Genomic DNA, 57,671 nt, shown 5'->3' with positions numbered 1-57,671 from the left:
TGCCTGCGCGTTTCCAGTGCTTCCTCTTTCGTGCGTCGAACCATGGCAGTAAAACCTCAATGAAGATGCTTCAGGCTCTGCGGTCGAGTGGCCTGAACAGCATAGCGGGCGGCATTTGTATTGCCTTGTCCCGCGAGAGCGATCGATACCGGCAGTGCGTTCGTCTGTCGCACGTGCGGGTGTTTACAAACAACCGTGAACGTAAGTATATTCATTAGCTTGCTACTTATCCAGCCGGAAAACCCTTTAAGCCCTTTTCACTTCTCATGAGCGTTGCTCCTGACCCGAGGATTTTCATGCAATTCAAGCCAGCTGTTACCGTACTGGTCACTGCCGTCGCCCTGGCATCGCTGCTCAGCGGATGCAGTAAGAAGGAAGAAGCGGCAGCTGCTGCCCCACCACCTCCTCAGGTCGGCGTCGTGACCATCCAGCCCCAGCCCTACACGCTGGTTTCCGACCTGCCGGGCCGCACCACCGCCTACCGCGTCGCTGAAGTGCGTCCGCAGGTCAACGGCATCATCCTCAAGCGCATGTTCACCGAAGGCACCGACGTCAAGGCCGGCCAACAGCTGTATCAGATCGATCCAGCGGTGTATGAAGCCAACCTGAACAGCGCCAAGGCGACCTACGATGCCACCAACTCGCTGGCCGGTCGCTACAAGCAGCTGATCAACGAACAGGCCGTGAGCCGTCAGGAATACGACACCGCAGTGGGCAACGCCCGCGAAGCCCAGGCTGCCGTGCAGAACGCCGAAATCAACCTGCGCTACACCAAAGTGTATGCGCCGATTTCCGGTCGTATCGGTCGCTCGCTCGTGACTGAAGGCGCCCTGGTCAGCAATGGCCAGACCGATGCGATGGCCACCATTCAGCAACTGGACCCGATCTACGTCGACGTGATCCAGTCCTCGACCGAGATGCTGCGTCTGCGCCGCGAACTGGAAAGCGGCAAGCTGCAGAAGGCCGGTGACAACGCCGCCAAGGTCAAGCTGACCCTGGAAGACAACAGCCAGTACCCGGTTGACGGCAAGCTTGAGTTCTCCGAAGTATCGGTCGACCAGACCACAGGTTCCGTGACCCTGCGTGCAGTGTTCCCGAACCCGAACCACACCCTGCTGCCTGGCATGTTCGTGCACGCCCGCCTGCAATCCGGTGTGAACGAGAAAGCAATCCTGGTGCCGCAACAAGGCGTGACCCGTGACCTGAAAGGCACCCCGACCGCCCTGGTGGTCAACCAGGACAACAAGGTCGAGCTGCGCAGCCTGGTGGCCACCCGTACCAGCGGCACTGACTGGGTCGTGGACAAGGGCCTGAACCCGGGCGATCGCGTGATCACCGAAGGCCTGCAGTACGTCAAGCCCGGTGCCCAGGTGACCGTAGCGGACGCCACCAACGTGAAACCGGCTGCCGCCCCGGCTCCCGCCCAAGGGAGTAACTGATTCATGTCGAAGTTTTTCATCGATCGACCCATTTTCGCGTGGGTTATCGCCCTCGTGATCATGCTGGTCGGCACGCTGTCGATTCTCAAGCTGCCGATCAACCAGTATCCGGCCATTGCGCCACCGGCCATCGCCATTCAGGTGACCTACCCGGGTGCCTCTGCACAGACCGTGCAGGACACCGTGGTGCAGGTCATCGAACAGCAGATGAACGGTATCGACAACCTGCGTTACATCTCCTCTGAAAGTAACTCCGATGGCAGCATGACCATCACCGTGACCTTCAACCAGGGGACCAACCCGGACATCGCTCAGGTTCAGGTTCAGAACAAGCTCAACCTGGCGACCCCGCTGCTGCCGCAAGAAGTGCAGCAGCAGGGTCTGCGCGTGACCAAGGCGGTGAAGAACTTCCTGCTGGTGATCGGCCTGGTGTCCGAAGACGGCAGCATGGGCAAGGAAGACTTGTCCAACTACATCGTCTCCAACATCCAGGACCAGATCGCCCGTACCCCGGGTGTGGGTGACTTCCAGGTGTTCGGTGCCCAGTACGCGATGCGCATCTGGCTCGACCCGGACAAGCTGAACAACTACCAGCTGACCCCGGTCGACGTGAAAGCGGCGATCACCGCGCAGAACGTCCAGGTGTCGTCCGGCCAGATCGGCGGCCTGCCTGCGGTCAAGGGCCAGCAGCTCAACGCCACCATCATCGGCAAGACCCGCCTGCAGAACGCCGACCAGTTCGGCAACATCCTGCTCAAGGTCAACCAGGACGGTTCGCAAGTCCGCCTCAAAGACGTCGCGACCATCGGCCTGGGCGGCGAGAACTACAGCGTCGACGCACAGTTCAACGGCAAACCGGCTTCGGGCCTGGCGATCAAGCTGGCGACCGGTGCCAACGCACTGGACACCTCCAAGGCCATCCGCGAGACGATCAGCCGTCTGGAGCCGTTCTTCCCGCCTGGCATGAAAGCGGTCTACCCGTACGACACCACGCCTGTGGTCCAGGAATCCATCACCGGCGTGGTCCACACCCTGGGTGAGGCGATCATCCTGGTGTTCCTGGTGATGTACCTGTTCCTGCAGAACTTCCGCGCCACCATCATCACCACCATGACGGTGCCGGTGGTATTGCTCGGTACCTTCGGGATCCTCGCGGCAGCCGGCTTCACCATCAACACCCTGACCATGTTCGGTATGGTGCTGGCCATCGGCTTGCTGGTGGACGACGCCATCGTCGTGGTAGAAAACGTCGAGCGGGTGATGGCCGAGGAGCATCTGTCGCCTCGGGAAGCCACCCGCAAGTCCATGGAGCAGATCCAAGGCGCTCTGGTCGGTATCGCCATGGTGCTGTCGGCGGTACTGCTGCCGATGGCGTTCTTTGGCGGATCCACGGGCGTGATCTACCGGCAGTTCTCGATCACCGTGGTGTCTGCCATGGCGCTGTCGGTACTGGTCGCGCTGGTCTTCACCCCGGCGCTTTGTGCCACGATGCTCAAGCCCATCGACCCTGAAAAGCACGGCCAGCCGCGCAAGGGTTTCTTCGGCTGGTTCAACCGTACCTTCGACCGCAGCGTATTGAGCTATGAGCGCGGCGTCAGCAACGTCATTCGCCACAAGTTCCCGGCGTTCCTGGCGTACCTGTTGATCTTCGCCGGCATGATCTGGATGTTCACCCGCATCCCGACCGCGTTCCTGCCAGAAGAAGACCAGGGCGTGATCTTCGCCCAGGTCCAGACTCCACCCGGCTCCACCGCCGAGCGGACCCAGGGCACCCTGGACAAGATGCGCGAATTCCTGCTGACCGACCCGGGCGTCAAATCGGTGTTCTCGGTCAACGGCTTCAACTTCGCAGGTCGCGGTCAGAGTTCGGGCCTGGCATTCGTGCTGCTCAAGCCGTGGGATGAGCGTGATTCGTCCAACAGCGTGTTCGAAGTCGCCAAGCGTGCCCAGCAACACTTCTTCGGCTTCCGTGACGCGATGTCCTTCGCCGTGGTGCCACCTGCGGTACTGGAACTGGGTAACGCCACCGGTTTCGACCTGTACCTGCAGGACCAGGCTGGCCTTGGCCATGAAAAACTCATGCAGGCACGTAACCAACTGCTGGGCCTGGCTTCGCAGAGCAAGATCCTGGCAGGCGTGCGCCCCAACGGCCTGACGGACGAGCCGCAATACCAGCTGAACATCGATGACGAAAAAGCCCGCGCCCTGGGCGTGACGCAAACCGACATCAACACCACGCTGTCGGTGGCGATGGGCGGTAACTACGTCAACGACTTCATCGACCGCGGTCGGGTGAAGAAGGTCTACATCATGGGTAATCCCAAGTCGCGGATGAGCCCTGAGGACCTGAACAAGTGGTACGTGCGCAACGCCAGCGGGACCATGGTGCCGTTCAGCGCCTTCGCCACCGGCGAGTGGGTCTACGGTTCGCCAAAACTGTCGCGTTACAACGGTGTACCGGCCGAAGAGATTCTCGGTACTCCGGCGCCGGGCTACAGTACCGGTCAGGCGATGGCCGAGATCGAGAAGCTGGCGCAGCAGTTGCCACAGGGCATCGGTTATTCCTGGACGGGTCTGTCGTTCGAAGAACGTCTCTCCGGCTCCCAGGCACCGGCGCTGTATGCAATTTCGGTACTGGTGGTATTCCTCTGCCTGGCAGCGCTGTACGAAAGCTGGTCGATTCCGATTGCCGTACTGCTCGTGGTGCCGCTGGGTGTCATCGGTGCACTGATGGCGACCAGTCTGCGAGGGCTGTCCAACGACGTGTTCTTCCAGGTAGGCCTGTTGGTGACGGTGGGTCTGGCGGCGAAGAACGCGATTCTGATCGTCGAGTTCGCCAAGGAACTGCATGAGCAAGGCAAGTCGTTGATCGACGCAGCGGTCGAAGCGTGCCGGATGCGTCTGCGCCCGATCGTGATGACGTCTGCCGCGTTCATCCTCGGTGTGGTGCCGCTGACCATCTCCACCGGCGCAGGCTCCGGCAGCCAGCATTCGATCGGTACAGGCGTGATCGGCGGTATGATTACCGCGACCATCCTGGCGATCTTCTGGGTACCGCTGTTCTTCGTATCGGTGTCCGGGTTGTTCAAGAGCAAACAGAAACATATCCCACACGATGAGGCTGGCCAATGAGCAAGTCCCTGATCTCTCTGGCAGTGACCGCGATCGTTCTTAGCGGCTGCTCGTTGATCCCCGATTACAAGCAGCCTGCAGCACCGGTGGCCGCCCAGTATCCGCAAGGCCCGGCGTATTCGCCGGCCCAGGCGGCGAACCAGGCTGCCGCCGAGCAAGGCTGGCGCCAGTTCTTCCAGGACCCGGCGCTGCAACAACTGATTCAGACTGCCCTCGAAAACAACCGCGACCTGCGTGTCGCGGCCTTGAACATCGACGCCTTCCGGGCGCAGTACCGCATCCAGCGTGCGGACCTGTACCCGGCGGTCGCGGCTGACGCCACCGGGACCCGCCAGCGGGTGCCGGCCGATCTGTCCCAGAGCGGCCAGGCCGGCATCACCAGCCAGTACTCGGTGGGCCTGGGTGTCAGCGCCTATGAACTGGACCTGTTCGGTCGCGTTCGCAGCCTGAGCGAGCAAGCCCTGCAGACGTACTTCTCCAGCGAAGAAGCCCGCCGCAGCACGCAGATCAGCCTAGTGGCCAACGTCGCCAACGCCTACCTGACCTGGCAGGCCGACAAAGAGCTGTACAAGGTGACGCAGGACACCCTCGGCGCCTTCGAAGAAAGCTTCCGTCTGACCTCGCGCAGCAGCGAAGTCGGCGTGGCCTCGGCACTGGACCTGGCGCAGTCGCGCACGTCCGTCGAGAGCGCCCGGGTCAAGCTGGCGCAGTACCAGCGCCTGGTGGCACAGGATGAGAACAACCTCGTCCTGCTCCTGGGTACCGGTCTGCCAGCCAACCTGCCAGCGTCCAAACCGCTGAGCGCCGACATGCTCAACGAGATGCCACCTGGCCTGCCGTCCGAACTGCTGCAACGCCGGCCTGACATCCTGCAGGCCGAGTACAGCCTCAAGGCTGCCAACGCCAACATCGGCGCGGCCCGTGCGGCGTTCTTCCCCAGCATCAGCCTGACGGCCAGTGCCGGGACCGCCAGCGGTGATCTGAGTGGCCTGTTCAAGGGCGGTTCGGGCACCTGGCTGTTCACGCCGAAGATCAACCTGCCGATCTTCAACGCCGGCAGCCTGCGCGCCAGCCTGGACTACTCCAAGATCCAGAAAGACATCGGCGTTGCCAATTACGAGAAGGCGATTCAGACCGCGTTCCAGGAAGTCTCCGACGGCCTGGCCTCGCGCAAGACCTTCACCGACCAGCTCAAGGCGCAGACCGATTTCGTCACCGCCAACCAGGACTACTACCGCCTGGCCGAGCGTCGTTATCGTATCGGCGTCGACAGCAACCTGACCTTCCTCGACGCCCAGCGTCAGTTGTTCAGCGCGCAGCAGTCGTTGATCACCGATCGCCTGTCGCAGCTGACCAGTGAGGTCAACCTGTACAAGGCATTGGGTGGCGGCTGGTACGAACAGACCCAGACCGGCGAGAAGAAGCCGACGGCGGGCGACGTGCCGCCGATGCGGATGTTCTGATTCATCGCTTCATAAAAAACCCACCTCTTGGTGGGTTTTTTATTGCCTCGGATTACCGTACCGCCGAGATCCCGTAGCAGCACGGCTTGCCGGCGGGGGCGGTTGATCAGACAGAGATGTATTGCCTGACACGACGCTCCCGCCGGCAAGCCGTGCTGCTACGGGATCGCGGCGCTCGCTCAGCTCAGCAGAAACTCCGTCACGCGCAAAGTGAACACCTCGCCCAATTCAACATTGGACAGGTGCGCCGCGTAGTAATCCGAGAGCTGGCAACCGGCAATGTGGTTCTGGATGAAGTGCCCATCCGCCACGGTGGTCACCGCATCGTGGCTGCCGCAGATCATAAGCGTCGGCACCGTGATCGTGTGCAACTGCTTGCGGAAATCGGCATCGCGTACCGCCGCGCAACAGGCCGCGTAACCCAGGGGTGAAGTCGAGGCCAGTACATCGGTCACCGGCGTGACCTTGTCGGCGTGGTCCCGTGCGAAGTCCGGGGTGAACCAGCGTCCCACGGCACCGGCGCCCAGTTCCTTCATTGCCTGTTCGCCGCCCTCCTCCACCATCTTGATGCGCGGATCCCACATTTCCGGACCGCCGATCTTGGCTGCGGTGTTGCACAGGATCAGTTTGTGCAGGCGGTCATTGGCGTGAATACCCAGCCACTGGCCGATCAGGCCGCCCATGGACAACCCGCAGAAATGCGCCTGCTTGATCTTCAGCGCATCGAGCAGCGCCAGCACATCGCGCCCCAGTTGCTCGATGGTGTACGGCCCTTGGGTCACGAGGGATTTGCCATGGCCGCGGGTGTCGTAACGCACCACCCGGAACGACTTGCTCAACGCCGGAACCTGCGCGTCCCACATGTGCAGGTCGGTCCCCAGCGAGTTGGACATCACCAGCACCGGCGCATTGGCTGGGCCGTCGATCTGGTAATGCATTTCACCGTCTTCAAGTTGTACGAATGCCATAGCAGCTCCCTTTTATGTCGAGCACTTTGCGAGAAAGTCATTGAAGAGTATGGATGACGCGCGCCCGATCAAAGGCGCGCGCGGTTGAATCAGTGATCTTCGTGGAGATATTCGGGTTTCTTCGGCAGACGCAGGCTGAAGAGGAAGGCGATCGCCATCATGGCGGTCACGTACCAGTAGAAGGTGTTTTCCGAGCCCATGTTCTTGAAGCTCAGGGCCACGAATTCCGCCGAGCCGCCGAAGATGGCGTTGGCCACGGCGTACGCCAGGCCCACGCCCAGCGCGCGGACATGCACCGGGAACATCTCGGCCTTCACCAGGCCACTGATCGAGGTGTAGAAGCTGACGATGGCCAGCGCCAGGGTGATCAGCACGAAGGCCAGAACCGGGCTGGTGGTGGTTTTCAATGTCATCAGGATCGGCACCGTGCAAATTGTGCCCAGGCCTGCGAACCACAGCATCGAGGCACGACGCCCGATCTTGTCGGCCAGCGCGCCGAACACCGGCTGCATGCACATGTACAGGAACAGCGCCCCGGTCATGATGTAGCTGGCGGTCTTGGCGTCCATGTGCACGGTGTTCACCAGGTATTTCTGCATGTACGTGGTGAAGGTGTAGAAAATCAGCGAGCCACCGGCGGTGTAACCCAGCACGGTGATGAACGCGCCGGAGTGATTGCGGAACAGCGCGGACATGCTGCCAGCGTCCTTGTCCTTGCGCACTTCGGCGGTGGTGGTTTCCTTCAGCGAGCGACGCAGCAGCAGCGAGATCACGGCGGCGATGGCACCCACCACGAACGGAATCCGCCAGCCGTAGGCCTTGAGTTCGTCAGCGCTGAGAAATTGCTGCAGGATCACGACCGTCAGCACGGCGAGCAGTTGGCCGCCGATCAGGGTCACGTACTGGAAGGAGGCGAAGAAACCGCGCTGTCCGCGCAGGGCCACCTCACTCATGTAAGTGGCCGTGGTGCCGTATTCGCCACCCACCGACAAGCCCTGGAACAGACGCGCCACCAGCAGCAGGAATGGCGCCCAGGCACCGATCGAGGCGTAGGTGGGCAGGCAGGCGATCACCAGCGAGCCTGCGCACATCATCAGGACCGAGATCATCATCGAGTTCTTGCGGCCATGTTTGTCGGCCACGCGGCCAAACAGCCAGCCACCGATAGGACGCATCAGGAAGCCCGCAGCGAACACGCCTGCGGTGTTGAGCAGTTGCACGGTCGGGTCGTCGGACGGGAAGAAAGCCGGTGCGAAATAGATGGCGCAGAAGGCGTAGACGTAGAAGTCGAACCATTCCACGAGGTTGCCCGAAGAGGCACCCACAATCGCAAAGATCCGTTTGCTCCTTTCTTCTCCGGTGTAGTGAGTCGTTGTCATTATTGTTTCCCCATATTTTTTAAAGGCCAGTCAGTCTACGACATAACCTGTAACACTAAGACTTAAGCAGTAACACTTCGACATCACAAGGACAACCGCCCAAGCCCTCGGGTTGCCTTTTCGTGGAGGCAACCTGATGGGCTCGGGTGGTTGATCGCGTTGTGTGGCGTTTATCTTTCTATTGCCAGGGCCAGGCCCTGTCCTACGCCGACGCACATGGTGGCAAGTCCCTTGCTGCCGCCGGTTTTTTCCAATTGATGCAACGCCGTCAGCACCAGGCGCGCCCCGCTCATCCCCAGAGGATGGCCAAGGGAAATGGCGCCGCCGTTCGGGTTGACCTTGGGTGAATCGTCCGCCAGACCCAGCTCGCGCATCACCGCCAGGCCCTGGCTTGCGAAGGCTTCGTTGAGTTCGATGACGTCGAAGTCCGACACCGCCAGGCCCAGGCGCTCGACGAGCTTGCGCACCGCAGGCACAGGGCCCACGCCCATCACCCGAGGTTCGACACCGGCGCTGGCCATGCCCAGTACGCGAGCGCGCGGGGTCAGGCCGTGTTTCTTGACGGCTTCGGCGGAGGCCAGAATCAGCGCCACCGCGCCATCGTTCAGGCCCGCTGCGTTGCCTGCCGTGACCGTCTTGCCAGGGCCGTTGACCGGTTTGAGCTTGCTCAGCGCTTCCATGTTGGTGTCGGCGCGTGGGTGCTCGTCCTTGTCGACGATGGTTTCGCCCTTCTTGTGGGCGATGCGCACCGGCACGATTTCTTCAGCGAAAAAGCCGCTGGCCTGGGCTGCTGCGGTGCGCTGCTGGCTGCGCAGGGCAAAGGCGTCCTGGTCTTCGCGGGACACCTTGAAATCTTCGGCAACGTTGTCGCCGGTCTGCGGCATGGTTTCCACGCCATACTGGTCTTTCATCTGCGGGTTGACGAAACGCCAGCCCAAGGTGGTGTCTTCCAGTTTCTGGCCACGGCCAAAGGCGGCGTCGGCCTTGCCCATCACGAACGGCGCACGGGACATGGACTCCACGCCGCCGGCGATCGCCAGCTCCATCTCGCCGCTGGCAATTGCACGGAACGCACTGCCCACGGCATCGAGGCCAGAGGCGCACAGGCGGTTCAGGGTCACGCCCGGTACGGTGTACGGCAGGCCCGCCAGCAGTGCAGCCATGCGCGCCACGTTGCGGTTGTCTTCGCCGGCCTGGTTGGCGCAGCCGAGGAACACCTCGTCCACCTCGTTCCAGTTCACCGATGGATTGCGCTCCATCAGGGCCTTGATCGGCAGCGCGGCCAGATCGTCAGCACGAACGGTGGCCAACGCGCCGCCAAACCGGCCAATCGGAGTGCGGATTGCATCGCAGATAAAAACGTCACGCATCATGTTTCTCCCATTACCTGACCATGTCTGGCAACGGCACACGCTTGCATCGCCAGGATGTGATGGAGGTTATGCCTGAGCGCACAGCGGGACAATCCGATAATCGACTAAGCGTTCGATAACCGAACAGATCCTGTGAGCGTCTCATCCCGTAGCAGTCCTGCTGCCGGCGATGGCGGTTTCAAGATCGCCCCCGCCGGCAAGCCGTGCTGCTACGGTGCGCGGTCAGCCCTGGATATACAGAACGCCACAGCTCCCGTAGCAGCCGGGCTTGCCCGCGGGAGCAATCTCAAGAACGCCGCCGCCCCCAAGCGAACTCAGGTAAACAACTGCGCACTCAAATCCCGGCTGGCATCAAGCATGATCGGCAAGAACTTCTGCTCCAGTTCACTGCGCGCCACTCGCCCGGCGCTGGTGCTCACGTTCAACGCCGCCAACACCTGGCCCGAGGCGTCATACACCGGCACGGCAATCGAGCGCAGGCCCTGTTCCAGTTCCTGATCGACGATGCACCAACCCTGCTGGCGAACCTGCTGCAGGCATTCGAGCAAGGCCTCGGGCGTGCACAGGGTGCGGCTCGTCTTGGGCTGAAGGTCAGCGTGATCCAGATACTCATGCAATGACACATCGTCCAGCGCTGCCAGCAGAATCCGGCCCATCGAGGTGCAATACGCCGGAAGGCGCCCACCCACGGCCAGATCCACCGAAATCAGCCGCTGGGTAGTCGCAGAACGGGCTATATAAAGAATGTCGTCCCCTTCGAGCGTGGCCATGTTGCAGGCCTCGTGCAGTTGATTGCTCATCCGGTCCAGGTAGGGCTGGGACGAAACAGCCAACGGTGTCGACGAGAGATACGCATGGCCCAGGGTCAACACCTTGGGCAACAACGAATAGGTACGTCCGTCAGTGGTGGCGTAACCGAGTTTGATCAGCGTATGCAGGCAACGTCTGACCGCCGCGCGGGGAATTTCGGTGCGATGGCTGATCTGCGCGATGGTCAGGTGACGCTTGCGCTCCTGAAACGCATGAATGACCGCCAGCCCACGGGCCAGCGACGTCATGAAATCAGGATCACCGGTGAGGGCGGCAATGCGTTTGGCAGGTGATGCGACGATGGGCGGAGCCAGCGAGGCGAATGAATTACGCAGTTGATCGTTCATCTTGACACCGTTCGTCGCAGCCACGCAGGCCATCTATAGCGCCACTCTCGCCTCTTTTTCGAACGACGGCAAGGGGGATTTGGGCGATTATCGAACGACTGGCCGATAATCGCAATTGACCCGCTGCGCTGTTGCTTATACCTTTCACACGCCACTGTGTGGCTTCTTGGAAATACTGGTCAGGTACCCACTGAGAAGTCCCAGGCAACGGCCTTGCTAACCGCAAGGCCGTTTTTGTCTCCACGCCCTTCATCAACAATGTCATTTGTAGACATTCAGATACATTCCGCCGATCCCCCGATGCGTAACTCCATGGAATTACGCCGCCAGTTTTTTGTCTCAGGCATTCTGCAACAGAGATAACAAACTTCTGTCACGACATCCACTGCTACAAACTTCGGACGCTTCGTACAAGAAATCGGATTTAATCCTCATTAATTCAATTACGGCTTTGCACAGAGTTGACTCAAGCGTTCTTCTTGGAGATAGTACTCGTCAATTGACATGCTATTACGCCATGGCGCGGGCTTCCCAGACCAACAAGGCCTGGATCCAATCCACGCAACGCGTGCACTACCCGAGTGCATTGCCCGGCGATAGACAGGCCGCAAGCCTGGTCAATACGCCAGTACTCTGGCAAACCGGATCAAAGTGAATGTAGCTACGACAGCTTTGTCGTTCTGGTGTACGTAGCCGCTTGTGACAGAAGTGTTCAATACTGTTGCCCAAGACTCGTCGCGTTGGTTGTTTGCCAGTCGACTTGCCGATGGCCTTCAGTACTTCCCGCCACTGCGTTATCGCCAGAATCAAACTCGACACCATCAGGTAACAACGTGACCAAAGATGAACTGCGCGCAGAATTAGAGCGCCAGGAACAACGTTACAAGGAAGTCTACGGCGGTGAGGTAACCACCTACGCCGCTCAGCCCGAGCCTGAACGCAAGCCATGGCGCAAACGTGCCAGCCTGCTCGACCAGGCGTTCAAGCAAGAACTGCAGAAAATGGAAAACGAGCTCAAAGAAGAGCCGTGAATCTTCCAGGCTGCACAAGGCTTCAAGCAGGACGACCATCACGCCCTGCCTGCACCCGACCCGGTTTCAGCTAAGGTTGAAGCATGCCTTTTGCTTCCCGACAGGAAGTCAATGGGGTGGCCGGACAGAAATTTCGTTGCAGATCGCTACCAATTGGCGGCTTGCCTATCGATTAGTTTTTTTTCTGTCATAATCCCGCCCCCTTAATACCGGGTCAGAAAACCTTCCATGATCGATTTATTCAGCGGACTGGATGCCTGGGTGATTGTGAGCCTGCTGCTCGCCCTGGCTTTCGTCCTCACCTTCGAGTTCATCAACGGCTTTCATGACACCGCCAACGCGGTGGCGACAGTCATTTACACCAAGGCCATGCCGCCCCACCTGGCGGTGTTTTTCTCTGGTGTGTTCAACTTCCTCGGGGTGCTGCTCGGGGGCGTCGGCGTGGCTTATGCCATCGTTCACCTGTTGCCGGTCGAGTTGCTGATCAACGTCAACACCGGTCACGGTCTGGCGATGGTGTTCTCGTTGCTGGCTGCGGCGATCACCTGGAATCTGGGTACCTGGTACTTCGGCATTCCGGCGTCGAGCTCCCACACGCTGATCGGCTCGATCCTGGGCGTGGGCCTGGCCAACGCACTGATCAATCACATTCCGCTGGCCGATGGCGTGAACTGGCAGAAGGCGATCGATATCGGTGCCTCGCTGGTGTTCTCGCCGCTGATGGGCTTTATCGTCGCGGCCCTGGTGCTCATCGGCCTGAAGGCCTGGCGCCCGCTGTCCAAGATGCACAAGACCCCGGAACAGCGCCGCACCATCGACGACAAGAAGCACCCGCCATTCTGGAATCGCCTGGTATTGGTGATCTCGGCCATGGCTGTCAGCTTCGTGCACGGCTCCAACGACGGTCAGAAAGGCATCGGCCTGATCATGCTGGTGTTGATCGGTATCGTGCCGGCGCAGTTCGTACTCGACCTGAGCACCACCACCTACCAGATCGAGCGCACCCGCGACGCGACCCTGCACCTCTCCCAGTTCTATCAGCGCAACAATGCGACGCTGGGCGAATACCTGGCGCTGGGCAAGTCGAAAACCGGGGACCTGCCCGAGCGTTTCAGTTGCAACCCGGAGCAGACCGAGCCGACCATCGACGCGCTTCTCAACACCCTCAAGGGCGTGACCGACTACCACAGCCTGGCACCGGAGCACCGCATCGAAGTGCGCCGCTACCTGCTGTGCCTGGATGACACCGCACGCAAGGTCAGCAAGCTGCCATCGCTGGACGCGCGGGAAAAATCCGATCTTGAGAAGCTGCGCAAGGACCTGACGACCACCACCGAATACGCACCGTTCTGGGTAATCCTGGCGGTCGCTCTGGCGCTGGGTATCGGCACCATGGTCGGGTGGAAACGTGTGGTGCTGACCATCGGTGAGAAGATCGGCAAGCAGGGCATGACCTACGCCCAGGGCATGTCGGCGCAGATCACCACCGCCAGCGCCATCGCCCTGGCCAACGTGTTCGCGTTGCCGGTTTCGACCACCCACATCCTGTCTTCGGGTGTGGCCGGGACCATGGTCGCCAACAAGAGCGGCCTGCAAGGCGGCACCGTGCGCAACATCCTGCTGGCGTGGGTATTGACGCTGCCAGCCACCGTCGCGTTGTCGGCCGGCCTGTTCTGGCTGGCGTCCAAGGCACTGGCCTGATTCATACGTAGCAGCACGGCTTGCCGGCGGGGGCGTCCTCAAGATCGCCCCCGCCGGCAAGCCGCGCTTCTACTAGCTTTAGCGCCGCTTCTTGCTCCCGCCCAACAACGATCCCATCAAGCCCCGCACCAACTCCCGGCCAATCTGACTGGCCGCCTGGCGCATGGCGCTCTTGACCGCCTGCCCCGCCAATCCGCCGAGAAACCCGCCCGCCATATCTGCAAATCCACCCTCGGACTTTTGCTCCGCAGCCGGTGCCGCCTGGGCCTCTGGTACCTTGCGCGCCAGCAACATCTCGTAGGCCGATTCACGATCGACCGGTTTGTCGTAATGCCCGGCCAGTGGCGATTGCGCGATCAACGCTGCCCGCTCGGCCTCGCTCAACGGCCCGATACGCGATTGCGGCGGCGCCACCAGCACGCGCCTGACCATCTCCGGCGTCCCCTTTTCCTGCAACGTCCCCACCAACGCCTCGCCGATCCCCAGCTCGGTGAGCACCGCCAGCGCATCGAATTCAGGATTGGGACGAAAGCCATCCGCCACGGCCTTCAGGGATTTCTGCTCCTTGCTGGTGAAGGCCCGCAGCCCGTGCTGAATCCGCAACCCCAGTTGCGCCAGGATGTTGTCCGGCAAATCCCCGGGAGACTGGGTCACGAAATACACCCCCACACCCTTGGAGCGAATCAACCGAACCACCTGTTCAAGACGATCCTGCAAGGCCTTGGGCGTGTCGGCGAACAACAGATGCGCCTCATCGAAGAACAACGCCAGCAGCGGTTTGTCGGCATCTCCGCGTTCTGGCAGTTGCTCGAACAACTCGGCCAGCAGCCACAACAGAAAGGTCGCGTAGACCTTGGGCGCCTCATGCACCAGGCGACTGGCGTCGAGCAGATGAATGCGCCCTCGCCCATCGCTGGCCGGTTGCAGGATGTCTTCGAGTTGCAACGCCGGCTCGCCAAACAAGGCTTCAGCGCCCTGCTGCTCCAGCACTGCAAGCCTGCGCAGCAGCGCCTGGCTGGAGCCGGTGGTCATCAAGGCGCTGTCTTCACCCAGTACCTGCGGGTTGTCGCGCAGGTAGTTGAGCAGCGCCTTGAGGTCCTTGATGTCCAGCAACAACAGCCCTTCGCGGTCAGCGACCTTGAACGCAGCATACAGCGCAGACTGCTGGCTGTCGGTCAGTTCGAGCAGGGATCCCAGCAGCAATGGCCCCATTTCCGACAGCGTCGTGCGCAACGGATGACCGGACTGGCCATGCACATCCCACAGCGTGACCGGATAAGCCTGGGGCTTGTGATTGAGCCATGGCATCCCGGCGATCCGCTCGGCGATCTTGCCCTGTGGATTGCCCGCCGCACCCAGCCCGCACAGATCGCCTTTGATGTCTGCAGCGAACACCGCTACACCGGCATCGCTGAATACTTCTGCCAGACGCTGCAGGGTCACGGTTTTTCCGGTCCCGGTCGCGCCCGCCACCAGTCCGTGGCGGTTGGCCAGACGCATGGCCTGCCCGACCGGCTGGCCGTCGAGGCTGGCGCCGATGAGTATCTGTAGAGAATCCGGCATGTGGTCACCCGCTGGTCGTGTCTGTCGAAAAATGGCCGTCGGCGACCCACCTCGACAGCCGGCGACGGTTTCTTCACTCTAGTTCAACCCGCGAAATGACCACTACAATGGCGCTCGACCCAACGAGGCTTGCCGAACATCCCTCCCTGCGGACGGTCCACACAGGACGCAAAACAAAAAGGTGCCCATCGTGCATACCCCAGAACGGCCCGCCCGGTCCGCCCCCTTGAGCCATGATTCCGGGCCCGCCGCGTGAAGCGACTCGTATGGCTGGCTGTCATTCTCATCCTGGCCCTGTCGATCCCCTTCTTCATGGGCGGCCTCGACATGTTTCATCGCCTGCGCAACTTTCCGCTGCTGCTGTTGCTGGGAATGTTCGCCATGGTGCTGGTGGGCTGGTGCATGAACACCATGCGCCTGCGTCTGCTGCTGGGAGACAGTGCCCAGGGCATCGGCATGCGCAAGAGCCTGGCAGTGGTCATGGCCACCGAGTTCGCCTACTGCGCGACGCCCGGAGGCAGCGGTGCACCACTGACGCTGGTGGCGCTGCTGTCACGTTGCGGCATCGGCCCGGCCAAGAGCACGGCGGCTTTTGCCACCGACCAGCTCAATGACCTGCTGTTCTTCCTGCTGGCCCTGATCGGCATCCTGATCTACGCGGTATTCCACAAGCTCAGTGAAAACCTGGAATGGATGCTCATCGCCAGCGCCTTGCTGATCGGCGCGGGGTTGTGCGCCTGTGCAGGGTTCGCCCGTTATCACCGACGCATCATCCTGTTCAACGGAAAGCTGCTAAAGGCCCTCAAGCGCAAGAACAGCACCCGCATCCGCTGGGCGCGCAAGCTGCTGCATTTTCGTGACGCCCTGGCCGAAACCTGGAAGATGCCCCACCGGATCCTGTTCAAGGTATTCGTACTCACGTGCATCCACTGGAGCCTGCGCTACAGCGTGATGTACCTGGCGTTGCTGGGGTTGGGCGTGGATATCGACTGGGCGTGGACGTTTCTGGTGCAGATGCTGTCGCTCAGTGCCGGTCAATTCAGCCTGTCGCCGGGGGGCGCAGGTGCAGCAGAACTGACCTCGGCCGCGCTGCTGGCGCCCATGGTCGGGAAATCGACGGCGGCGGCTGCAATCCTGATCTGGCGCATCGTCACCTATTACTTCTATCTGGTGGCGGGCGGGCCAGTGTTCCTGCTGATGGTGGGCAGGCCGCTGTTGATGAAGCTACTGCGGATCAAGACTGCCTGAAGGCTCGTCATCGGACTTGGCGTCAGGCTTCAACTGCTCCCACAACTGCGCCGCACCTTCAAAGTCAGTGCCATCCTCAGGCGACAGGGCGTCAGGGTCATAACGGCTAAGGCAGCCTTCGCCCAGGGTGGGCGGTGCCTTGGATGTGGCTTTGTCGAGGGGGTTGGTCATGGTGAAAGACTCCAGAGTGCTGCCTGTAGGAGCGCGCTTGCCCGCAACCGCGTCCATCCTGACACCTATGATGTGTCTGACACGGCCGGTCGCGGGCAAGCGCGCTCCTACAATTGGCGATTAGTCAAACACTACGGTCTTGTTGTCATGCACCAGCACGCGGTCTTCCAGGTGCGCGCGCAGGCCGCGAGCCAGGACCATCTTCTCGACGTCACGACCGAAACGCACCATGTTCTCGATGCTGTCGCGGTGGCTGACACGCACCACGTCCTGCTCGATGATGGGACCTGCGTCCAGCTCTTCGGTGACGTAGTGGCAGGTCGCGCCGATCAGCTTCACGCCGCGCAGCGACGCCTGGTGGTACGGCTTGGCACCGACGAACGACGGCAGGAAGCTGTGGTGGATGTTGATCACCTGATGCGCGTATTCGCGGCACAGTTGCGGCGGCAGGATCTGCATGTAGCGCGCCAGTACCACGACATCGGCTTCATGCTGCTTGACCAGACGCGAGACTTCGGCGAACGCCGGCTCCTTGTCTTTCGGATCGACCGGAACATGGTAGTAAGGGATGTTGTGCCACTCGACCATGCTGCGCAGGTCCTGGTGGTTGGAAATCACGCAGGCGATTTCGCAGTCCAGTTCATCGCTGTGCCAGCGGTGCAACAAGTCCGCCAGGCAATGCGATTCACGGCTGGCCATGAGCACGACGCGCTTTTTCTGATCCGAATCAGTGATGCGCCAATCCATCGAAAACTCTTCGGCGATAGGCGCGAACGCCTCGCGGAATCCCTCGATATCGAACGGCAGGGTATCGGCACGGATTTCATGACGCATGAAAAACCAGCCGCTGAGGTTGTCAGAGTGATGGCTCGCTTCGGTAATCCAGCCGTTGTACGACGCCAGAAAGTTACTGACTTTGGCAACGATGCCGACGCGGTCCGGGCAAGCAATCACCAGACGAAAAGTGCGCATGAGGGGAAACTCCAGAACTTCGCAAAGGCGGCTATTCTAGCGATTACCCGGCGACTGTGCAGTATTTGGGTGAGGATGATTTTGCAGGGCCCGAATCAGGATCCGATCGGCGGTAATGGGTCAGTGTTTTCGAGGCGCGCGCACCTGCCAGGCCGGCCCGCGATAACTGCACTAAACAGAGGCGCTGTTTTGCACCGGGCTGCACAACTCTTGTTTCTTCGAACGACCTTTTTGTACAGCTATTTCAAAATGCGTCAGATAAAACTTATCTTAAATGTTTACTTGGCCTAATACTCTGCCTATTATTGCGTCATTACGACGTGCCCATCACAACATAGGTAGCCCTCATGTCCCTGATCAACGAATACCGCGCAACAGAAGAAGCCATCAAAGAACTGCAAGCCCGCCTGCAAAACCTGCAAGCAGACGACAAACTGCAGAAAGAACTTGAGTTCGAAGGCAAACTGCGCACGCTGATGGGCGAATACCAGAAATCCCTGCGCGACATCATTGCGCTGCTGGATCCAGAATCCAAACTGAAAGCACCACGCGGCTCAGTCGTCAAAACTACCGGCACCAAGCGCGCACGCAAGGTCAAGCAATACAAGAACCCGCACAACGGCGAAATCATCGAAACCAAAGGCGGCAACCACAAGACTCTGAAAGAGTGGAAAGCCAAGTGGGGCGGTGACGAAGTTGAAAGCTGGGCAACCCTGCTGGGCTAATCCCCCGGGTAGTACGCCAGCCGTTGTACAGTGATGTGCGACATGAAAAAACGCCAGCCGATGCTGGCGTTTTTTATGGGTCGGCTTGCGGATTCAATAACGGTCACAACCCCACGCGTTGCTGAAGTTGCAATGCGTAGTCCTGCCACTGGCTCAGCACCTTGAGCTGCTCTGGCGTGGCCTTGAGCGACTGTTCGATCAGGGCGCGGGTAAAGGCTTTGAGCGTGTTCGGCGCCCCGGCCTGCGGATCACTCAGGCGCAACTGGCAAAAGCTCAGCCAGCGCTGATGCTCCTCGACAGTCAGGGTTTCCGAGAAATTGCGTGCCCTGTAGCGGAACAGTAATTCGGGAAGTCGTGGATCATCGAATGGCCACGCCTCTTTGCCCAGTTGTTGCGGCTCGGCAATACGAACCTGTTCACAAAGCCGGCGATCGCGGTCGTTGATAAAACCATCATACAACTGCTGTTCGGGATCCTGGCTGACAGCGAATTCCTCGCTGGCATAAACCGTTTTCAACTTGTCCTGCCAGATTTCCTGACCTTCCCGGAGCGCGATGGTACGCTGCCTGTAGACATCCAGATCCAACTCTAAGCGCAGACGATCTTCCTCGCGCAGCACGCTAAAAGGTGCGACTACCGGGCATTTGTTTATATGCAGTAACTTGAGGGGAACCGGCAATTCGCCTTCGCCCAGGTCCTCGCGCCGGGTATATAAGCGCTGGCGCAAGGTTTCGCCGTCTTGCTCCAACAACGGGCGAGGGTCGTGGAACAGATCGCAGACAATCAGTGCGTTGCGATTGGTCGGGTGCCAGGCCAGCGGGACAACAATGCTCAAATAACTTCGCGCTGCGGAAAACCGCCCCGATATATGCACCAGCGGTTGCAGCAGGCGTATCTGGTCCTGGACCTTGTGCTTGCTGCGCAACTGGAAAAGATAGTCGTAGAGCTTGGGTTGTTTGTCACGAATCAGACGCGCGAGCGAAATAGTTGCCCGCACGTCCGAGAGTGCGTCATGGGCCTGCCCGTGATCGATGCCATTGGCGGCAGTCAGCCGTTCAAGCTTGAGCGTGACGCGGCCCTCTTCCTGCGGCCAGACGATACCTTCCGGGCGCAGGGCATAGGCCGTGCGCACCACATCGATCAGATCCCAGCGGCTGTTGCCGCCCTGCCACTCACGTCCGTATGGATCGAAGAAGTTGCGGTACAAGCTGTAGCGCGTCATCTCGTCATCGAAACGCAGGGTGTTGTAGCCCGCGCCACAGGTGCCCGGCAAGGACAGTTCGGCGTGCACGCGGGTCATGAAATCAGCTTCGCACAACCCTTTCTCGGCCAGCCTGTCCGGGGTGATGCCGGTCACCAGGCACGCGGCAGGATGCGGCAGGATGTCATCGCTGGGCTGGCAATAGAGATTGACCGGCTCGCCGATCTCGTTGAGCTGATCGTCGGTGCGAATGCCTGCCACCTGCAGCGGCCGGTCATTGCGCGGATTGATCCCTGTGGTTTCGTAGTCGTACCAGAAGATGCTGGAAGTCACGGGTGGATCCTGAACAGATGATCGGCGCAGTTTAACAGATGAACCCTCATCGCCTGACCGCCCGAGGCCGGGTCTGACAATTAGAGACGTTTCCCACAGCTCTGCGATGAAACCTCCGGTTGCTTAGCACTGCCGCGCTGGCTAGCATCAAACTTTATTTCCAGGCGTACCCTTCCCCACAATGTCCTCCTCGCAAGCTTGGCCAAGGATCGCTGCGCAGCCTGCCCCGCTGGACACCCGCATCCGCATGGAAACCCCGGAGGGCATCGACCTGGTCCTGCGCCCGGCCGGCCTGCTGTCCCGGTCGCTGGCTTTCTCATTCGACCTGCTGATACGCGGCGCGTTGCTCACAGCCCTGTTCCTGGTACTTGGCGCCCTCGGGGATTTCGGCACCGGCCTGTTCATGCTGGCGCTGTTCCTGGCCAACTGGGGGTACATGGTGCTGTTCGAAGTGCTGAATCAGGGCCGCACGCCTGGCAAACAGATGATGGGCCTGCGCGTGGTCCACGACGACGGCACGCCGGTCGGCTGGTCAGCTTCGCTATTGCGCAACCTGCTGCGCTTCGTCGACATGCTGCCGGTCGGCTACTGCCTGGGGGCGTTCACCTGCCTGCAGCATCCCCGGTTCAAACGCCTGGGCGATCTGGCGGCGGGCACCCTGGTGATCTACCGCGATGCCCCCGCGCAACGGCCCGTCCTGCCCGAGGCGGCACCGATCCTCGTGCCTCTGGTGCTGACGCTTGAGGAACAGCGCGCCGTGCTGGAGTTCGCCGAGCGCCAGCAAGCGCTCTCACCCGCTCGCGCCCAGGAACTGGCTTCGATTCTGGCGGTGCCGTTGCAGATGCCCTCACCCGCGTCCCCGGCTCAGGCCGTCGATCATCTGAACGGCGTGGCCCGTGGTCTGGCGGGTTCGCCATGAAACAGAGCCAGTTCGAACAACGTCATCAGGAGAGCTGGACGCACTTCGGTGAGCGCCTGGAAGCACTCGAACGCAGCCGGGGCAGGAGCCAGGCCGGGGACGGTTTCACCGAACACTACCGGCAAGTCTGCCAGCACCTGGCACTGGCGCAGGAGCGCGGCTACAGCACGCACCTGGTCGAGCCCTTGCAACAACTGGCGATGCGCGGCCACCAGCAGCTTTACCGGCATCGCAGCCAGTTCGGCGCGCAAGTCCTGGGTTTCGTGCTGGCCGACTTTCCACGGCTGGTGCGCGCCGAATGGCGTCTGGTGGCCCTGGCCGGCGGGCTGTTCTTTGGCAGCCTGATCGTCATGGGGCTGCTGGTCCATGCCTTCCCCGACCTGATCTACAGCGTGGTCAGCCCCGCTGACGTGACTGAAATGGAAGCCATGTACGACCCCGCCGCACGGCGTCTGGGCCAGGCGGCAGAGCGAGGGGCCAGCGCCGACTGGCTGATGTTCGGCTACTACATCATGCACAACATCGGCATCGCCTTTCAGACCTTCGCCAGCGGCTTGCTGTTTGGCCTGGGCAGCCTGTTCTTCCTGCTGTTCAACGGGCTGATGATCGGGGCCGTCGCCGGGCACCTCACCCGCGTCGGCTTCGGCGAAACCTTCTGGCCCTTCGTGGTCGGCCACGGTGCATTCGAACTGACCGCCATTGCCCTGGCGGGCGCTGCAGGTCTCAAGCTGGGCTGGGCGCTGCTGGCACCCGGCCCGCTGCGACGGGGCGAAGCCTTGCGGATAGCGGCCAAGACCAGCGTGCGCCTGATCGGCGGCGTGATGCTGTTCCTGCTGACTGCCGCGTTCATCGAGGCGTACTGGTCATCGATGACCTGGCCACACCCCGTCACCAAGTATCTGGTCGGCGCCGCATTGTGGGCCTTGGTGGCCGCCTATCTGACTTTCGCCGGACGCACCGCCCATGCGCCTGACTGAATCCTGCGTCGCCATTCGCCCACGCAATCCCTGGGAAGCGGTCGACCTGGGCGTCGTACTCGCGGGCCGGCATCGGGGTCTGCTGATGAGCAGTTGGGCGATTGTCACGATCCCGGTCTTCGCCTTGCTGACTGCCTTGCTCTGGGATTACCCGACCCTGGCCATCTTGCTGTTCTGGTGGCTCAAGCCCGCTTTCGAACGGCTGCCGTTGCTGATCCTGTCCCAGGCGCTGTTCGGCGAGGCGCCCTCGCTCAGGCAGGCACTCAAGGCATGGCCGCGCGCCCTGAAGCCACAGCTGATCGCCAGCCTGACGTGGCGACGTTTCAGCCTGAGCCGCAGCTTCAATCTGCCGGTTCAGCAACTCGAAGGGCTAGACGGCCTGGCCCGCGCACAGCGGATCGCCCTGCTGGGGGAGAAGAACCTGCGGGTGGCGCGCTGCCTGACCTCCATGGGCAGCTCGCTGGAACTTTCCCTCTGGGTCGGCCTGCTGGTGCTGTTCTATGCGCTGCTTCCCCAGCAGATCGAGCTCGACTGGTCATGGCGCAGCCTGCTGGACATCGAAGGCCGGTGGAACTGGCTCGAACACCTGACCAACGGGTTCTACGCCCTGGTGCTGGTGATCTGGGGCCCTGTCTACGTGTCCTGTGGCTTCGCCCTCTACCTCAATCGGCGCACCACGCTAGAGGGCTGGGACATCGAACTGACGTTCCGTCGCCTGCGCCAGCGCGTCATTGGCAGCGCCTACGTCCTGTTGATCGGCTGCTCCCTGGCATTCGGTTTGGCCTCGCAGCCGGTCATGGCGGATGAACCTCTGGATGAGCAACCCTACAGCTGTCCACTGCCGCCACTGGATTCACCACTGGCCGATGAACAGGTAGCCGGGCCTACCGCTGCCCGCTTGCTGGGCCAGGCACTGAACAGTCAGGACTCGCGAGCCGATATCAAGGCGGTGCTGGACAGCCCGCCCTTCAAGAATCCAAAACCTGTTTCGGGCTGGCGCCTGCCCGAAAAGAAACACGGAGCTAAAACCAGCGACACGCCCAACTGGCTGGCGCAGTTGATCGTGCAATTGCTCAACGTCGGCAAAACCCTGTCGACGGTGTTCGAAGTGTTGCTGTGGACATCGATCGGCGTACTGACGGCGTGGGTGATCTGGCGCTACCGAAGCTGGTTCGCCACCTTCGTCAATCGCACGCCCCGCAGGAAAAAAACACGGCATGACGCCCCCCAGCAACTGTTTGGCCTGCAGGTGAACGCCGAAAGCCTGCCTGATGACATCGCCGCTGCCGCAGACAGGCTCTGGCAGCAGTCACCGCGCGAGGCCCTGAGCCTGTTGTACCGGGGGCTGCTCAACCGGTTGCTGACGGACTACCAACTGCCGCTGAAAAACGCCGATACCGAAGGCCAGGTACTGGAGCGCGTCGCCGCACTGGACCAGCCCTCGCTTCACAGCTACAGCCGGGAGCTCACCCGGCACTGGCAGAATCTCGCCTACGGGCACCAGCTACCGGCTGCTGCGGTGCACAAAGCCCTGTGCGATGACTGGCGGCAGTTGTTCGGAACCGGGGCGCCGACATGAGCAGACGCCTCGGGATGCTAGTCGCAGCGCTGGTTGTGGTGTCTGTTATCGCCGCTGCCGTGCCGTGGCTCAAGAAACTGGAGCACTATCAGGAAACGGTCGATCAGGGGCCGTCTCCGGAAGTGCGAGCCAACCCTTACCTGGCCGCCGAAACCTTCCTGCGCCAGCGGGGGATTTCAGTCAGGACCATCCAGGCGCTGAACACGCTCCCCGATACTGGCGAGCAGGCGCAGACCCTGATGCTGCTCGATACCCGGGAGAAAATGACCCCGGCCGAAGTCAAGCGCGTGCTTAGCTGGACCCGCGCCGGCGGACGGCTGCTGTTCGTCGCCGAGCAACTGTGGGACGAAGAAAAGGGGCGCAGCGGCGATCCGTTGCTCGATCAATTGCAGATTCGCCAGTTCCTCACCCGCGACCTGCGCGAACAGGACAAACGCCGGGAGCGCGAGCAGCTCAAGCCGGTCATCCCCCTGAGCACCCCGGACGTCAAGGCGCCGCCCACGCCCTGGCCGGAACTGACGCGCCTGTATGTGCAGAACGAAAGCGATCCGGCGTACATGAGCTTCGACCCGGCCTTCCATCTGGACGACCCGCAGGATCATGCCCAGTCATGGGCCAACAGCGCAGATGCAACCCACATGCTGCAGATGGTCTACGGCGACGGGCTGATCACCGTGCTGACGGATGCGGACCTGTGGAAAACCCGCGCCATCGGCAAGTACGACAACGCCTGGCTGCTGTGGTACCTGAGCCAGGACAGCGATGTCACGATGTTGCTGCGCACCGATCACGACGATCTTTTCGGCCTGCTCTGGAAGTACTTCCCCCAGGCCCTGCTGGCCCTGGCGCTATGCCTGGGGGCAGGGCTCTGGCATACCGGAATGCGTCAGGGGCCGCTGCAACCCGAGCCTTCCCTGGCCCGTCGCCAGTTGGGCGAGCATTTGCGCGCCAGCGCCGATTTCATGTTGCGCCGCAGAGGCCAACAGGCGTTACTGCGTGCCTTGCAGCAGGACATCCTGCGCCGTGCCCGGCAGCGCCACCCAGGCTTCGACGCACTGCCGGTCACCGAGCAGTGGCAAATGCTGGCGCGCGTGACGCGCCAGCCCACCAGTGACATCGGCCACGCACTGCGCCCGCGCCTTGAAGAGCGCCTTTCCAGCAGCGAATTCACCCGTCAGGTTGCCTACCTGCAAACCCTCAGGAATGCCTTATGAGCGATCAACCGACCAGCCCGTCGAGCAGCGTAGCGAGCCCCGCCGAACACCTCGAGCAGCCCGCCGCCGAGCAACGGGACGCCGAACATCAACCGGCCCCGGCCAGCAATCCGGCGCAGCAGCGGCAACGGGCCATCCACCTGGCCCAGGCCGTGCGCCACGAGCTGCAGAAGGCCGTCATCGGCCAGGACACGGTGATCGATGACGTGCTGACCGCATTGATCGGCGGCGGCCATGTGCTGCTCGAAGGCGTTCCCGGCCTTGGCAAGACACTGCTGGTCCGTGCCCTGGCACGCTGCTTTGGCGGGGATTTCGCCCGCATACAGTTCACCCCGGACCTGATGCCCAGCGATGTCACCGGCCATGCGGTCTACGACATGCAGAGCGAGCAGTTCAAGCTGCGCAAGGGCCCGTTGTTTACTCATCTGTTGCTGGCGGACGAAATCAACCGCGCGCCGGCCAAGACCCAGGCAGCCCTGCTCGAAGCGATGCAGGAACGCCAGGTCACCCTCGAAGGCCGCGCCCTCCCGGTACCGCAGCCGTTCATGGTGCTGGCGACCCAGAACCCCATCGAGCAGGAAGGTACTTATCCGTTGCCCGAGGCCGAGCTTGACCGCTTCATGCTCAAGCTGCGCATGGATTACCCCCAGGCCGAGCAGGAACTGGAAATGGTCCGCCAGGTGACCCGCTCCACCCGCTCGGACATGCTCGAGGTGCAGCCTCTGCGCACTCTGATGCACGCCAAGGATGTGCAGGCGCTGCAACGCATCGCCAGCGAGTTGCCGGTGGATGAACAGGTGCTCGACTACGCCGTTCGGCTGGCTCGCGCCACTCGCACCTGGCCGGGCCTGGCCCTCGGCGCAGGGCCGCGCGCCTCCATCGCCCTGGTGCGCGGTGCGCGGGCTCGGGCGCTGCTGCGCGGCGGTGAGTTCGTGATTCCCGATGACATCAAGGGCTGCGCCCTGGCGGTGCTGCGGCATCGAGTCAGGCTGTCGCCGGAACTGGACATCGAAGGCATGTCGGTGGATCAGGTGCTCAAGCAATTGCTCGATCAGGTCCCGGCGCCGCGCCAATGAAGCAACTGCTCAAGCCCTCTCCGCGCCTGCTCTGGTGGCTTGCCAGCCTGACCGGGATCGCCCTCCTGCTGGGGGTTCTCCAGGCGCTGGGGCGTGGACCAGTGGCGAAACTCGATGGCCTGTTCTGGGTGCTGTTCTGGGGGATGGGCGGGCTGGCAGCACTGGACGCCTTCTGGTTGTGGCGCCTGCCCTCCCCTCGCGTCCAGCGGCACCTGCCCGGCAGCCTGGCGTTGGGTCGCTGGAGCGACGTCAGCATCGAGATCGCCCACGATTCACCTCGTGCCCTGCCCCTGACGATGCTTGATCATGGGCCCGTGGGGCCGGGCAACCGATTCGAAGGCCAACACCTGTCCCAGGATGTCGTTCTGCGGGCGCAGCGCAGCGCACGCTTGAGCTATCGTCTGCGCCCCACCAGCCGGGGCCTGTTCACCTTCGAGCGCATCGAGATCCAGCTGCGCAGCCCGTTGCGCCTGTGGCTGTCGCGGCGCTACCTGCCTGCTTCCAGCTCGGCACGGGTCTACCCCGACTTCACCAGGCTACACGGCGGCCAGTTGCAAGGGGTCGACAACTGGCTCAGCCAGATCGGCGTGCGCCAGCGCCAACGTCGGGGCCTGGGCCTGGAGTTCAATCAACTGCGCGAATTTCGCGAGGGTGACAGCCTGCGGCAGATCGACTGGAAGGCCACCGCCCGCCAGCGCACACCGATTGCCCGGGAGTACCAGGACGAGCGGGACCAGCAGATTGTCTTCCTGCTCGATTGCGGGCGCCGGATGCGCAGCCAGGATGGCGAGCTCAGCCATTTCGATCACGCGCTCAATGCCTGCCTGCTGCTGGGCTACGTCGCGCTGCGCCAGGGCGACGCTGTGGGTGTTTCGACCTTTGCCGCCGAGCAGAATCGTCACCTCCCTCCGGTCAAGGGCGCCAGCCAGTTGAACCTGCTGCTCAACCACGTCTACGACCTGGACAGCACCCGCCACCCCGCCGACTACGGCGCGGCGATCCGGCAATTGCTCGCCCGGCAGAAACGGCGCGCGCTGGTGGTGCTGGTCACCAACCTGCGCGATGAGGACGACGATCAGCTGCTCGCTGCAGTCAAGCACCTGAGCCGCCACCATCGCGTATTGATTGCCAGCCTTCGCGAGGAGGTGCTCGACGAACAGCGGCTTGCCCCGGTACAGAGCTGGCAGCAAGCGCTGGATTATTGCGGCACGGTGGATTTCCTCAACGCACGCGCAGGCCTCCATGAGCGCCTGCGTGCTCATGGCATTGCGATACTGGATGTGCGGCCCGGAGAACTCGGGCCGCAGTTGGTCAATCGGTACTTGACTTGGAAAAAAGCCGGCACTCTATAGAGCACCGATATCAGGCAGACGCTTCCAGTGGATAAAAACTGAAATAGCGCTGCAAGGCCTGTATCAGGTGGAAATACTCTGGTGGCGCAGCCTGAATCTTGAACCCGGAGTCGAAAACACCCGGTGTTTCGTCTTCCTGGCACCACAGGCAACTGGCGTTGATATCGATGTGATACAGCCCGTTCTTTTCATCCGGCACTTTCAGGCGCAGTTGAAAGTCGGCGGCAACCAGAATGGGCAGGTCGCTGATCAACATCAGCCCCTGCTCCGAGACGTTGCCCAGGCAGCCCATCGGTTTGTCGGTGTAGCGATTGAACACCTGCAGGTAATACGGAAGCTGGTGACGTTCGATTCGTCTTTCATTAAGCATTGGACACTGGTCCTCGGGTAGCCATTGAGCATGGCCGCGCTAATGCTAAGAGATTCGTCTGTCGGTCAGGCACAGTCGAACCAACCTGTTTATTACAACAGGGACGTCATCTGACTCACCAGTGATTGCCGAAGTCACTCGTCCGATTATTCGATTTGGCGATAAACAACGCCTGTCGATAACCGCTTCGGCAATGGAGCGCGCACTTCCTCACTCCTGTGATGAAATCTTTAGGTCCCTACCGTTTTCCAGCCTAGCTCAACTTGCGCCGACATCCACTCAAAAAAACCACCGTCTATCCAGATGAGTGTAACTAAAGTGAAGCAGGTCGCGTGACGGCAGGCGGGGCCAGGTTGTCATAGCCCAACTGATGCAGCGTATCCAGACGCGCCTTCGCCCGGAATGCGTATTCGCTGTAGGGGTACTGCGTCACGATGAACTGATAGGTCTGCACCGCATCGACGTAGAACTTCTGGCGCTCCAGGCACTGCCCGCGCAACATCGACACTTCAGGCTGAACGTACCGACGCGAACGGCTTTCGCGGTCGACCTTGGACAGGTTGTACATGACCGTATCGCAGTCGCCCTTGGCGTACGCGCGGTTGGCATTGTCCAGATGGCTGTTCATCGCCCAGCGTGTGCAACCGCCCAATGCAGTCAGCGCCACTAATATCATCACGATTCGCATGAGAGTCTCCTGTGCTCTGTACTGTATCGGCGCATCGCCGGATTTCTTCAAGACCGATTGAAGGGTACTGCCGATCTGCCTATTGCCCAGTGATTGGGCGACAAGGTAGTGCAAAGGAACAATGACTACAGGCCAATACAGTAGTAGCCTCTCGCTGCGCTTCATTTAAGGAGTTTGTGCATGTCCGTTCGTCGCACCAAAATCGTAGCCACACTTGGCCCAGCAAGTAACTCGCCCGAAGTCATCGAGAAGCTGATTCTGGCGGGCCTGGACGTTGCCCGCCTGAACTTCTCCCACGGCACGCCCGACGAGCACAAGGCTCGCGCGAAGCTGATCCGCGACATCGCCGCCAAGAATGGCCGCTTCGTTGCGTTGCTGGGTGACCTGCAAGGCCCGAAAATTCGCATCGCCAAATTCGCCAACAAGAAGATCGAGCTGAAAGTCGGTGACAAGTTCACCTTCTCCACCAGCCATCCTCTGACTGAAGGCACCCAGGAAATCGTCGGTATCGACTATCCCGATCTGGTCAAGGATTGCGGCGTAGGCGACGAACTGCTGCTCGACGACGGACGAGTGGTCATGCGCGTAGACACGCAGACCGCCGATGCCCTGCACTGCACCGTGACCATCGGTGGCCCGCTGTCGGACCACAAAGGCATCAACCGTCGCGGTGGCGGCCTGACTGCACCGGCCCTGACCGAAAAAGACAAGCAAGACATCAAGCTCGCCGCTGAAATGGACCTGGATTACCTGGCCGTTTCCTTCCCGCGCGACGCCGCCGACATGGAATACGCCCGCAAGCTGCGTGACGAGTCGGGCGGTACTGCCTGGCTGGTGGCGAAGATCGAACGCGCCGAAGCCGTTGCCGACGACGAAACCCTCGATGCACTGATTCGCGCCAGCGACGCGGTCATGGTTGCCCGTGGCGACCTGGGCGTGGAAATCGGTGACGCGGAGCTGGTGGGCATCCAGAAGAAAATCATCCTGCACGCACGTCGCCACAACAAAGCGGTGATCGTGGCCACGCAGATGATGGAATCGATGATTTCCAGCCCCATGCCGACCCGCGCCGAAGTGTCCGACGTGGCCAACGCCGTGCTCGACTACACCGACGCCGTGATGCTGTCCGCTGAAAGTGCTGCCGGTTCCTACCCTGTCGAAGCCGTTGAAGCCATGGCGCGCATCTGCGTCGGCGCCGAACGTCACCCGACCGGCAAGACCTCCAGCCACCGCATCGGTCACTCGTTCACCCGTTGTGACGAAAGCATCGCGCTGGCGGCCATGTACACCGCCAACCACTTCCCGGGCGTCAAAGCGATCATCGCGCTGACCGAAAGCGGCTACACCCCGCTGATCATGTCGCGCATCCGCTCCTCGGTGCCGATCTACGCGTTCTCCCCACACCGCGAAACCCAGGCGCGCGCCGCCATGTTCCGTGGCGTGTACACCATTCCGTTCGACCCGGCTTCGCTGCCTGCGGGTCAGGTCAGCCAGTCGGCTGTGGACGAACTGGTCAAACGCGGTCTGGTCGAGCAAGGCGACTGGGTCATCCTGACCAAGGGTGACAGCTACCACACCATCGGTGGCACCAACGGCATGAAGATCCTGCACGTCGGCGACCCGATCGTGTAAGACGCTGCTGTGATCGAAAAAGCCCCGTCTCGCAAGAGCACGGGGCTTTTTCATTTCAGGCAGAGACGGTCAGGCCTTTTCCAGAAACACATCGGCCAGCAACTGCCCTCGCGGCAATCCGGCAATGAACAGCCGCTTCGAAAACGCCTCGACGCTCGAAGGCGAACCGCAGACCAGTGCCACGGTTTGCCGAGAAGCGACTCGCAACCCGGCCAGTGCAGCCTGGAATGCATCCGGCCCGACCAGCTCGATCTGCACCTGTGCATGCTCCTCGCCCAGCCGCTGAAGTTCGCTCGCCAGATAATGCTCGTGGGCCACGTGCATTACCCGGATCGGCCCCTGATGCTCCTGGCGCAGTGCCTCGCGCAGCACACTCCACAGCGGCCCAAGCCCGGTGCCCGCCGCCAGCAGCCACAGGGGCCGCGCTTGCCAGTCAGGGTCGTAATGCAAGGCACCGCCACGCAATTCTCCCAGCCGCACCGAATCACCCGGCGCAAGGGTGCGTGCCACATCGGTGAAGGCGCCGGGAAGGCGGCAATCAAGATGAAATTCCAGGAACGGGTCCTCGCCCAGCAAGCTGGCCAGCGAGTACGGGCGGGCAACGCCATTGGCGGTCCAGAGCACCAGGTGCTGACCGGCGCGATAACGCAACCCACGCTCGGGCGCCAGGCGCAGCCTCAATACATGCGGGCTTGGCCATTCACAACTTGCGACACGCGCCGGCAGGCCGTCACGCAGCGGATCGAAGATTTCCACGGCCAGATCGCCCACCACCCGGCATTGGCAAGCCAGGCGCCAGCCCTGCTCGCGCTTGGCGGCATCGAGTGCTTCGGGCAGGCCATCCAGCGGCTCGCCACTGGTGCAGCGCACAAGGCAGGCATGGCAACTGCCCGCGCGGCAGCTGAACGGCACTGAAAGCCCTGCATCATTGAGAGCATCGAGCAGGCTGGCGCCCGGCGCAACGCTCCACTGCCGATCACCGGCACGCAGCTCAGGCATCGACGTAATCCCAGGCGCCATGGCAGCGGTTGCGACCCTGGTGTTTGGCGCGGTAGAGCGACTGGTCGGCGCGCTGCAGGGCACGGTCCAGATCATCGCCGGATTCGATCAGCGTCATCCCCACCGACAGGCTCAGCTCAAGACCCGGCAGACCGGGAATGGATACCTGCTCGAACGCCACGCGCACCCGTTCGCAGCAATCGACCAGTTGCGCGCGGGTGGCGCGGGGAATCAGCAACACGAACTCCTCACCGCCGTAGCGCGCCAGAATGTCATCGGAGCGCAGGCACTGGCTGGCCGTGGTGGCGAACACCTGCAATACCCGGTCTCCGGCAGAATGCCCGAGCTGATCATTGACCCGCTTGAAGTGGTCGAGGTCGATCAGCGCCAGGCCGAGGGTGTAATTGCCTTCCATGGTTTCCAGCTCACGGGTGGCCAGGCGCAGGAAATGGCGGCGGTTGTAGAGGTTGGTCAACTCGTCGGTAGAGGCCAGTTCTTCAAGCTGGAACATCATGCCGCGCAGGGTTTCCTGGTGGGCCTGCAGCGTGATCCGACGCTGATGCATGCGCTGTCGGGACGTCTGGACGAACCGTGCATACAGGCACAGCCAGGCCAGGACGATGAACAGCGCGCAGGTCTGGAGGGCCGCCAGGCCCGGGTCGTCGAGCTGGCCATTGAAGGCCTCCCACAGGTTCAGACCGGTGAAACCCGCCAGCGCCAGCAGCGCACAGCGGGTGAAGACTCTCGGCGGCAGGTGAAACAGTCCGAATAACAATACCAGTACGTAAAGCACCAGGAAGGTGCCACGGGCAGCGTCCATGTGGGCCAGCAGGAACGTCTGCCAGCCGAGCCCCATCAGCACCTGAAACTCAGTGAGGCTGGGGTCCTTGAATCGCTGGTTGTGACCACCGAAGAACACCAGGCTCAGGATGCCCTGCGACAACAGCACCAGCACGCTGGCCAGCCACACCCCAAAGAACGACGCATGGTAATAGCCTGCGCAGAATGCCACCCAGACCAGCGCAGTCAGCAGGACGTAGGTGGCGGCTGCCAGCGCAAAGCGCTTGAACAACAGGCGCTGTATCGATCCCGCTACGGGAGGTTGATTGGTCATGGATCTGGGGCTCGTCCTGGGTGGCGAGATGGACATGGGTCGCATCGCAGGCCGGGTACATCGATCATCCGGGAAGTGGTCAATGTAGAGGAAACGTGGCGTTTCGCCAACGTGCCCGGCCTTGGCCAAGGGGCCAAATGCGCAGGTATGGGTCCGCCGTGCGTCGGCGCGACGCTTCCAGGCCTCGGACACATTCGCATACCGATCCCCAAGGACGCGATAAATATATATATCAGCCCCCGCAAGGCGCCTCGCTACTCTGGAGCCCTCTCAACAACCACGGAAGGTCCGGAGTATGAAACCTGTCAACGACGCCGACTGGCTGAGCCGTTTCAACATCAACATCACGTCCAGTTCCAACCGGATATTCAACAACGGCAACCACGAGCTTGAAGTTTCCATCGGCCTGACGCCGCGTAACGGCCAGACCGTGACCCAGGAACAGCTGGACAGCATACAACTGGTCACTCTCGAAGATGACGGGCGCTATCAGGAGCTGTCAGGGGAGTATGGCTACGCCGACGAGCGGGACCAACGCTTCGACTATTACGCCGACACCGGTTCTGCCCCCTCTGCGCTGCTGGAGTCGACCACTTATCGCAAGAAGTTCTATGTCACCTCCATCGCCTCCGGCGGCTCGCGCAAGGTCATCTACGCCGCCATCGCCAAGGCACCGGACAAGCACTATGTCAGTCACAGCAGCATCTTCAACTCATCGGTGACCATCGAGACGATTACCAAACTGCGCCGCCAGCGCTCGGACTTCAAGCTGGAGGCTGTCGACCTGCTTCAGGACACGGTGACCGATACCTACCGCTGGCATGACAGCACCTATGAAGCCAGGACCTCTGTCGATGTGGATCTCTATTACCTTGAATTCAAGAACCCGGCCTTCAGGATCGTCGATGTCCGCGTACCGTTCTTCAGCGGATCCGGTTGTTTCTACTCCGACTTCAACGACGATACGCAAACTGTCGAGGCGATCGGCTGGCCCACCCTGCCCTTGCCACGAATATACAAGCGGCACGCTCATTTTGTGGTCGACCCTCGTGCTGCGGACAGCACGTTCAACTACAGGCACATCCGCGTAGCGACCAATACCCGCGACGGTGCACTGAACTTCATACGGCTCAAGTTGCGCGGCGCAGGTGCAGTGCTGGGCGAAGCATACCGGGCGCCCAGAATCTTCGGCGTCTTTGACCAATACGGCCATGAACACCTGATTGAAATGACGCAGGAGCAGGACGGCAATCTCATCAACTTCACGATGTATGACGGACGCCTGGTCGATTTCGAACTCTATGGAATTCCGACAGAGTAGGGGAGCCAGTTGCAAGTCAGCCTCCACTGCAACCCTGCCATTACAAACCAAGGATGGTTACAGCATGAAACCGATCAACGAAGCCGACTGGCTGAGCCGCTTGAACATCAACATCACCTCCAACTCGAACCGGATATTCAACAACGGAAACAACCAACTTCAAGTTTCGGTTGGGTTGACACCCCGCAAGGGCGAGAGCATCACCAAAGAGCAACTGAACACCGTCCGGCTGGTCACGCTAGATGATGATGGGCAGTATCGAGAGTTGTCAGGCGAGTACCGGGTTTCCCGCAAGCGGGATGAGCGGTTCGAATATTACGCCGACACAGGCATGGCCCCGTCGCGGCTGCTGGAGTCCACGGCCTGTTCCAGGAAATTCTACGTTTCCTCGACCGCGTCCGGAGGGTCGATCAAGACCCTCTACGCCGCCGTGACCCGTGACGAAGACAGCCACTACGTCAGCCACACCAGCGTCTTCAATTCATCGGTCAAGGTCGAAACGATCACCAGCCCGAACCGGCAGCGTTCGGATTTCAAGCTTGAGCGGGTTGATGCGCTCATGGATACCGTGACTGACGTCGTCGAGCATGATCGCAAGTCATGGAAAGTGAAAACGGCGGTCGATATCGACTTGTATCATCTGGAGTTCAAAAATCCAGCCTTCAGGATAGTCGATGCCGATGCCGCATTTCAGGATGGATTGGCGGCAACCTTTCTGGGTGAACGGGATGACGGCGAAGTTTTCTGGGGCAACAACTTTGCATCACCATCGGTGGAAATGAACCTCCACTATCTAGTCGATCCTCTCAGTCAAGTTCAAGCCTTTGGCTATCGGCACCTCAGCGTCCCCATTAACACCCGCGCCGGTGCCATGAATTTCATCCGACTCCAATTACGTGGAATCGACCCAAAACCGGAGGCAGGGCCGCCGGCGCCAGGGTCCTTCGCCGTGCTCGACCAGTACGGTAACAAGTACAAAATCAAAATGACAATTGAGGGGGCGGGCAACTTTATGGATTTCAGAATGCTTCGTTAACACGGTGCATTCACTTCTCTCTCGGGTCTGCCCTCTCAGCCGTCATAGTTGAACCGGCGGGCCCGTCCGACAACGATCGACGACATTGCGGAATTTATCCATGCCCATTTCAAGTGTTCACACACAAGCCACAAACTTCACCGATTTCATCAAGACCGGTGTCGATGCCCGCACCGGCCAATTCACCCTGGCCTTTCAGCTTCCCATCATCCCCGCCAACAACATGTGCGGCCCCAGCCTCACCCCCACGCTGTCATTCAGCGTGCTGGGCTCAACCCAGGACAAGGGTTTCGGGCTGGGCTGGTCGCTGGACCTGAGCGAACTGGACCTCAATCAGGACGCTCCCTCGTTGCGCCTGTCGTCGGGGGAGCGTTTTGCAGTCGACACCGACAGCCCGGCCACCACCCCGGGCAGCGAACTGAAACTGCTCGATGCCAAGCTGAAGTCGATGGTGGTCAAGTGCCTGGGCAGCGATGCCTACCTTGTGGAGTACAAGAATGGCCAGAGCGAGATACTGACCCGCCAGGAAGACAGCAGCCGGTTTCTGGTCACCGAAATGCGCAGCCCGGAGGGTCGACGGGTTCATGTGCGCTGGTCGCCGTTTCGCAGTAGCTTCAGGCTGAGTAGCATCCGCGACGACACGCAGACGCTGTTGCAGGTCGCCTACGACGAAGGCGAGATCGAATTTTCCGCACCCGGGCGTGATGCACACACCTTGAGGATGCGCACCACCAACGACAAGCTGGTGGCCGTTCACCTCCCTGGCATCAAGACACCCTGCACCATCGCCTACGACCACCATCCTCTGGATGATACCACTCACCTGCTGCTGCCCACCGAATTCATCACCCCGTTGGGGGCGTCGGACACCGTGACCTGGGCCAAGGGCGAAGATGGCCATCAGCTTCCGGACGGCGCGCCGTTCGAGGTCCTCCCGAGGGTGCTGAGGTGGACCCACTCTTCGGGCGCAGACCACACCCGGCTGCACCGCACCTATGAATGGATCGGCGCGCACAACTTCCTGGGTTACGCCAGCGCCCAGGCGTTCGACTGGCAGAAGGGTCGCGACAATCTCTATCAAGTGGAACAGGACTATAGCTACAGCGTGGTCGAAACCCAGACCGACGCCAATGGCAAGCCGCTGTCTACCATCACCCGGACCTGGAACCGCTTTCACTTACTCACTCAGGAAACCAGCCGCCGGGGCCACTGCGAAATCCGCCAGGACACCATCTACGGCATAGCTGCGAACACCCCCTGGAAGGATCAACCCGCGTGGTGCCAACTGCCGCACAAACAGACCCTGACCTTCATCGACCACAGCGCCGCAGACCTCAAGCGCAGCGAGCAGACCGAGTATCGCTACGACAGGTTCGGCAACGTCCTGTTCACGCGCTCGCCCAACGGCATCGAAGAGCACCGCGAATACTACCCTGCCGAAGGTGATAAGGATCCCAAGGTCTGCCCAGCCAGCCCTCTGGGCACCGTCAGGTTTCTGAAAAAGAAAACCATCAAGCCGCTGCGCCTGGCAGACGGCAGTTTTGGCGGGGCATCGGAGACCTCCACCACCTATACTTATAAGGCGCTGGGTTCGCTCATCGAGGGCGGGCGCCCATGTGTGGTGGTAGAACATGAAACGGCCCGCGATGAATCTCACTCACGGGAAATCGAGTCCACGACCCAGACCTACATCACGGAGAGAGGCCCGCACTACGCCCGCATCAAAAGCAAAGTCACCACGCTCAACGGCAAGGCCACCACCACCCGCTACGACTATGAGCTGACTGACAGCGAAGTGACCACTCGCACCACCACCATCGGCTTCGAGAACACCGATCAGGTGCGTTCGAGCCAGAGCAGCACGCGGTCGCTGGGCACCGGCCAAGTGGTCCGGGAAACCAATGCAGCCGGAGCGGTTTCGCGCTACGAGCACGATAGCCTCGGCCGCGTTACCCTTGTGGTCACGGCGGTTGGCAGCCCCTATGAAGCCCGTTGCACCACCACCTATCACGTGAGGGACAAGGTCGCGCTCAAGCACGTGCTCATGGGCGAAAACCCGGTGATGATCGAGAACGTGCTTGCCACCGGTCAGCATCACCGCCAATGGCTCGACGGCGAGGGGCGAAGCGTACGCATCGAGCTGGAAGACCTCGATCACGCGCCGGGCACGTTCCGCGAGATCGGCCGCACCCTGTTCGATGCCGAAGGCAGAACCATCAGCGAAACCCAGCAGGACTGGCTGCGCGACCCTGCCAACCCCGCACTGGTCACGCCCCTCAAGCTGACCACCGACACCCGTTACGATGACTGGGGGCAAGTGAGCCAGAGCATCGCGCCCAACGGGGTCGTGAGTCACAGCCAGCACGATCCGGTGCAGCTCACGCTCAAGGCCTGGCAGCAGAACGGAACGGTGAAAGGCCCGCACACCCTGACTTGGCACAACGCGGCCGGCAGCGCCATCCGCGCCGAGCTGTACGACACCCATGGCACGCTGGTTCGCAGCAGCGCATGGCTGCGCGATGGGCTGGACCGTGTCACCCGCACCACCCTTGCGGTGCCCGGTCTGCCGGATCGCGTGACCACCGTGAAGCTGGATGTGTACGGACGGTTCACCGAACAACGGCTGGCCGACGCCACGGTGGTGAACTGGACATACGCCCCGCACAGCGATGGCAACCATCCCGAAACCATCGCCGTCACCGCGCCAACTCCAGATAGGACCTCTCGGTAGCCACGAACATTGGCGGGAAGCTTGCCCTGACGAAGGCTTCCCGTTGGCCGGTAATTTCTTCAAGGATCGAAGACATGAACACAGCAACCATCATCGGCCGGCAGTCCTTCGACGGCCTTGGCCGCCAACTCAGCGTCGAAGTCGGCCGCAGCACCACCGTGTTTCACTACCACAAGGGGCAACTCCCACCCGCGTCGAACACCCTGGCCGATGGCAGGGTCACCCTGTTCAAATATGAAAAAAACCTGGGCCAAACGTTGCTCGGTGTCGCCGCCGACGGCGAGACGGCCACACTCATCAGCCGTCATCCGAAACACGGCCTGCCCACGTCCATCACAGGCGCCCTTGGCACGCAGACCTTCGAGTTCACCGCATCCGGCCAGCCGCTCATGGACCGCTGGACCGTGGACGGGACGACTTACACCAGCACGTGGCGACAGTCGTTCAGTGGCCTGCTGCAAGGCTTCAGTGATGCCCAGGGCGTGAGCCATCGGCGGGAATTCGATGCGCAAGGCCGCGTCGCGAAGACCTGCGTCGGCACCGTGGAAACCACCTACCACTACGATGAGCTGTCGCGCCCGCTGACCGTCAGGGTAACCGATCCGCAAACCGGGCAATCCCTCACCACGGCCTTCACCTACGACCCGTTGGGCCGCGAGCACACCCGCACGTTCAGCATCGTGCAGGCCACTGGAGCCAGCGTCAGGACGATCACCCAGACCCAGGGATACTCGGCACTCGATCAGATCACTTCCAGAATCTGCACAGACGGCGAGCAACGCAGCGAAGAACACTTCGAGTACGATGAGCGCGGCCGTCTCGTGCGCCACACCGCCAACGCTGCCGCCGCAGTGCAAGACCCATTCGGCAACCGGATCGTCGAGCAGAGATTCACTTTCAATGAGTTGAACGGTCACAGGCGCGTGGTCACCATCTATGCCGACGGCACCCGCGATGAAGCCCGATTCCGCTACGCCAGTGACGATCCCACCTGCGTCACGAGGATCACCCACACCCACCCTTCATGGCCCAAAAACATCACGCTGACCTACGACGCCTGCGGCCGCGTAATTGCAGACAGCCTCGGTCGTTACCTGAGCTGGAACACCCAGGGGCGACTGACCGAAGTTCGTTCAGCGGCGGGTACTTGCAGCTACCGCTACGATCCCAGCGGGCAGCTGACTGACCGTCTGGTAAACAAAAGGCTGACCCGGGATTTTTTCAGTGCCGACCAACTCACCCACAGGCAGACGGGCAGCGACAGCGTCCAGTTGATCGGTGACATGGGTGCGTTGTTCGCGATCAACGAGGTTAGCGGCGGTGTTCGCAAAACCATTCTGCTCGGTACAGACGCTCAGGGCAGCGTACGCGTGGAAGCCGACAGCACGGTACGCCGGCGCCAGTACACCGCCCATGGCGCGGACGTCTCCCGGCCCGGCAATCTGGCATTCGGCTACGCTGGCGAGCTGCGCGAACCCCTGTCGGGTTTTTACATACCCGGTGGCAACCGCCCCTATGACCCGCTGCTGATGTGCTTCCTGGCCCCGGACACCGAGAGCCCCTTCGGCCGTGGCGGGATCAACCCCTATGCCTGGTGCGCGGGAGATCCGGTCAACCGCGTCGACCCTGACGGCCATAGCTGGGTAAATTACGCACTGGCGGGCGCGGGTCTGGCGCTGGGTGCGTTGGCGTTGATTCCCGGCCTGCAGGCTGCATTGCCTGCCGCCGGGGCCTTGTTGAGTGCCGGGCTGGGTACGTTGACCACCGCACAGATCATTGCCCTTGCGGCGGCAACGCTGGATATCGTGTCCCTGGCCACAGGCATTGCGAGCACAGTGCTTCAGGCCACGGGGCAAAGCGGCACCGCCTCGGACATTCTCGGCGGTATCTCTCTGGTCACCGGTCTGGCAGGTGCCGGGGCAGGCATGAAGCTGGGCGCCCTGAGGCGTGCGGGCATGCGCCAGAGATCCTTTGACCTGAAACAGGGCTGGATGCCGCCCAAACCTGGCCGCCTGGGCAACGGCGAAGTCCTGGCCCAGCACACGTCCAGAGCCGTGGACGTCGGCTTCATCGAAACCTATCACGCCACCAACCGGGCCGCGCTACTGACCCACGGCGATCCTGCCCGCGCTCTGCTCATGGGTGCGAATGGCAATGTGATGCGCGCAGCCGACGTCGCCAGAGATGTGATCGCACCCAGGCTTCAGTCCCTTGGAACGGCTGCGGACGACACCTTTGTGCTTTTGTCGTGCTGGGGAGGAAAAAACGGCGCGGCGCTGGAAATCGCCCGGGAACTGGGCCGCCCGGTGCAAGGGTTTTCCAACAAGGTGTATGTCAAAGGCTTCGCCAATCTTCAGAACGCACGCAATGCCTCCAATACTCCGCTGGAAGCTATCCCCTACCTTGAGCGCCTGCGGACTTCGGGCAACCCGGTCAAGGCCTGGAAAGCCACTTTTCGGGAAGCGCAATCAAACATCTACCACCCTGATGGCAGGGTCACACCCTTCTAAGGCGCCCATCCGGCCATATCCCCGAACGGCTCTGAACTCAACTTCCAAGGATCGGAACCATGATCACACCTCTTATTCTAGGTCGCCAGATCTTCGACGGCCTCGGCCGGCAACGTTCGATCAACGCTGCCGGTTACACCACGCTTTTCGATTACCGCGAAGGGCAGCTTCCGCCCACGGCTAACACGCTCGCTGACGGAAAACGTGTTGCCTTCACCTACGAACCGCAGTTGAACAACCGATTGCTCAGCGTCACACCTGACGCAGAGCCTGTGCAGCGGATCACCTATCACAGGCTGGGCATGCCGGTCTCGGCCAGCGGGGCGCTCGGGACCGAGGCATTCGGGTTCAGCGCTGCTGGCCAACCGAGCCAGGACAACTGGACCATCGACCAGGCCTGCCACGAAACCCGATGGCATTACTCGCTCAACGGCTTGCTGCAGGGCTTCGACGATTCGCAAGGGGTCCGCCATCGGCGCAGCTTCGATGCCCAGGGTCGAGTGACGCACACCCGGGAAGGCAACCTCACCAGCCACTACGCCTACGATGCACTGTCGCGTCTGGTGCGTACCGTCGTGGACGACCCGGATAACCAGCGCACCCTCACCACCACCCTGACCTACGACAGCCTCGGCCGCGAATCCACGCGTACCTTTACCAGCACTGAAGCCGACAAAACAGGAAACACTGCCACCCGGACAGTCACTCAGACCCTTGGCTATTCAGCATTCGACAAGATCGCTTCACGCAGTTGGGCCGACAATGGCCAGACGGGCACGGAAACCTTCGAATACGACCTGCGAGGCCGGCTGGTCAACTATGCTGCCGATGAGTCTTGCGCGCCTGAGGATCCATTCGGCAACCGGATCCTGCGCCAGTCGTTCACCTTCAATGCACTGGACGGTCACGAAAAGGTGGTCACCCGGTACGCTGATGGCAGCTCGGACCAGGCCCTGTTCACCTATGCCGTGAACAACCCGGTGCAACTGGTGAAGGTCACCCACACCCATGCGGCCTGGCCGCGGGTGATCAGGCTCGCCTATGACGCCTGTGGCCGAGTCATCCGCGACAGCCTGGGCCGGCGCATGGTGTGGAACGCGCAGGATCGGCTGACCGAAGTTCACTACAACAATCAGCGCTGTCAGTACCGATACACTGCCCGTGGCCGGCTGGCAGATCGCATCGTCGATGGCGTTCTCAATCGCAGTTTTTTCAGCGGCGACGAGCTGACCCACGAACTGACGGGCAATGACTGCCTGCAATTTCACTCGGGCGCACAGGGCCTGTTCGCGATCAGCAAAGTGGCGGCCGGCATCCGTCGGACCACCCTGCTCGGTTGCGACGCCCAGGGCAGCGTGCGCCTTGAAGCCGACGATCAGCTACGCACACGCCGTTACACCAGCCACGGCGCTGAAGCCGAACGGTTCGACAGCACGGCGTTCGGATTCGCCGGACAACGGCGTGAGCCCCTGACAGGCTGGCAGATACTGGGCGATTATCGCCCCTACGATCCGGTGCTGATGTGTTTCCTGAGCCCGGACAGCCAGAGCCCGTTCGGCGCGGGCGGCATCAACCCGTATGCCTATTGCGCAGGCGATCCGGTCAACCGCATCGATCCGGACGGGCACAGTTGGGTGAACTACACGCTGGCAGGCGTGGGTCTGGCGATTGGTATTGCGTCGGCGATCGCAGGTTTCGGCGCGCTTCTCACAGTAGGCGCCTCCATGTGTTACGCCGGTTCGGCAGCGCTGACACCGAGCGCAATGATGGTCCTCGCCGCAGGCGTGCTGGATCTTGTGTCGCTGGGGACCGGCGTGGCCGGCCTGGTGGCCGAGCACACCGGTGCCGATCAGAACGTCGCCAGCGTTCTGGGCTGGGTTTCGCTCGGTACGGGCCTTGCAGCGGGCGCTTTGAGCGGGCTGTCCGGTCCGGTCGCAAGGTTTGCCGGGCGCAGGGCGGGAGCGCCAACTCCAAGTTTGTACAGGTATCATCAAACCGAGGTCCTGTTCGAACATCCACCCGGTGTGCCTCAGGTGACGTTTCACAACAGACTCTGGGGGGACAACCTGAGGGGCCTCAGAACCCACGGGAGCGGCGAGGGCTATCTGCTCAACGCTGAAGGTATATTCGAACCCGCCGCGAATGTAGCCCGACGCGAAATCGCGCCCCGCCTCGCCGGCTACGCTGCGGATCGCCCTTTGGTGCTGCTTGCCTGTGAAGGCGGTTCCAGTGGCGCGGCACAGGCAATGGCCAATGTCTTGCGCAGGCCCGTGATCGGCTATGACAAAGCCATCTACGTCGGCAAGATCGAACGCTTGGACACGCTCAGCAACTACGCCGACCGATCAGGCATTCATACCAGCCTGCCCCTGCAGAAGATGGGTTTTTTCAGGCGACTGAGCAGTGCACCACGCGAGCGTTTTGCCGCAGGCGACAAATTCGAGCGCGCGACCTGGCGGACCTTCAATCCAGCATGAGCCCCGCTGTGCCCGGTGAGCGATGATTCAGCCCGCCGGACACTGCCGTTCGGCGCGCCCTGCCGGCCTTAGACCAACGTTTATCCTGCGACAGGGTGTCGCGCCGTGGGCCAAGGGGTATACTGCCGCGCCTTTTCCTGCCGCAGCGCCTGAGCGGTAGCCGAGCCAAAGGCCGTTTGCGCGATTGCCCGACGCACCCGCGCGAGCCGCCCTATATAATGTTCCCGCCTGATAGAGGAGAACGCCCATGACCGTGATCAAGCAGGATGACCTTATCCAGAGCGTCGCCGACGCCCTGCAGTTCATCTCCTATTACCACCCCGTCGATTTCATCCAGGCCATGCACGAGGCCTACCTGCGCGAAGAGTCGCCCGCCGCGCGCGATTCCATGGCCCAGATCCTCATCAACTCGCGCATGTGCGCCACCGGCCATCGTCCGATCTGCCAGGACACCGGTATCGTCACCGTTTTCGTACGCGTGGGCATGGACGTGCGCTGGGATGGCGCCACCATGAGCCTGGACGACATGATCAACGAAGGCGTGCGCCGCGCCTACAACCTGCCGGAAAACGTCCTGCGTGCCTCGATCCTCGCCGACCCGGCAGGCGCTCGCAAGAACACCAAGGACAACACCCCGGCGGTCATCCACTACTCCATCGTTCCGGGTAACACCGTTGAAGTGGACGTTGCGGCCAAGGGCGGTGGCTCGGAAAACAAATCGAAGATGGCGATGCTCAACCCGTCCGATTCGATCGTCGACTGGGTCCTCAAGACCGTGCCGACCATGGGTGCTGGCTGGTGCCCGCCTGGCATGCTCGGCATCGGCATCGGCGGCACCGCCGAGAAAGCTGCGGTCATGGCCAAGGAAGTCCTGATGGAATCCATCGACATCCACGAGCTCAAGGCTCGCGGCCCGTCGAACCGTCTGGAAGAAATGCGTCTGGAGCTGTTCGAGAAGGTCAACCAGCTGGGCATCGGCGCCCAGGGCCTGGGCGGCCTGACCACCGTGCTCGACGTCAAGATCATGGACTACCCGACCCACGCAGCCTCGCTGCCGGTCTGCATGATCCCGAACTGCGCCGCCACCCGTCACGCCCACTTCGTGCTCGACGGTTCCGGTCCAGCCTCGCTGGAAGCGCCACCGCTGGACGCGTACCCGGAAATCGTCTGGGAAGCTGGCCCGTCGGCTCGTCGCGTCAACCTCGACACCCTGACGCCGGAAGACGTGCAGAGCTGGAAGCCGGGCGAAACCGTCCTGCTCAACGGCAAGATGCTCACCGGTCGCGACGCGGCGCACAAGCGCATGGTCGAGATGCTGAACAAGGGCGAAACCCTGCCGGTTGACCTCAAGGGTCGCTTCATCTACTACGTCGGCCCGGTCGATCCGGTCGGTGACGAAGTGGTAGGCCCAGCCGGTCCGACCACCGCTACCCGCATGGACAAGTTCACCCGTCAGATCCTCGAGCAGACTGGCCTGTTGGGCATGATCGGCAAGTCCGAGCGCGGCCCGACCGCTATCGACGCGATCAAGGACAACAAAGCCGTCTACCTGATGGCCGTCGGAGGTGCTGCCTACCTCGTGGCCCAGGCGATCAAGAAATCGCAGGTTCTGGCCTTCCCGGAACTCGGGATGGAAGCGATCTACGAGTTCGAAGTCAAAGACATGCCGGTCACTGTCGCGGTCGACAGCAAAGGTGAGTCGGTGCACATCACAGGTCCTGCCATCTGGCAGAAGAAGATCAGTGAGAGCCTGGCGGTGGAAGTGCAGTAAGCGCTTTCTGGCAACACCGAAAAGCCCGGCCTTTGTGCCGGGCTTTTTCATGGGCATTCAGGTCGCAGCGTGGCGCACCAGGCTCAAGGGTGTGGCGCTCACCCGGTGCTGGCTCAGGTAGCGCATGCAACTGACACGCAGAAACGAGGCGAAATTCACCACTTCTCCTCGGTAATCCATGACTTCTTCGTAGAGCTTGCTGATCAACTGGTTGGTGGTGATGCCGTCGTGCCCGGCTATTTCGGCGAGGATGTCCCAGAACTGGTTTTCCAGACGCAAGGTGGTCACCACGCCACAGATGCGCAATGAGCGCGAGCGGGATTCGTACAGGATCGGGTCGGCTTTTACGTAGAGTTCGCACATGATGACGCCTCGCGTTCTACAGAATGATCTGAGTGCCCAGCAGCTTCAGAAACGCCGCCAGCCACGCCGGATGAGCAGGCCATGCCGGACCTGTGACCAGGTTGCCGTCGGTGTGCGCCTCTTCCATGCCGATCTCGACATACTCGCCACCGGCCAGCCGTACCTCGGGAGCGCAGGCAGGGTAAGCGCTGAGGGATTTGCCCTTGAGCACGCCTGTCTCGGCCAGCAGTTGCGGGCCGTGGCAAACGGCGGCGATGGGCTTGTTGTCGCGACCAAACTCGCGCACCAGCGCCAGCACATCGGCATTGAGTCGCAGGTACTCGGGAGACCGCCCGCCGGGCACCAGCAGTGCGTCATAGTCGGCGGACTTCACGCTGTCGAAATCGAAATTCAGCGCGAAGTTATGACCACGTTTTTCGCTGTAGGTCTGGTCGCCTTCGAAGTCATGGATGGCGGTGCGAATCACCTCGCCCTTCTTCTTGCCGGGGCAGACGGCATGCACCGTATGGCCGACCATCTGCAGCGCCTGGAACGGCACCATTACTTCATAGTCTTCGACGTAATCGCCGACCAGCATGAGAATTTTCTTGGCAGCCATGTGCTGAAGCCCTCCGAACCCGTTGCGGTGAGTGAGATGTCGTTCCAGTATTCGCCGATATTGCAGGCGCTGGTAACAGCGTAGTACTACACACGCAAGGTCGTCGGTGGTCCCGTAGCAGGGTGCCTGTCTCAAATCACCCCTGCAGGAGCGCGCTTGCCCGCGACGGCGCTGTGTCAGACACGCACGCTTCGACTGACCCACCGCCCCCGCCGGCAAGCCGTGCTGCTACGCAGCAGACAGGCGCCGAAAGCAATCAGCCCCGTCGATCCAGCGCATTGACCACCAGCCGGTCCACCCAGCCCCAGATCCGTTGCTTGACCCGCTGCCACAGGGGCCGGGCCTGCCAGTCCTGCAGGCTGATCTCGCTGCTGACCAGAAAATCCCGCTCGAAGCTCTCGGTCACCGCCCGGGTCAGCGCCGGGTCGAGGGCTTCCAGATTGGCCTCAAGGTTGAACCGCAGGTTCCAGTGATCGAAATTGCATGAACCGATGCTGACCCAGTCGTCCACCAGCACCATTTTCAGGTGCAGGAAACACGGCTGGTATTCGAAGATTTTCACCCCGGCCTTGAGCAATCGAGGGTAATAGCGATGCCCGGCATAGCGCACTGACGGGTGATCGGTGCGGGGGCCGGTGAGCAGCAGGCGCACGTCGATGCCTCGGGAGGCTGCGCGGCGCAGGGCACGGCGGACTTTCCAGGTCGGCAGGAAATACGGCGTCGCCAGCCAGATGCGCTTCTTGCCGGTGTACAGGGCGTGAATCAAGGATTGCAGGATGTCACGGTGCTGGCGGGAGTCGGCGTAGGCCACCCGACCAAGCCCTTGTCCGCTGACCGGCGCCTTGGGCAGGCGCGGCAGGCCGAAATTCTCGGAAGGGCGCCAGGCACGGGGCCGGGCATTGGCGTGGAATTGCCGGTCGAACAGCGCCTGCCAGTCGAGCACCAGCGGGCCGCGAATTTCCACCATCACTTCGTGCCACTCGCTGGTGTCCTGGTCGGGGCGCCAGAATTCGTCGGTCACCCCGGTTCCGCCCACCACCGCGAGCTGCTTGTCTACCAACAACAGTTTGCGATGGTCGCGGTAGAAATTACGGATGCCCCGCCGCCAATGCACGCGGTTGTAGAAACGCAGGATCACGCCCGCCTCGGTCAGCCGGGTGCGCAGGCCCAGGGTGAACGCCAGCGAGCCGAAATCATCGAACAGGCAACGCACGATCACCTTGCGCCTGGCCGCATTGACCAGCGCCTGCACAACCGTCTCGGCACAGCTCCCGGCCTCCACCAGATACAACTCCAGCTCCACCTGCTGTTCGGCCGCGTCGATGGCGGCGATCATGCGCGGAAAGAACGCCGGCCCATCGACCAGCAGATTGAAGCGGTTGTCGTCACGCCACGGAAAGATCGCGCCTCTCATGATCAGCGCGCCGTGAAGATCAGCACGGCGCCCACCGGCACCGAGAAACCGATGGCTGAAAGACCCGCCACCTTGCGCAAGTCATCCAGCCCCGGCAGCAAGCCGAAATCCTCGGCATGCAGCACCAGTGGCTCAAGGGTCACCACCTGGAAACGCCGGTCATCCAGGCGCGTGGCCAGAAGTTCTGCGCTGTAGCTTTGCGACTGGCCGTGCAATTGCACCTTCAGCGGCAGGCGTAATTCGAGCTGCGCACCGGGTGCGAGCGCGTTGATCGGGCGCATGTCCAGTTGCGCGCTGATTCGTGCTTCGGGGAACTGCTTGATGTCGAACAGTTGCCTGCGCAAGCGCTCGTCGCGCAGGGGAATGCCAGTGCTCACCGAATCCATCTCGACCTCGAGTTCGGCAACCCCCTTGGTGTCGACCTTGCCGTGCAGGTTGAGGAAACGATGCACTTCGGAAACATCGGCGTTTTTGGTCGAGATGAACGACAGTCGCGAAGACTCGTTATCCAGATACCAGTTCGCCTGGGCAGGCAGCGCAAGCACAGCGAGCGAGGCCAGCAACAAGCGGGTGAGAATGGGCATGCGAACTCCAGATGCGCGGTTGAGGCAACCTTATCCGGCAGTCAGACCACAGGTAAATGGGGATGTTCGCCATCAACTCGCCGGGGACACCAGCCGACACCCCTGCCGCAGCCCCTGCCACTGTGCGCTGCTCTCGCGGCCCATGCCGGTGGCGGTGATGCGTTTGTCGCTCAGGCTTTCGGTCAGGGTGCTGGGCAGCCACTGTTTCACATAGCTTTGGCAGTAATCCACAGGATTGTTCATCACATAACGGCAGGAGCAGTACTCCTTGGCAGTGTAGGCGCTGATGATCGTGGGAAATGCCTGCAACTGGACGCGCCAGGTCCAGATCAGCGCGAGCAGAACCAGCAGGATCAGGATGCCCAGGCTGCTGAACGGTCGGCGGCGGATGAAGCTTTTCTGTGCAGTCATTTGACGCCCTCCCCGGCCACGGCTTTCAACGTCAGCTTGAGCAACTGGTCGTGGTCGTAGGTTCCGTCGCGATCATCGGCGTAACGCACGATCACAAGGCCTGCGCTGGGGATCACATACAGCGCCTGGCCCCAATGGCCCAGCCCGGCGAACGTGTCGGGCGGCGCATCGGGCCAGGGACCAGGGCCGTCAGCGGTCTTGTTCAGCCACCAATGGCCGCCTGGCGCTTCGCTGGTCGGCGTTTGCGACTTGAACGGCGCGAGGTTGAAATCCACCCATTGGGTTGGCAGTAACTGGCGGTCCTGCCACTGGCCGCGGCGCTCCATCAAAAGGCCGATGCGCGCAAGATCCCGGGCAGTCATGTAGGCATAGGATGAACCGACGAAGGTGCCCGTGGCGTCGGTTTCCCAGACGGCGCTCTTGATGCCCAGCGGGTCGAACAGTGCAGTCCAGGGATAGTCGGCGTAGGCGGCCTCGCCGACCATTCCCCGTAATGCCGCCGCCAGGACCGTGCTGTCGCCGCTGGAGTAGCGATAGGACGTGCCGGGGGCGCTGGCCACAGGGTGCTCGGCAGTGAAGCGTGCCATGTCGGTGCGACCTCGGGTGTAGAGCATGGCCACCACTGAGGAATCGAGCGGCGCGTATTCGTAGTCTTCCTGCCAGTCCAGGCCCGAGGCCCAGTGCAGCAGGTCCTGGACTCTGATATCGGGATGGGCGTTGAACGGGGCGTAGAAGCTGGCGACCGAATCAGCGAGCTTGAAACGCCCCTCGCCGAACGCCACGCCGAGCACCGTCGCAAGGATGCTTTTGCTGATTGACCAGGTGAGGTGTGGGGTCTGGGCCGTGGTTACTCCGGCGTAGCGTTCGTAGACCAGTTCACCGTCGCGGATGATCAACAGGGCGTCGGTGCGCACGCCTTTGCGCTCTTGCTCGTCGCGGGGCGGGAAGGCGTAGGTTTCCAGGTCCTTGAGGGCGGGGCTGGGTGTGAGTTTGTGGACAGGCCATTGTTCGTCAGGCCAGGTCTGTGCGCCGGCCGAGCAGGTCAACAGCAGCAGAAGGAAGAGCAGACGGCTCATGAAGGGGTCTCGAATACGCGATGCGAGAAACCCTAGCAGCCAATCGTTACATTGTTGATCGTTCCCACGCTCCGCCGCCTTCCCGTAGCAGCACGGCTTGCCGGCGGGGGCGTCTTCGAGATCGCCGACGCCGGCAAGCCGGACTGCTACGGGTGTGGTTTACCCCAAACCTGTAGGAGCGCGCTTGCCCGCGATGGGGCCTGGAGATCGCCCCCGCCGGCAAGCCGTGCCGCTACGGGGGATGTGCTCGTCAGCGGCTGCAACCCCACTCCCGATTCCCTGTCACGCAACCATCACCAAAGCTTAATGGTCATGACATCGGCCCTCCCTAGCCTGCATTCGTACAGCAATGCTTCGAATAATCAGTCGACCGGCCTGGACGAAGGCTGGCCCACGGAGACGCCACATGACTCAGATCGCCAGTATTCGAGACACCAGCTCCGAACGTCGCCTGCAGGCCGAGCGCCTGATCGGGCCTCAAGCCATGCAGGAAGCACAGGCTTTGCGCTTCAGTGTGTTCAGCGGCGAATTCAATGCCAAGCTCAAGGGCGCCGAACTGGGCCTGGACATCGACGATTACGACGTACATTGCATGCACATCGGCGTGCGTGACTTGAACAGCGGCAAGCTGGTGGCCACCACCCGCCTGCTGGACCACAAGGCCGCCAACACCCTGGGCCGCTTCTACAGCGAAGAAGAATTCAGCCTGCATGGCCTGGGTCATCTGCAAGGTCCGATCCTGGAACTGGGCCGCACCTGCGTCGACCCGGCCTACCGCAACGGCGGCACCATCGCGGTGCTGTGGAGCGAGCTGGCAGAAGTGCTCAACGAAGGCGGCTACAGCTACCTGATGGGCTGCGCCAGCATCCCGATGCAGGACGGCGGCATCCAGGCTCACGCCATCATGCAGCGCCTGCGCGAGCGTTACCTGAGCACCGAGCACCTGCGTGCCGAGCCTAAAAACCCGCTGCCAAGCCTGGACATCCCGAACAACGTCATCTGCGAAATGCCACCGCTGCTCAAGGCCTACATGCGCCTGGGCGCGAAGATCTGCGGCGAGCCCTGCTGGGACGAAGACTTCCAGGTGGCCGACGTGTTCATCCTGCTCAAGCGCGACGAACTCTGCCCGCGCTACGCCCGTCACTTCAAGGCAGCCGTGTGATGAGCGCGCTGCGCAGTCATGCGCGAGTCATCCGCGTGCTGTGGGTCATCGCCCTGGGGCTGACCATCGCCGGCACCTTCGCCCTGATGGAACGGCTGCGCATCGGCAACTCCATGGCCCGTCGCCAACGCTGGACCAGCTGGTTCATGGCGCGCCTGACCGCCGCCCTGCCGTTTCGCGTCACGGTCCACGGCAAGCTGCCTGCGCAGCCGATGCTGTGGGTCAGCAACCATGTGTCGTGGACCGACATCGCCATCCTCGGCAAGCTGGCGCCGCTGTCGTTCCTGTCCAAGGCTGAAGTGCGCACCTGGCCGGTCGCCGGCTGGCTGGCGCTCAAGGCCGGCACGCTGTTCATCCGTCGCGGTTCGGGCGACAGCAAGCTGATTCAGAAACAGATCGGCCAGCACCTGACCGGCAATCATTCGCTGGTGATCTTTCCGGAAGGCACCACCACCGATGGCCGCAGCCTGCGCACGTTCCACGGTCGCCTGCTGTCCAGCGCCATCGATACCGGCGTGCCTGTTCAACCGGTAGCGATCCAGTACCTGCGCAACGGCAAGCCCGATCAGATCGCCCCGTTCATCGGTGACGACGACCTGCTGTCGCACCTGCGTCGGTTGTTCGCCAATGACGTGAGCGACGTGCACATCCACTTGCTCAAGCCTATCGACTCACAGGGCAAGGAGCGCGCTGCACTGGCGTTCGAAGCTCAGCAAGCGGTGCAGGTGGCGTTGTTCGGTGAGAAGACCGGCGACGTGGCTCAGCCTGCCGAGGTTCGCCCGGCGGCATCCGCCAGGGCAGCCTGAGCGAACGCCTGAAGCTGTGGATAGAACTCGCTGAAATCTTCGCTCAACGGCCGATAAAGCGCCTGCAGTTCCTGCATGGCGCCGGCCAGTCCCTCGGGGCGTGACAGGCGTCGGGAAATCCCGGCCAGCGCATCGCCCACCACCTCGAAATCCACGTACGAACCCAGCCAGTCCTGCGCGGCCATGCGCGGGGCGATCAGGGCCAGGCGCTCTGGCAATGCGGGTTCGCTCGCCAGCACGCCGTAGACCTTGCGGGTGAAATCGTGCAGGGATACGTCCGAGTACTGCGGCCAGTCCCGCGCCAGGCAATGATCGAAAAACACGTCCAGCACGATGCCTGCGTAACGCCTGCGCTCGGCAGGGAAGCGGCCCATGGCCTGCTTGATGACCGGGTGGGCATCGGTGAACACATCGATGCGCCGATGCAGCCGGATCGCCTCTTCGATGTCCACGGGAAAGCGCCCCGGCAATAGCCCTTTGACGAAATCGCCATAGAGACTGCCGAGCAATTGCGCGGGCGTTTGACCGCCCAGATGGAGGTGTGCGAGGTAATTCATGGAGGCCAATGTAGCAAACTTCGTAGCAGCACGGCTTGCCGGCGGGAGCGGTGTGTCAGACATCCATTCTTCGGCTGACCCACCGTGCCCGCCGGCAAGCCGTGCTGCTACGGAGCTTAGGGGCCTGCATCGTTATAACCCGATATAGCGAAACAGGCTGAACTTAGCACCGAAACATATTTGTATATCGCGATGCACAGATATAAAGTTCGCCCCATCGCGATATACCGCTACACGAAGATTGAGAACGACATGCCTATCGACCTCGACGAAATAATAAAAGCCCTGGCTCATCCGGTCCGCCGGCAGATCCTCAACTGGCTCAAAGAACCCAATACCTGCTTCCCCGACCAGCACCACTCCCTGGAGCTGGGTGTCTGTGCGGGGCAGATCGACCAGCGCGCGGGCCTGTCGCAATCGACGGTGTCGGCGCACCTGGCAACGCTGCAGCGCGCCGGGCTGATTTCCAGCAAGAAACACGGCCAGTGGCACTTTTTCAAACGCAATGAAGACGCCATCCAGGCGTTTTTGAAGGCCCTGAGCGAACAGCTCTAGCCACGACTTCCAGGAGACGCCACGTGCCTCTTTCGCTACTTATTCTGGCCCTGAGCGCCTTCGCCATCGGCACCACCGAGTTCGTCATCATGGGCCTGTTGCCCGATGTCGCCACTGACCTTGGCGTGAGCATTCCCGGCGCCGGCTGGCTGGTGACCGGCTACGCGCTGGGCGTGGCCATCGGCGCGCCGTTCATGGCCATGGCCACCGCCAGACTGCCGCGCAAAGCCGCGCTGGTGACGCTGATGGGCATCTTCATCGTCGGCAACCTGCTCTGCGCCGTCGCCGCCGACTACAACATCCTGATGTTTGCCCGAGTCGTGACCGCGCTGTGCCACGGTGCCTTCTTCGGCATCGGCTCGGTGGTGGCAGCGGGCCTGGTTCCGGCCAACCGCCGCGCTTCGGCGGTAGCACTGATGTTCACCGGCCTGACCCTGGCCAACGTACTGGGCGTGCCACTGGGCACCGCACTGGGCCAACAGGCCGGCTGGCGCTCGACCTTCTACGCGGTGACCGTGATCGGCGTGATCGCTTTCATCGGCCTGATCCGCTTCCTGCCGGCCAACCGTGACGAAGAGAAAATCGATATGCGCGCCGAGCTGGCCATGCTCAAGGGCGGCGGTATCTGGCTGTCGCTGAGCATGACTGCACTGTTCGCCGCATCGGTGTTCGCGCTGTTCACCTACGTCGCGCCATTGCTGGGCGAGGTCACCGGTGTTTCGCCTCGGGGCGTGACCTGGACACTGATGCTGATCGGCCTGGGCCTGACCGTTGGCAACATCATCGGCGGCAAGCTGGCAGACCGGCGCCTGGCCGCCACGCTGATCGGCGTGTTCATCACCATGGCCGTGGTGTCGACCGTGCTGAGCTGGACCAGCGCTGCACTGATTCCCGCCGAAGTGACGCTGTTCCTCTGGGCCGTCGCCTGTTTCGCCGCCGTGCCTGCCCTGCAGATCAACGTCGTGACCTTCGGCAAGGACGCACCCAACCTGGTTTCCACGCTGAACATCGGCGCCTTCAACGTCGGCAACGCGCTGGGCGCCTGGGTTGGCGGCAGCGTCATCGCCCACGGCTATGGCCTGACCAGCGTGCCCCTGGCAGCCGGTGCACTGGCGGTGCTGGCCTTGCTGGCCACCCTGATCAATTTCCGTCAGCGCGGCGATGCCGGGCTGGCTGCCGTTGCCAACTGATCGCCGAGAATCAGCGCACTGGCGTTTGCGACAAAAGACTGCGGATTCACCCCTGAGACTTCATTGAGGATATCCCCGATGACTACGATTTTTGATCCGATCCAGATCGGCGAGCTGACACTCGCCAACCGCATCATCATGGCGCCGCTGACCCGCTGCCGTGCCGACGAAGGCCGCGTACCGAACGCGATGATGGCCGAGTACTACGTGCAGCGCGCCTCGGCGGGGCTGATTATCAGCGAAGCGACCTCGGTCACGCCGATGGGCGTCGGTTACCCGGACACCCCCGGCATCTGGTCCAACGATCAGGTACGCGGCTGGGGCAACGTCACCAAGGCCGTGCATGCGGCCGGCGGCAAGATCGTTCTGCAACTGTGGCATGTGGGCCGGGTTTCGCATCCGATGTACCTGAACGGCGAGGCGCCAGTCGCGCCGAGCGCCATTCAACCCAAGGGCCACGTGAGCCTGGTGCGTCCGCAAGCCGACTACCCGACGCCGCGCGCCCTGGAACTGGCTGAAATCGAAGACATCGTCGAGGCCTACCGCACCGGTGCCGAAAACGCCAAGGCGGCCGGCTTCGATGGCGTGGAAATCCACGGCGCCAACGGCTATCTGCTCGATCAGTTCCTGCAAAGCAGCACCAACACCCGCGCCGACGCTTACGGCGGCTCGCTGGAAAACCGCGCGCGTCTGTTGCTGGAAGTCACGGATGCGGCCATCGAAGTCTGGGGCGCGGGCCGTGTGGGCGTGCACTTGGCTCCCCGTGCCGACTCCCACGACATGGGCGACGACAACCTGGCCGAGACCTTCACCTACGTGGCTCGCGAACTGGGGAAACGTGGCGTGGCGTTCATCTGCGCCCGCGAGCGTGAACTGGACGACAGCCTGGGGCCACGCCTGAAAGAAGCCTTTGGTGGGGTGTTCATCGCCAACGAGAAATTCACCAAGGCCTCGGCCAATGAATGGCTGGCCAGTGGCAAGGCTGACGCTGTGGCATTCGGCGTGCCGTTCATCGCCAACCCTGACCTGCCTGCACGACTGGCCCAGGATGCACCGCTGAACGAGCCGCGTCCCGAGACGTTCTATGGCAAGGGTGCGGTGGGGTATCTGGATTATCCGGCGTTGTAAGGCGTTAGATTGCTACATCGAAGCCCTTCGGGCCTTTCGCGGGCAAGCCCGCTCCCACATCTTTTGCAACGTGCCGCAGCCTTAAGGACCCCGTTGTCCGCCTTGTGTGTTCGACTCGATCTCAAGGCGCGCCCAAAAGGCGGACAATGGGGACTGTCAGGCCATGGCACGTTGCAGCAAATGTGGGAGCGGGCTTGCCCGCGAATGGCCCGAAGGGCATCAAGGTAGCGGTGGACAGCCAACCTCAACTACGGCCGCGCATTGATCTGCTGCGAAAGATTCTGAATCTGGCTCTGCAAGGTGTTCAGGTTGCGGGTCATCTGCCCGCGAAACGCATCGAACTCCTGGGTGCTGGCGCCTGACTGGGCTGCCGCAGCGGGACGATTGTCCTGCTCGCTCTTGAGCACGATCATGTCCTGCTCCAGACGCTCGATGGCCTGGCTGTTGTTGCTCTTCTTGAGGTTCGCGACATCCGCGCTCAGGCTCTTGATCTGGGTATCCAGACGCTCCTGCTCGGCCTGGGCCGACTTGCCGTCAGGCATCGCCGCCTTCACCGCCGCCAGTTCGGTGGCCACCGCCTTGAGCTGTTCCTGCAACTGCTGATTGGTCGCCTGCTGCTGGGTCGACTGGCTGCTGATCTGCTCCAGTCGCTTGTCCAGCCCGCCCTGCAGACCCGCCACGCCTTGCGCCTGCTTGCCCTGCTCGGCCAGTTGATCCTGCAGCTCCTTGATCTGCGCCTTCATCGCTTCACCACCGCTGGTGGCAACCGACTCGGTAGCAACGACCTTGCCGGAAATCGCCTGCAGGCGCCCCGCCGCTTCCTCACTGATGCGCGCAAAGCTTTCCTGGGTCGCGACCAGTTGCTGCTCCATCAACGAGACCTGTTGAAAGCTCCACCAGCCCAGGCCGCAGAACGCGATGAACAACGCGCCGATCAACGCCCACAGCGCACCGGTGCCAGGCGCCTTGACCTTGACCACAGGCGTGGTACGCGAATAGACCGTGGTGCGCTCACGGGCGCCGGCCGAGGGGACGAAATCGTCATCGTCATCTTTGGCGCTGAGGCTCGGGACGTCATCGACGTCGTCATACGGATCTTTACGCATGGGGTTCCCTTTAAAAACCGGTAAATCTGCTGGCGGCATTATAACCGCCGCTAATCAAGACCATTCTCAATGGTCGATGTTTCACAACGCCCCGCCGTGCTGGGCTTTCCACCAACTGCAGAACTCGTCCAGAGCGGTCCAGACACTGACCTTGGGCTGGTAATCCAGATAATACTGGGCGCGGCTGATATCAAGGGTGAAATCACGGCTCATGACCTGCATTCCGATTCTCGACAGCGTCGGTTCAGGTCGGCCCGGCCAGAGCATGCACGCCGCCTCGTTAAGCGCCGCGGCGCTGTAGCCCAGGCCGTAGGAGCGATAGCGCGTGACAGGCGGCAGTTGCATCTGGCGCATGACGTAGTTGACCACGTCCCAGACCGGAATCGGCGTGCCGTTGCTGATGTTGTAGGCCTTGCCCAGGGCTGAACCGCTGGCCAGCAGGCTGCTCAGCAGCGCCTCGTTGAGGTTCTGGATGCTGGTGAAATCCACCTTGTTCAGGCCGTTGCCGATGATCGACAAGCGCTTCTTGCGCTGCATCTGCATCAGCCGCGGAAAGATGCTGGTGTCGCCTGCCCCGGTCACGAAACGGGGACGCAGGGCGATCACTTCCAGGCCGAACTCCTCGGCGCCGAACACTTTCTGCTCGGCCAGGTATTTGGTCGCGGCGTAGTGGTTGTGGAAACGCTTGGGCACCTGTTCTTCGCGAATATTGAGGTGCGAATGGCCATCGAAATAGATCGATGGCGACGACAGGTGCACGAGGCGACGTACCCTTTGTTTCAGGCAGGCCTCGACCACGTTCTCGGTGACCTGCACGTTACCCTGATGAAAGTCCTGGCGTCGCCCCCAGGTGCCCACCGCCCCGGCACAATGCACGACCGCTTCGACGTCATCGCACAGCGCCTGCACCAGGTCTGGATCATTCAGATCGCCCTGTATGAACTCGGCCCCGCGCCGCACCAGATGCTCGACACCTTCCGCGCGACGGCCATTGACCCGAACGCTCAAGCCCTGCTCCAGGGCAAAACGCGCAAAGCGCCCGCCGATGAAGCCGCTTGCGCCGGTGACCAGAATCTTCATTTACCGCTCCACATCTCTATGCACAGGAAATCGTCGGCCGCGAAGGCTTATGCAAAACCTGTGGGAGCGAGCTTGCTCGCGAAGAGGCCAGTACATCCGCCACATCTCTGGTGGCGGATAGTCAGCATTCGCGAGCAAGCTCGCTCCCACAGGGCATCATGGCCTTGCGACGACCAGTGGATGACGCTCATTGTCCCTCAAGCGGCACCAACCATTGCCCGGCTTTTTTCGCCAGATGGTCGGTCAACTGATTCAACAGTTGCCCGCCGTTGCGCCAATGATGCCAGTACAAGGGCACATCGATGCAGCGATCGCTCATTAATTCCACCAGCCTGCCGCTGGCCAACTGCTCCTTGACCTGCAATTCCGGCACCAGGCCCCAGCCGATCCCGGCCTCGCTCATGCGAATGAAACCCTCGGAGGACGGGCACAGATGGTACGCAAACCCGCCTTCGACACCCAGCGACGCCATGTACCGGTGCTGCAGGAAATCATCCGGGCCGAACACCAGTGCCGGGGAGCGCGCCAGGGACTCTGCCGTCACCCCGTGGGGAAAATGCCGGGCCATGAAATCGGGGCTGGCCAGGGCACGGTAACGCATGGCGCCGAGCGGCAGGCTGCGCGCGCCGGCGACCGGCCGTTCGCTTGCGCACACACAGGCCGCCACTTCGCCTGCGCGCATGCGCTTGAGGCCCACGTCCTGGTCCTCGACCACCAGATCGGTCAACAACCCGCGCTCGGCGCAGAAATCGCCCACGGCAGGCGCCCACCAGGTCGCCAGCGAATCGGCGTTCAGGGCAATGCGCAGCCGCTCCGGCATGCCGCCCTCGTCCAGTGCCGGCACCACGCTTTGCAGATCGCGCTCCAGCAGGCGCACCTGTTGCACATGATTGAGCAGGCGGCGGCCGATGTCCGTCGGACTCGGCGGCGTCGCACGCACCAGCACCGGCTGGCCGACACGGGCTTCGAGCAGCTTGATCCGCTGCGACACGGCCGACTGCGACAAGCCCAGCACCTGCGCCGCACGCTCGAATCCGGCTTGCTCCACCACTGCCGCCAAGGCTGAAAGCAGCTTGTAGTCGAACATCAATTTTCCTAATGGGCGATGATGATTATTGCTTTTTCTTATACAGCCATTACACCGACAATGGCCACCTCAAATGCACCTCGCCTCATCGAATTCCCGGAGCACGACACCATGTGGCAAAGCTACCTCAACGGCCTGCTGGTCGCCTTTGGCCTGATCATGGCCATCGGCACCCAGAACGCCTACGTCCTGGCCCAGAGCTTGCGCCGCGAACATCACTTGTCGGTCGCGGTGCTGTGCATCCTCTGCGATGCGGTGCTGGTGGCCGCCGGGGTTTTCGGCCTGGCCAACGTGCTGGCCCACAACCCGACACTGCTGGCCATTGCACGCTGGGGCGGCGTGGTCTTTCTGATGTGGTACGGCGCCAAGGCACTGCGCCGCGCCCTGACGCCGCAAAGCCTGGAACAGGGTGACGGCAGCGGCCAGCGCTCCCGCCGCGCGGTGTTGCTCACGGCACTGGCGGTGACCCTGCTCAACCCCCACGTTTATCTGGACACCGTGCTGCTGATCGGCTCCCTCGGCGCACAGCAGACCATGCCCGGCGCCTACGTGGCCGGTGCGGCCAGCGCGTCCCTGGTGTGGTTCTCCACCCTGGCCATCGGCGCCGCCTGGCTCGCCCCCTGGCTCGCCCGCCCGGCAACCTGGAGGCTGCTGGACTTGATGGTCGCGGTGATGATGTTCAGCGTGGCCGTGCAACTCATCAGATCGGCGTGAGCCCTTCGTAGCAGTCCGGCTTGCCGGCGGGGGCGATTTCGAGGGCGTCATCGCGAGCAAGCTCACTCCTACAGGGTTGAGTCAACCCGCCGTAGCAGCACGGCTTGCCGGCGTCGGCGATCGTGAGGCCGCCATCGCGGGCAAGCGCGCTCCTACAGATGCGAGCACCGATCCGTAGCAGCACGGCTTGCCGGCGGGGGCGGCCTTGAGATCGCCCC

Annotated in this window: 50 protein-coding genes (1 of these 50 running past the window's edge); 26 read left to right on the top strand and 24 right to left on the bottom strand. The window is 62.0% G+C overall.

Features of this window, described 5'->3' with window-relative positions:
* A protein-coding gene (locus tag NPS29_RS20865; RefSeq protein WP_274134799.1) for a TetR family transcriptional regulator crosses the window boundary here: on the bottom strand, positions 1–44 show its beginning. 625 nt of this gene lie to the left of the window's left edge; only the first 44 of its 669 coding nucleotides appear in the window; its start codon is at positions 42–44; the stop codon falls past the left edge of the window.
* A 252-nt stretch (positions 45–296) separates the two neighbouring features.
* Between NPS29_RS20865 and NPS29_RS20860 the strand changes: the two genes are divergently transcribed.
* The 3 genes from NPS29_RS20860 to NPS29_RS20850 are packed head-to-tail and all read left to right on the top strand — an operon-like array spanning position 297 to position 6,034.
* Complete coding sequence (locus NPS29_RS20860; RefSeq protein ID WP_274134798.1) at positions 297–1,439, top strand: efflux RND transporter periplasmic adaptor subunit; 1,143 nt, start codon at positions 297–299, stop codon at positions 1,437–1,439.
* 3 nt (positions 1,440–1,442) lie between these two features.
* Positions 1,443–4,571: an efflux RND transporter permease subunit gene (locus NPS29_RS20855; RefSeq protein ID WP_274134797.1), complete on the top strand. Its 3,129-nt coding sequence runs from the start codon at positions 1,443–1,445 to the stop codon at positions 4,569–4,571.
* Positions 4,568–6,034: an AdeC/AdeK/OprM family multidrug efflux complex outer membrane factor gene (locus NPS29_RS20850; protein ID WP_274134795.1), complete on the top strand. Its 1,467-nt coding sequence runs from the start codon at positions 4,568–4,570 to the stop codon at positions 6,032–6,034. Before NPS29_RS20855 ends, NPS29_RS20850 begins: the two co-directional genes overlap by 4 nt.
* A gap of 179 nt (positions 6,035–6,213) precedes the next feature.
* On the opposite strand, the gene pcaD is transcribed toward NPS29_RS20850, so the two are convergent.
* From pcaD to pcaR, 4 genes are all read right to left on the bottom strand, one after another.
* On the bottom strand, positions 6,214–7,002 hold the full coding sequence (pcaD, locus tag NPS29_RS20845; RefSeq protein ID WP_274134793.1) for a 3-oxoadipate enol-lactonase: 789 nt from the start codon (positions 7,000–7,002) through the stop codon (positions 6,214–6,216).
* A gap of 89 nt (positions 7,003–7,091) precedes the next feature.
* Positions 7,092–8,381 (bottom strand): MFS family transporter, encoded by a 1,290-nt coding sequence (locus NPS29_RS20840; protein WP_274134791.1) that lies wholly within the window; start codon positions 8,379–8,381, stop codon positions 7,092–7,094.
* Between the two features lie 170 nt (positions 8,382–8,551).
* A complete protein-coding gene (gene pcaF, locus NPS29_RS20835; RefSeq protein WP_274134788.1) occupies positions 8,552–9,754 on the bottom strand; it encodes a 3-oxoadipyl-CoA thiolase in 1,203 nt (400 codons plus the stop codon).
* A gap of 314 nt (positions 9,755–10,068) precedes the next feature.
* The gene (pcaR, locus tag NPS29_RS20830; RefSeq protein WP_274134786.1) at positions 10,069–10,911 is read right to left on the bottom strand and encodes a pca regulon transcriptional regulator PcaR; all 843 of its coding nucleotides are present in this window, start codon (positions 10,909–10,911) and stop codon (positions 10,069–10,071) included.
* Positions 10,912–11,744: 833 nt separating this feature from the next.
* Here pcaR and NPS29_RS20825 point away from each other — a divergent pair.
* Complete coding sequence (locus NPS29_RS20825) at positions 11,745–11,942, top strand: hypothetical protein (RefSeq protein WP_274134785.1); 198 nt, start codon at positions 11,745–11,747, stop codon at positions 11,940–11,942.
* Positions 11,943–12,170: 228 nt separating this feature from the next.
* A complete protein-coding gene (locus NPS29_RS20820) occupies positions 12,171–13,643 on the top strand; it encodes an inorganic phosphate transporter (protein WP_274134783.1) in 1,473 nt (490 codons plus the stop codon).
* Positions 13,644–13,721: 78 nt separating this feature from the next.
* Here NPS29_RS20820 and NPS29_RS20815 read toward each other — a convergent pair whose 3' ends face one another.
* Positions 13,722–15,206, bottom strand: coding sequence for a helicase HerA-like domain-containing protein (locus tag NPS29_RS20815; RefSeq protein WP_274134782.1), 1,485 nt, complete (start codon positions 15,204–15,206; stop codon positions 13,722–13,724).
* A 252-nt stretch (positions 15,207–15,458) separates the two neighbouring features.
* Between NPS29_RS20815 and NPS29_RS20810 the strand changes: the two genes are divergently transcribed.
* Positions 15,459–16,454: a lysylphosphatidylglycerol synthase transmembrane domain-containing protein gene (locus NPS29_RS20810; RefSeq protein ID WP_274134780.1), complete on the top strand. Its 996-nt coding sequence runs from the start codon at positions 15,459–15,461 to the stop codon at positions 16,452–16,454.
* Here NPS29_RS20810 and NPS29_RS20805 read toward each other — a convergent pair.
* Both NPS29_RS20805 and purU read right to left on the bottom strand, forming a co-directional pair.
* Complete coding sequence (locus tag NPS29_RS20805; protein WP_274134778.1) at positions 16,431–16,625, bottom strand: hypothetical protein; 195 nt, start codon at positions 16,623–16,625, stop codon at positions 16,431–16,433. The two genes, NPS29_RS20810 and NPS29_RS20805, sit on opposite strands and share 24 nt — an antisense overlap.
* Before the next feature lie 120 nt (positions 16,626–16,745).
* Positions 16,746–17,597 (bottom strand): formyltetrahydrofolate deformylase, encoded by an 852-nt coding sequence (purU, locus tag NPS29_RS20800; protein ID WP_274134776.1) that lies wholly within the window; start codon positions 17,595–17,597, stop codon positions 16,746–16,748.
* A 347-nt stretch (positions 17,598–17,944) separates the two neighbouring features.
* Between purU and mvaT the strand changes: the two genes are divergently transcribed.
* Positions 17,945–18,322, top strand: a complete 378-nt coding sequence (gene mvaT / locus NPS29_RS20795; protein WP_274134774.1) for a histone-like nucleoid-structuring protein MvaT — start codon at positions 17,945–17,947, stop codon at positions 18,320–18,322.
* Positions 18,323–18,425: 103 nt separating this feature from the next.
* Here mvaT and sbcB read toward each other — a convergent pair whose 3' ends face one another.
* Complete coding sequence (gene sbcB, locus NPS29_RS20790) at positions 18,426–19,856, bottom strand: exodeoxyribonuclease I (protein WP_274134773.1); 1,431 nt, start codon at positions 19,854–19,856, stop codon at positions 18,426–18,428.
* A 181-nt stretch (positions 19,857–20,037) separates the two neighbouring features.
* Between sbcB and NPS29_RS20785 the strand changes: the two genes are divergently transcribed.
* From NPS29_RS20785 to NPS29_RS20760, 6 genes are read left to right on the top strand one after another with little or no spacing between them, the layout of a single operon-like run.
* Complete coding sequence (locus NPS29_RS20785; protein ID WP_274134772.1) at positions 20,038–20,775, top strand: RDD family protein; 738 nt, start codon at positions 20,038–20,040, stop codon at positions 20,773–20,775.
* On the top strand, positions 20,772–21,752 hold the full coding sequence (locus NPS29_RS20780; RefSeq protein ID WP_274134771.1) for a stage II sporulation protein M: 981 nt from the start codon (positions 20,772–20,774) through the stop codon (positions 21,750–21,752). The genes NPS29_RS20785 and NPS29_RS20780 overlap by 4 nt, the downstream gene beginning before the upstream one ends.
* A complete protein-coding gene (locus tag NPS29_RS20775; RefSeq protein WP_274134769.1) occupies positions 21,739–23,331 on the top strand; it encodes a DUF4129 domain-containing protein in 1,593 nt (530 codons plus the stop codon). The genes NPS29_RS20780 and NPS29_RS20775 overlap by 14 nt, the downstream gene beginning before the upstream one ends.
* Positions 23,328–24,545, top strand: coding sequence for a DUF4350 domain-containing protein (locus NPS29_RS20770; protein ID WP_274134766.1), 1,218 nt, complete (start codon positions 23,328–23,330; stop codon positions 24,543–24,545). The genes NPS29_RS20775 and NPS29_RS20770 overlap by 4 nt, the downstream gene beginning before the upstream one ends.
* Complete coding sequence (locus tag NPS29_RS20765; protein ID WP_274134764.1) at positions 24,542–25,621, top strand: AAA family ATPase; 1,080 nt, start codon at positions 24,542–24,544, stop codon at positions 25,619–25,621. The genes NPS29_RS20770 and NPS29_RS20765 overlap by 4 nt, the downstream gene beginning before the upstream one ends.
* A complete protein-coding gene (locus NPS29_RS20760) occupies positions 25,618–26,973 on the top strand; it encodes a DUF58 domain-containing protein (protein WP_274134762.1) in 1,356 nt (451 codons plus the stop codon). Before NPS29_RS20765 ends, NPS29_RS20760 begins: the two co-directional genes overlap by 4 nt.
* Positions 26,974–26,983: 10 nt before the next feature.
* Here the strand turns inward: NPS29_RS20760 and NPS29_RS20755 are convergent, their stop codons facing one another.
* Positions 26,984–27,343, bottom strand: coding sequence for a PilZ domain-containing protein (locus tag NPS29_RS20755; RefSeq protein ID WP_274134760.1), 360 nt, complete (start codon positions 27,341–27,343; stop codon positions 26,984–26,986).
* Positions 27,344–27,656: 313 nt separating this feature from the next.
* Positions 27,657–28,031, bottom strand: coding sequence for a tetratricopeptide repeat protein (locus tag NPS29_RS20750; RefSeq protein ID WP_274134758.1), 375 nt, complete (start codon positions 28,029–28,031; stop codon positions 27,657–27,659).
* 180 nt (positions 28,032–28,211) lie between these two features.
* Here NPS29_RS20750 and pyk point away from each other — a divergent pair, with 180 nt between their 5' ends.
* A complete protein-coding gene (pyk, locus tag NPS29_RS20745; protein WP_274134756.1) occupies positions 28,212–29,663 on the top strand; it encodes a pyruvate kinase in 1,452 nt (483 codons plus the stop codon).
* A 69-nt stretch (positions 29,664–29,732) separates the two neighbouring features.
* On the opposite strand, the gene NPS29_RS20740 is transcribed toward pyk, so the two are convergent.
* Both NPS29_RS20740 and NPS29_RS20735 read right to left on the bottom strand, forming a co-directional pair.
* Entirely contained in the window at positions 29,733–30,662 is a 930-nt protein-coding gene (locus NPS29_RS20740; protein WP_274134754.1) for an iron-sulfur-binding ferredoxin reductase, read from the bottom strand.
* Positions 30,655–31,776 carry a GGDEF domain-containing protein gene (locus tag NPS29_RS20735; RefSeq protein ID WP_274134752.1) on the bottom strand — a complete coding sequence of 374 codons (1,122 nt, stop codon included), beginning with the start codon at positions 31,774–31,776 and terminating at the stop codon, positions 30,655–30,657. Before NPS29_RS20735 ends, NPS29_RS20740 begins: the two co-directional genes overlap by 8 nt.
* Before the next feature lie 295 nt (positions 31,777–32,071).
* On the opposite strand from NPS29_RS20735, the gene NPS29_RS20730 reads away from it, so the two are divergent.
* The 6 genes from NPS29_RS20730 (at position 32,072) to NPS29_RS20705 (ending at position 43,622) form a co-directional block, all read left to right on the top strand.
* Positions 32,072–33,097: a hypothetical protein gene (locus tag NPS29_RS20730; protein ID WP_274134751.1), complete on the top strand. Its 1,026-nt coding sequence runs from the start codon at positions 32,072–32,074 to the stop codon at positions 33,095–33,097.
* Between the two features lie 64 nt (positions 33,098–33,161).
* The gene (locus NPS29_RS20725) at positions 33,162–34,133 is read left to right on the top strand and encodes a hypothetical protein (protein ID WP_274134750.1); all 972 of its coding nucleotides are present in this window, start codon (positions 33,162–33,164) and stop codon (positions 34,131–34,133) included.
* Positions 34,134–34,233: 100 nt separating this feature from the next.
* Positions 34,234–36,864 (top strand): RHS repeat domain-containing protein, encoded by a 2,631-nt coding sequence (locus tag NPS29_RS20720; RefSeq protein ID WP_274134748.1) that lies wholly within the window; start codon positions 34,234–34,236, stop codon positions 36,862–36,864.
* A gap of 74 nt (positions 36,865–36,938) precedes the next feature.
* Complete coding sequence (locus NPS29_RS20715; protein ID WP_274134746.1) at positions 36,939–39,374, top strand: RHS repeat-associated core domain-containing protein; 2,436 nt, start codon at positions 36,939–36,941, stop codon at positions 39,372–39,374.
* A gap of 59 nt (positions 39,375–39,433) precedes the next feature.
* Positions 39,434–41,851, top strand: a complete 2,418-nt coding sequence (locus tag NPS29_RS20710; protein WP_274134745.1) for an RHS repeat domain-containing protein — start codon at positions 39,434–39,436, stop codon at positions 41,849–41,851.
* 247 nt (positions 41,852–42,098) lie between these two features.
* The gene (locus tag NPS29_RS20705; RefSeq protein WP_108236967.1) at positions 42,099–43,622 is read left to right on the top strand and encodes a fumarate hydratase; all 1,524 of its coding nucleotides are present in this window, start codon (positions 42,099–42,101) and stop codon (positions 43,620–43,622) included.
* Between the two features lie 57 nt (positions 43,623–43,679).
* Here NPS29_RS20705 and NPS29_RS20700 read toward each other — a convergent pair whose 3' ends face one another.
* From NPS29_RS20700 to NPS29_RS20675, 6 genes are all read right to left on the bottom strand, one after another.
* Entirely contained in the window at positions 43,680–43,985 is a 306-nt protein-coding gene (locus NPS29_RS20700) for a ribbon-helix-helix domain-containing protein (RefSeq protein ID WP_274134743.1), read from the bottom strand.
* A 16-nt stretch (positions 43,986–44,001) separates the two neighbouring features.
* Positions 44,002–44,583: a DJ-1/PfpI family protein gene (locus tag NPS29_RS20695; RefSeq protein ID WP_274134742.1), complete on the bottom strand. Its 582-nt coding sequence runs from the start codon at positions 44,581–44,583 to the stop codon at positions 44,002–44,004.
* 256 nt (positions 44,584–44,839) lie between these two features.
* Positions 44,840–45,997 carry a phospholipase D-like domain-containing protein gene (locus NPS29_RS20690; protein ID WP_274134741.1) on the bottom strand — a complete coding sequence of 386 codons (1,158 nt, stop codon included), beginning with the start codon at positions 45,995–45,997 and terminating at the stop codon, positions 44,840–44,842.
* 2 nt (positions 45,998–45,999) lie between these two features.
* Positions 46,000–46,581 (bottom strand): YceI family protein, encoded by a 582-nt coding sequence (locus NPS29_RS20685; RefSeq protein ID WP_274134740.1) that lies wholly within the window; start codon positions 46,579–46,581, stop codon positions 46,000–46,002.
* A gap of 72 nt (positions 46,582–46,653) precedes the next feature.
* On the bottom strand, positions 46,654–46,992 hold the full coding sequence (locus tag NPS29_RS20680) for an amidase (RefSeq protein ID WP_274134739.1): 339 nt from the start codon (positions 46,990–46,992) through the stop codon (positions 46,654–46,656).
* Positions 46,989–48,068, bottom strand: a complete 1,080-nt coding sequence (locus NPS29_RS20675) for a serine hydrolase domain-containing protein (protein ID WP_274134738.1) — start codon at positions 48,066–48,068, stop codon at positions 46,989–46,991. The genes NPS29_RS20680 and NPS29_RS20675 overlap by 4 nt, the downstream gene beginning before the upstream one ends.
* Positions 48,069–48,474: 406 nt before the next feature.
* Here NPS29_RS20675 and olsB point away from each other — a divergent pair, with 406 nt between their 5' ends.
* Positions 48,475–49,230, top strand: coding sequence for an L-ornithine N(alpha)-acyltransferase (gene olsB, locus NPS29_RS20670; protein ID WP_274134737.1), 756 nt, complete (start codon positions 48,475–48,477; stop codon positions 49,228–49,230).
* Positions 49,230–50,036 (top strand): lysophospholipid acyltransferase family protein, encoded by an 807-nt coding sequence (locus tag NPS29_RS20665; RefSeq protein ID WP_274134736.1) that lies wholly within the window; start codon positions 49,230–49,232, stop codon positions 50,034–50,036. The genes olsB and NPS29_RS20665 overlap by 1 nt, the downstream gene beginning before the upstream one ends.
* On the opposite strand, the gene NPS29_RS20660 is transcribed toward NPS29_RS20665, so the two are convergent.
* A complete protein-coding gene (locus NPS29_RS20660) occupies positions 49,991–50,593 on the bottom strand; it encodes an ACP phosphodiesterase (RefSeq protein WP_274134735.1) in 603 nt (200 codons plus the stop codon). The genes NPS29_RS20665 and NPS29_RS20660 overlap by 46 nt on opposite strands.
* A 252-nt stretch (positions 50,594–50,845) precedes the next feature.
* On the opposite strand from NPS29_RS20660, the gene NPS29_RS20655 reads away from it, so the two are divergent.
* From NPS29_RS20655 to NPS29_RS20645, 3 genes are all read left to right on the top strand, one after another.
* Positions 50,846–51,148: an ArsR/SmtB family transcription factor gene (locus NPS29_RS20655; RefSeq protein ID WP_274134734.1), complete on the top strand. Its 303-nt coding sequence runs from the start codon at positions 50,846–50,848 to the stop codon at positions 51,146–51,148.
* Between the two features lie 23 nt (positions 51,149–51,171).
* Positions 51,172–52,338 (top strand): MFS transporter, encoded by a 1,167-nt coding sequence (locus NPS29_RS20650; RefSeq protein WP_274134733.1) that lies wholly within the window; start codon positions 51,172–51,174, stop codon positions 52,336–52,338.
* A gap of 78 nt (positions 52,339–52,416) precedes the next feature.
* A complete protein-coding gene (locus tag NPS29_RS20645) occupies positions 52,417–53,466 on the top strand; it encodes an alkene reductase (RefSeq protein ID WP_274134732.1) in 1,050 nt (349 codons plus the stop codon).
* Positions 53,467–53,714: 248 nt separating this feature from the next.
* Here NPS29_RS20645 and NPS29_RS20640 read toward each other — a convergent pair whose 3' ends face one another.
* The 3 genes from NPS29_RS20640 to NPS29_RS20630 form a co-directional block, all read right to left on the bottom strand.
* On the bottom strand, positions 53,715–54,572 hold the full coding sequence (locus NPS29_RS20640; protein WP_274134730.1) for an ATPase: 858 nt from the start codon (positions 54,570–54,572) through the stop codon (positions 53,715–53,717).
* A gap of 81 nt (positions 54,573–54,653) precedes the next feature.
* Positions 54,654–55,652: an NAD-dependent epimerase/dehydratase family protein gene (locus tag NPS29_RS20635; RefSeq protein WP_274134728.1), complete on the bottom strand. Its 999-nt coding sequence runs from the start codon at positions 55,650–55,652 to the stop codon at positions 54,654–54,656.
* Between the two features lie 187 nt (positions 55,653–55,839).
* Positions 55,840–56,739 (bottom strand): LysR family transcriptional regulator ArgP, encoded by a 900-nt coding sequence (locus NPS29_RS20630; RefSeq protein ID WP_274134726.1) that lies wholly within the window; start codon positions 56,737–56,739, stop codon positions 55,840–55,842.
* 111 nt (positions 56,740–56,850) lie between these two features.
* On the opposite strand from NPS29_RS20630, the gene NPS29_RS20625 reads away from it, so the two are divergent.
* Positions 56,851–57,453, top strand: coding sequence for a LysE/ArgO family amino acid transporter (locus NPS29_RS20625; RefSeq protein WP_274134724.1), 603 nt, complete (start codon positions 56,851–56,853; stop codon positions 57,451–57,453).
* On the opposite strand, the gene NPS29_RS20620 is transcribed toward NPS29_RS20625, so the two are convergent.
* On the bottom strand, positions 57,440–57,671 hold a 232-nt coding region (locus tag NPS29_RS20620), incomplete at its 5' end, for a hypothetical protein (protein ID WP_274134722.1). The two genes, NPS29_RS20625 and NPS29_RS20620, sit on opposite strands and share 14 nt — an antisense overlap.

This window comes from Pseudomonas putida, assembly GCF_028682175.1.
GTDB lineage: Bacteria > Pseudomonadota > Gammaproteobacteria > Pseudomonadales > Pseudomonadaceae > Aquipseudomonas > Aquipseudomonas putida_AD.
This window is presented reverse-complemented; position numbering and strand designations above follow the sequence as displayed.

Excerpts from the sequence above, each read along its gene's own strand:
- NPS29_RS20860 (WP_274134798.1), top strand. The coding sequence starts at position 297 with ATGCAATTCAAGCCAGCTGTTACCGTACTGGTCACTGCCGTCGCCCTG.
- NPS29_RS20855 (WP_274134797.1), top strand. The coding sequence starts at position 1,443 with ATGTCGAAGTTTTTCATCGATCGACCCATTTTCGCGTGGGTTATCGCC.
- NPS29_RS20850 (WP_274134795.1), top strand. The coding sequence starts at position 4,568 with ATGAGCAAGTCCCTGATCTCTCTGGCAGTGACCGCGATCGTTCTTAGC.
- pcaD (WP_274134793.1), bottom strand. The coding sequence starts at position 7,002 with ATGGCATTCGTACAACTTGAAGACGGTGAAATGCATTACCAGATCGAC.
- NPS29_RS20840 (WP_274134791.1), bottom strand. The coding sequence starts at position 8,381 with ATGACAACGACTCACTACACCGGAGAAGAAAGGAGCAAACGGATCTTT.
- pcaF (WP_274134788.1), bottom strand. The coding sequence starts at position 9,754 with ATGATGCGTGACGTTTTTATCTGCGATGCAATCCGCACTCCGATTGGC.
- pcaR (WP_274134786.1), bottom strand. The coding sequence starts at position 10,911 with ATGAACGATCAACTGCGTAATTCATTCGCCTCGCTGGCTCCGCCCATC.
- NPS29_RS20820 (WP_274134783.1), top strand. The coding sequence starts at position 12,171 with ATGATCGATTTATTCAGCGGACTGGATGCCTGGGTGATTGTGAGCCTG.
- NPS29_RS20815 (WP_274134782.1), bottom strand. The coding sequence starts at position 15,206 with ATGCCGGATTCTCTACAGATACTCATCGGCGCCAGCCTCGACGGCCAG.
- NPS29_RS20805 (WP_274134778.1), bottom strand. The coding sequence starts at position 16,625 with ATGACCAACCCCCTCGACAAAGCCACATCCAAGGCACCGCCCACCCTG.
- purU (WP_274134776.1), bottom strand. The coding sequence starts at position 17,597 with ATGCGCACTTTTCGTCTGGTGATTGCTTGCCCGGACCGCGTCGGCATC.
- mvaT (WP_274134774.1), top strand. The coding sequence starts at position 17,945 with ATGTCCCTGATCAACGAATACCGCGCAACAGAAGAAGCCATCAAAGAA.
- NPS29_RS20785 (WP_274134772.1), top strand. The coding sequence starts at position 20,038 with ATGTCCTCCTCGCAAGCTTGGCCAAGGATCGCTGCGCAGCCTGCCCCG.
- NPS29_RS20780 (WP_274134771.1), top strand. The coding sequence starts at position 20,772 with ATGAAACAGAGCCAGTTCGAACAACGTCATCAGGAGAGCTGGACGCAC.
- NPS29_RS20775 (WP_274134769.1), top strand. The coding sequence starts at position 21,739 with ATGCGCCTGACTGAATCCTGCGTCGCCATTCGCCCACGCAATCCCTGG.
- NPS29_RS20770 (WP_274134766.1), top strand. The coding sequence starts at position 23,328 with ATGAGCAGACGCCTCGGGATGCTAGTCGCAGCGCTGGTTGTGGTGTCT.
- NPS29_RS20765 (WP_274134764.1), top strand. The coding sequence starts at position 24,542 with ATGAGCGATCAACCGACCAGCCCGTCGAGCAGCGTAGCGAGCCCCGCC.
- NPS29_RS20760 (WP_274134762.1), top strand. The coding sequence starts at position 25,618 with ATGAAGCAACTGCTCAAGCCCTCTCCGCGCCTGCTCTGGTGGCTTGCC.
- NPS29_RS20755 (WP_274134760.1), bottom strand. The coding sequence starts at position 27,343 with ATGCTTAATGAAAGACGAATCGAACGTCACCAGCTTCCGTATTACCTG.
- NPS29_RS20750 (WP_274134758.1), bottom strand. The coding sequence starts at position 28,031 with ATGCGAATCGTGATGATATTAGTGGCGCTGACTGCATTGGGCGGTTGC.
- pyk (WP_274134756.1), top strand. The coding sequence starts at position 28,212 with ATGTCCGTTCGTCGCACCAAAATCGTAGCCACACTTGGCCCAGCAAGT.
- NPS29_RS20740 (WP_274134754.1), bottom strand. The coding sequence starts at position 30,662 with ATGCCTGAGCTGCGTGCCGGTGATCGGCAGTGGAGCGTTGCGCCGGGC.
- NPS29_RS20735 (WP_274134752.1), bottom strand. The coding sequence starts at position 31,776 with ATGACCAATCAACCTCCCGTAGCGGGATCGATACAGCGCCTGTTGTTC.
- NPS29_RS20730 (WP_274134751.1), top strand. The coding sequence starts at position 32,072 with ATGAAACCTGTCAACGACGCCGACTGGCTGAGCCGTTTCAACATCAAC.
- NPS29_RS20725 (WP_274134750.1), top strand. The coding sequence starts at position 33,162 with ATGAAACCGATCAACGAAGCCGACTGGCTGAGCCGCTTGAACATCAAC.
- NPS29_RS20720 (WP_274134748.1), top strand. The coding sequence starts at position 34,234 with ATGCCCATTTCAAGTGTTCACACACAAGCCACAAACTTCACCGATTTC.
- NPS29_RS20715 (WP_274134746.1), top strand. The coding sequence starts at position 36,939 with ATGAACACAGCAACCATCATCGGCCGGCAGTCCTTCGACGGCCTTGGC.
- NPS29_RS20710 (WP_274134745.1), top strand. The coding sequence starts at position 39,434 with ATGATCACACCTCTTATTCTAGGTCGCCAGATCTTCGACGGCCTCGGC.
- NPS29_RS20705 (WP_108236967.1), top strand. The coding sequence starts at position 42,099 with ATGACCGTGATCAAGCAGGATGACCTTATCCAGAGCGTCGCCGACGCC.
- NPS29_RS20700 (WP_274134743.1), bottom strand. The coding sequence starts at position 43,985 with ATGTGCGAACTCTACGTAAAAGCCGACCCGATCCTGTACGAATCCCGC.
- NPS29_RS20695 (WP_274134742.1), bottom strand. The coding sequence starts at position 44,583 with ATGGCTGCCAAGAAAATTCTCATGCTGGTCGGCGATTACGTCGAAGAC.
- NPS29_RS20690 (WP_274134741.1), bottom strand. The coding sequence starts at position 45,997 with ATGAGAGGCGCGATCTTTCCGTGGCGTGACGACAACCGCTTCAATCTG.
- NPS29_RS20685 (WP_274134740.1), bottom strand. The coding sequence starts at position 46,581 with ATGCCCATTCTCACCCGCTTGTTGCTGGCCTCGCTCGCTGTGCTTGCG.
- NPS29_RS20680 (WP_274134739.1), bottom strand. The coding sequence starts at position 46,992 with ATGACTGCACAGAAAAGCTTCATCCGCCGCCGACCGTTCAGCAGCCTG.
- NPS29_RS20675 (WP_274134738.1), bottom strand. The coding sequence starts at position 48,068 with ATGAGCCGTCTGCTCTTCCTTCTGCTGCTGTTGACCTGCTCGGCCGGC.
- olsB (WP_274134737.1), top strand. The coding sequence starts at position 48,475 with ATGACTCAGATCGCCAGTATTCGAGACACCAGCTCCGAACGTCGCCTG.
- NPS29_RS20665 (WP_274134736.1), top strand. The coding sequence starts at position 49,230 with ATGAGCGCGCTGCGCAGTCATGCGCGAGTCATCCGCGTGCTGTGGGTC.
- NPS29_RS20660 (WP_274134735.1), bottom strand. The coding sequence starts at position 50,593 with ATGAATTACCTCGCACACCTCCATCTGGGCGGTCAAACGCCCGCGCAA.
- NPS29_RS20655 (WP_274134734.1), top strand. The coding sequence starts at position 50,846 with ATGCCTATCGACCTCGACGAAATAATAAAAGCCCTGGCTCATCCGGTC.
- NPS29_RS20645 (WP_274134732.1), top strand. The coding sequence starts at position 52,417 with ATGACTACGATTTTTGATCCGATCCAGATCGGCGAGCTGACACTCGCC.
- NPS29_RS20640 (WP_274134730.1), bottom strand. The coding sequence starts at position 54,572 with ATGCGTAAAGATCCGTATGACGACGTCGATGACGTCCCGAGCCTCAGC.
- NPS29_RS20635 (WP_274134728.1), bottom strand. The coding sequence starts at position 55,652 with ATGAAGATTCTGGTCACCGGCGCAAGCGGCTTCATCGGCGGGCGCTTT.
- NPS29_RS20630 (WP_274134726.1), bottom strand. The coding sequence starts at position 56,739 with ATGTTCGACTACAAGCTGCTTTCAGCCTTGGCGGCAGTGGTGGAGCAA.
- NPS29_RS20625 (WP_274134724.1), top strand. The coding sequence starts at position 56,851 with ATGTGGCAAAGCTACCTCAACGGCCTGCTGGTCGCCTTTGGCCTGATC.